This is a genomic window from Haloarchaeobius iranensis, from assembly GCF_900103505.1.
GTDB lineage: Archaea > Halobacteriota > Halobacteria > Halobacteriales > Natrialbaceae > Haloarchaeobius > Haloarchaeobius iranensis.
Map to the genome: position 1 here is coordinate 110,193 of NZ_FNIA01000009.1, position 53,948 is coordinate 164,140.

Here is a 53,948-nt window from a genome sequence, read left to right on the forward strand (position 1 = left end):
GCGGCAGCACTCAGTGCGAGGAGCAGCGCGACGGCGAGGAGCCCGACCCGCGAGAGGTCGTCGACGCCCCGCCAGCTGAACGATTCCGTGGAACCCATTGTTACTAACAATCAAATTCGAGTTAATAAGGGGTTCGGTTGTCGCGGTCGCTCCCGGCGGACACCCCCCTCGGTCACCGTGTCGCGGACTTCCACTCGCGCAGGCCGACCACCGCGCCGTCGACATCCTCGCCCGGGCAGTCCGTGGCCGCCCAGACGAACATCGGAGCGACCTCGCTCGGGTCGCGCCCCGCCGGACCCGAGAGGTCGGTCGCGACCTGGCCGGGGTCGACACAGCCCGCGACGAACCCGGTGTCGGCGGCGAACGCGCGGGTCACCGCCTCGGCGGCCGCCTTCGAGACCGCGTAGGAGCCGATACCCGGCTTGGCGTCCCGCGCGATGGACCCGGTCGGGACGAGCAGGCGCGCCCCGTCGTTCAGATGCGGGACCGCCTCGCGCAACGTGGCGAACACGCCACGCGCGTTCGTCCGCATGTGGTCGTCGAACGCCGAGTACGCCTCCTCGTGCACGGGCGTGTCGCCGGGGTCGCCGTGGTAGACCCCCGCGTTGGCGACGACGAGGTCGATGCCGCGACCGTCGCTGGCACGGGAGGCCGTCTCCAGGAGCCGCTCCACGTCGAACTCGTCGCGCACGTCCGCCCTGACGGCGGTGACGGCGTCGCCGTGCCGCTCGACCAGCTCGTCGAGGTCGTCGGGGTCTCGGGCGCAGGCGACGACGTGAGCCCCCGCCGCGACCAGTTCGTCCACGACCGCTTCGCCGATTCCACGACTCGCACCGGTGACGACCGCCGTCTCGTGGTTCATACGGCTCCTTCGGACTCCGCCCGCAGGAAAGCATCGGTTCCGGCGGTCACCTCTCGCTTCCGCCCGTTTCGGTCCGCCAGCCGATCGTTCCGCCGACGTTCCCGGCCGCGACTGTCGCCCGTGAGAGCACCGACCGGCGCTCGGGTCCGTCGTCCGACCACCCCAACCTGGTTTGCGGCGACTTTATGCGGGTCTCGTTACAACAGTGAGTTATGAATTCCCTCGCAGGAGAGTCGGTCGTCGTCGTCGGGAGTGGGTTCGGCGGGCTCTCGACAGCCTGCTACCTCGCCGACGCCGGTGCGGACGTGACGGTCATCGAGAAGAACGAACAGCTCGGGGGCCGTGCCTCCGTCCTCGAACGCGACGGGTTCCGGTTCGACATGGGTCCCTCCTGGTATCTGATGCCCGACGTGTTCGAGCGCTTCTTCGGCCACTTCGACCGCGAGCCGACGGAGTACTACGGGCTGGAGCACCTCGACCCGCACTACCGCATCTTCTTCAAGGACGGCGACCAGGTCGACGTCACCCGGGACCTCGAACGCACGAAGCAGGTGTTCGAGTCGTACGAGACCGGCGCCGGCGAGGCGCTCGAACGCTACCTCGACAAGTCCGAGGAGAACTACGAGGTCGGCATGGAGCACTTCGTCTACGAGGACCGCGCCTCGTTCCGGGAGTTCGTGGACATCGACGTGGCCCGCCAGGCCCGTGGGCTCTCGCTGCTCGGTTCGATGCAGGACCACGTCGAGAACTACTTCGACCACCCGAAGCTCCAGCAGATCATGCAGTACACGCTGGTGTTCCTCGGGGGCTCGCCGAAGAACACGCCGGCGCTCTACAACCTGATGAGCCACGTCGACTTCAACCTCGGCGTCTGGTACCCCGAGGGGGGAATGGGTGGCGTCGTCGACGGCATCGTCGAGATGGGCGAGGAGCTGGGCGCGGAGTTCCTCGTGGACGAGCCGGTGACGGAGATAAAGGGCCGCTACGGCGGCTTCCTCGTCGAGACCGAGCGGGACAAGCACCTCGCCGACATCGTCGTCAGCGACGCCGACTACGCCCACACCGAGCAGGAGCTGCTCCCGCCCGAGAAACGACAGTACAGCGCGGACTACTGGGACTCCCGAACCTACGCGCCCTCCGCGTTCCTCATGTACATGGGCGTCGAGGGGGACGTGCCAGAGCTCGAGCACCACACGCTGGTGCTGCCGACCGACTGGGAACAGCACTTCGACCAGATATTCGAGGAGCCAGCGTGGCCGGAGAACCCGGCGTACTACCTCTGTGTCCCCTCGAAGACCGACGACACGGTCGCACCCGACGGCTACAGCAACCTGTTCGTCCTCGTCCCCGTCGCTCCCGGACTGGACGACGACGAGGAGACCCGCGACTGGTACCGCGAGCTCATCCTCGACGATATCGCGGCGTTCACCGACACCGACCTGCGCGACCGCATGGTCGTCGAGGAGACGTTCTCCGTCTCGGAGTTCACGGACCGCTACAACTCGATGCAGGGCACCGCCCTGGGGATGGCCCACACGCTGCGCCAGACCGCGATGTTCCGCCCGCCACACCGCTCCGAGGCCGTCGAGGGGCTCTACTTCACGGGCTCGTACACGACGCCCGGCATCGGCGTCCCGATGTGCCTCATCAGCGGGGACATCACCGCCGACGCCGTGCTGGAGGACTACGGCGCGTAACCCGACGATGAGCGGAGTCGTCACCAGTCTCGCATCGCGCCTCGCCCGGGTGGTGCCCTCCGAGGACCGGCTCTCGGGCTACCTCCTCCGGCTCTCCCGCCCCCGGTTCTGGTTCTACCTCGCCGGGCCGGTCGTCGTCGGCGTCACCTACGCCGCGAGCGGCACCGCCGACCTGTTCACGCCGGCGACGCTCGCGCTGTTCGCGTACTTCCTGCTCCCGGCCAACGTGTTCCTCTACGGCGTCAACGACGCGTTCGACCGCGACATCGACGAGCACAACCCGAAGAAGGCGGAGAAGGAGGTCCGCTTCCGCCGGGACGCGGTCGTCGGCGTCGTCGTCACGTTCGCCGGTGCGCTCGGGGCGCTGTTCCTGTTCGTCCTGCCCACCGTCGGCGTCCAGGTGCTCCTGCTGTACTTCCTCCTCGCGGTCGAGTACAGTGCACCGCCGCTGCGGTTCAAAACGACGCCGTTCCTCGACTCGCTGTCGAACGGGCTGTACGCCCTCCCCGGCGTCATCGCGTTCGTCGCCGTCGCCGGCGTGCTCCCGCCGACGGCGGCCATCGCGGGGGCGTGGCTCTGGACGATGGCGATGCACACGTTCTCCGCGATTCCGGACATCGAGCCCGACCGCGAGGCCGGTATCAGCACGACCGCGACGTTCCTTGGCGAGCGGACCACCTACGCCTACTGCGGGCTGGTCTGGCTCGCCGCCGCCGCCGCGTTCGCGCTGCTGGACTACCGCCTCGGGCTGCTGCTCGGCGTCTACCCCCTGTTCGTCACCGGCGTCGCGCTCTCGGACGTGGCCGTCGACCGCGCGTACTGGTGGTTCCCGTTCCTCAACACCGTCGTCGGGGCCGTCATGACGATGGGGAAGCTCTGGGTGATGGTGAATGGCTGAAACGAGCGACGGCTTCGACCGTCGCCGGTTCGAGGCCCGACTCGACGCGCTCGTCCGCGAGCACCGCTTCACCATCGCCGTCGTGTTCCCACTGGTCGGCGCGGTCACGCTCGTCGCCAGCGCGGAGGGCTGGCTCCCCGACCTGCTCTCGTACAACCCGCTGTTCGTGCTGTTCGGGGTGCTCGTCATGCGGCTCCCGCTCGTCGCCGGCGTGCTGCCCCTCGTCGGGCGGCGGGCCGCGGCGAGCCTCGGCCTGCTGACGCTGTACGCCTACGGCATCGAGCTCGTCGGCATCCGCACCGGCTGGCCGTACGGCTACTTCGAGTACGAGGTCCCCCTGGGACCGATGCTGTTCGGGGAGGTGCCGGTCGCGCTGCCGGTGTTCTTCTTCCCGCTGGTGCTCAACGCCTACCTGCTGATGCTGCTGTTGCTCGGGGGTCGAGCCCGCTCGCGGGCGGTCCGGCTGCTCGTCACCATCGCGGCCGTCGTCGCGATCGACCTCGTGCTCGATCCCGGGGCGGTCGCGGTGGACTTCTGGGAGTACGCCGCACACCCCGACGGCGTCGGCGGCTACTACGGCGTACCGGGGTCGAACTACCTCGGCTGGGTGCTCTCCGCGACGGTCGCCGTCGTCGCCTTCGACGTGGCGTTCGCCCGCGAGGGGCTGCTCGACCGGCTGGAGGCCTGCGAGTTCATGCTCGACGACATGGTGAGCTTCGTGCTGCTCTGGGGGAGCATCAACGCCCTCTACGGCAACTGGATTCCGGTCGTCCTCGCGGCCGGCTTCGGCGTCGGCCTGCTCGCCACGGACCGGTTCGACTTCTCGGTCGGCGACAGCGCGCTCGTCAGGGCCGTCCAGCGGTAGGGGTCACTCGACCCGACGCATCGCCTCGAACGCGCGCTCTCTATCGTGTGCCGGGTCTGGACACACCGCGGCGTCGACGGCCAGCCGCGCGCCCGCGGCCTGCCGGTGGATGGCGTCGTCGAACTCCTCGGTTGGGTACATCCCGCCGGCCATGGCGTACGCGCCCCGCGTCGGCCAGATGCACGCCCACAGCGTCGACGCCAGCGTGAACCGGCCGTCGACCACGTCCTGCTCGATGACGTCGTCCGAGAGGGGGTAGGCGACGTCGTAGCGGAACGCTCGCGCCGGTCGGCCGTCGCCGCGGTCGAAGTCGCGCTCTTCGACGGCCTCGACCGCGGTCAGGCCGTCTTCCTCGATGCTCTCCTTGAACTCGCGTTCGGCGTAGCTGGTGGCGATGCCGAACACGGAGGCCGGGTCGACGCCGAAGGAGTCGAGTGACGGGTCGAACACCAGGTCCGTGGTGAAGAAGGCGCGCCCGGCGAGGTCGACCCTGGGGTCCGCGATGGCGTCGTAGGCGTCGACGCTCGCCGAGTCGACGTAGATGGCGTTGAACGCCTCGATGGAGAAGAAGGGGAGTTCGAGCGCGAGTTCCGACTCGGTCCGGGCAAGCTCCCAGCCGAACTCGGCGAGCAGCGCGTCGGGGAGGCGCGGGGCACTCATCGGGGGCTGCTACGCCCCGGAGTGCCTTCGGCGTGCCGGTCGCGGACCCACCTTCCCCACCTGCAATCGCCGTTTCACCTTCGAAACTACCTGAGGGTTGTCATTCTGGCCCAGGGCGGGGTGCCGAACAGAAACGCAAGACAGAGGACGCCCGATTAGCTCAAAACGAGTTTTCAGCTTGCACAATTGGTTTACCTGTACCTGTTGTAGACGGGAGTAGCATGTCGCGGCTCCTCCCGTTCCGCTCGGACGAGACGACCCCCACCCCAGAACAGCCGCCGCGGGTGGTCGACCTCGATAGCGACGACGCCGACCAGGTGTTCGGGGCGCTGTCCTCGGACACCGCGAGACGCATCTACACCTGTCTGCACGAGGAGCCGCGGACCCCGAGCGACATCGCCGACGAGATCGACTCCTCCATCCAGAACGTCCGGTACCACCTCGAGAAGCTGGAGGACGCCGGCCTCATCGACGTGGTCGACGTGTGGTACTCCTCGCGCGGCAACGAGATGAACGTCTACGCGCCCCAGTCCGGCCCGCTCATCGTCTCCGGCGACGAACAGCGCTCCTCCCGGCTCCGGTCGGCGCTCGGCCGGTTCGTCGGCGGCGTCGGCGTGCTCGCCGCCGCGAGCCTGTTCGTGCAGTACGGCCTGCCGCGCCTGCTCGGCCGCACCGGCTGGGGGGCGACGGGCGGTGCGGGCGGTGCGGGCGAGCCGACCACCGGCGGTGACGACAGCGGGGCCGTCACGCAGGACGCGACCGAGACGGCCGCGTCGACGACTGCCGAGGGCGACGTGAGCATCGCGGCCGAGGGGACGAGCACCCCGCAGCCGACCGCGACCGACGGCGGCGAGGTCACGTTCAACCAGCAGGGCGGGAACGCGACGGGCGTGCGCTACGAGACGGCCGACACCACGGGCACCGAGACGGTGACGACCACCGCCGACGGCGCGGACACCGCCGCTCAGGGCGCCGACGCCCTCCTCTCGACAATCGAGCCGGGGCTGCTCTTCTTCGCCGGCGGCCTGCTCGTGCTGACCCTCGTGCTCGGCTACTGGTACTGGTCCGGCGACCGGTACTGACCCGCACCGTCTCGGTCAGCGATACGTTCACCCCACTTCTCCCGATAACAACAGGTATGAACGGGGAGCACGTAGCTCCTGTCCGTCCATGAACCAGTTCATGGCACCATCACCATCACCCGCCCCGTACACGGGGCAGATCATCAATGGACGATACATCGAAATATCTCATTCACGCGACGGTAACGGCCGACGGGGTGGTCGAGCGGAGTGACGTCGTCGGAGCCATCTTCGGCCAGACCGAGGGGCTCCTCGGCGACGAACTCGACCTCCGCGAGCTACAGCAGTCCTCGAAGGTCGGACGCATCGACGTCGAGATCGACAGCGAAGCGGGTCGCTCCCACGGGAGCGTCACCATCGCCACGAGCCTGGACAAGGTAGCGACGGCGACCCTGGCGGCCGCACTGGAGTCGTTGACCCGCGTCGGCCCCTGCAAGGCGACGCTCGAGGTCGAGGACATCGAGGACGTGCGGGCGGCGAAGCGGCGCCGCGTCGTCGAGCGCGCGAAGGAGCTGCTCGCGACCGCCTTCGACGACTCGATGATGAGTTCGGAGGAGATCCTCCGCGAGGTCCGCGAGCACGCCCGCGTCGCAGATATCTCCGAGTACGACGGGCTGCCCGCGGGGCCTCGGGTCGGAGAGAGCGACGCCATCGTCGTCGTCGAGGGGCGTGCCGACGTGCTCCAGCTCCTGAAGTACGGCATCAAGAACGCTATCGCCGTCGAGGGGACCGACGTGCCGGACGCGGTCGCGACGCTCACGCAGGACCGGACCGTCACCGCGTTCCTCGACGGCGACCGGGGCGGCGACCTCATCCTGAAGGAGCTCTCGCAGGTCGGCGAGGTCGACTACGTCGCGTTCGCGCCCGAGGGCAAGTCCGTCGAGGACCTGCTCCACCACGAGGTGTTCGAGGCGCTCCGCGAGAAGGTGCCGTTCTCCGTCGTCGCGGAGACCAGCGCGCCACACGAGGCGGTCGGCACGCGCGAGGCGGTCTCGATGTCGACGACGGAGAGCGACGGCGGCGCAACCGACTCGTGCGAGCCGTCGACGGCCGGTTCCGCCGGTGTGGCCACGGAGGTCGTCGAGGCGCCGCCCGAGGCCGTGGAGACGGCGGCCGACGGAGTCACCGCCGAGACGGCCGCGCCCCAGTCGACCCCCGCCGAGTCGACCGACCCGGAGACGACCGCCGAGGAGTCGACGGCGACTGAACCGGCCGACGAGCAGGCTCCGGTGGACACACTTCGGGGCCACGTCGAGGCGGTCGTCGCCGCCGGCACCGGACAGGTCAGGCTGCTCGACGAGGAGTTCGCCGCCATCGTGGAGGGCCCGGCCAGCGAGGCGTTCGACCGCGTCCGCGAGGCCGAGACGGTGCCCCACGCCGTCGTTCTCGATGGCGAGCTGAGCCAGCGCGTGCTCGACGTGTCTGCCCAGCGTGGCGTCGACCACGTCGTCGCCGCGTCGCTCGGCGAGTTCGTGAAGCGACCGACCGGAACCAGAATCCGCACCGCCGAACGCCTCCTCGGAGGCAGCTAGAGCTGCAGCCGGTATCGGACGGCGTCGCCGACTTCCGCGCCGTCTGCACTCCCGTAGTAGTCCTCCAGCCGTTCGTCGGCTGCGAAGCCGAGCTCCTCGTACAGCGCCTGTGCCGACGTGTTCTCCGCCGCGACGACCAGCTCCGCCGCCCGACAGCCCTCGCGTCGGAGTCGTGCGAGCACCGCGAGGAACAGCCGGCGGCCGCGGCCCTCACGGCGGTGGGCGGGCGCGACGACCAGCTCGGCGACGTGGGCGACCTCGCCGGTGAACGAGTGGATGTAGCCGACGGGGACGCCGTCGGCCGTCGAGACGAGGGTCACCCCGGGCGGGAGGTCGTCGAACAGGTCCGGGACGGGGGCGTCGAGGAGCCCGTGGAGCGCCCGGAGCGCGGGAAGGTCGGCCCGTGTCGCCGCTCGGACCGTCATCGTCACGGGAGCGTCGCCCCGCCGACCACGAACGCGACGAGCACCGCGACGACGGCCCCGGCGAGGGTGGCGAAGAAGTTCACGCCCTGGTTGCCGAGGAAGTCGCCCTCGAGCGTCGCCCCGAGCAGGCTGTCGACGGTCATCCCGCCGATGCCGGCGACGAGCACCACCCCTGCGCCGGTGGTCGAGACCGTCACCGAGCCGTCGAGCGCCGGGAAGACGAGGAACGAGATGGTGGCGACGACCGTCGCGCCGACGATGCCGGCGAGCTCGCCCTGCCAGGTCACCGCCCCGTCCGTGCCGGGCTCGACGGGCTGGAGCGTCGTGATGAGCCGCGGCGAGTCGAACACCGCGCCGATCTCGCTGGAGAGGGTGTCGCTGAGTGCCGTGGCGATGGAGCCCGCGAACGCGAACAGGAAGATGGTGCCGTCGACGCGAAGCAGCGCCACACCGGGGTCAGCGGCGGCGAACCCCAGCACGGCGACGATGGCGACCGCGGCGTTCCCGAGGACGTTCCCGGTTCCCCGTGCCCCCTCGTTGTCCTCCGCGATGCCCCGGGCAGCCTTCGTGTCGTAGCGGTACTTCGTGGAGAGCGCGCCGATCGCGAAAAAGGAGATGAGGACCGTGAACCAGCCGATGCCGCCGAGGACGATAGTGAGGATGGAGAGCAGGACGCCCGTCAGCATCCCCTCGACGGAGGCGGTCTGCAGGGCGAAGGAGAGGTAGCCGAGGACGAGTGTGACCCCGAGTGCGGCCGCGATCTCCTGGTTGTGGACCGCGGGTGCGAGCTCGAACAGCAGCCAGAGCAGGAGACCGACCGAGAACAGCACCAGCGGGTCGTCCCGCTCGAACAGCGCGGCACGCAGCAGCGCCCCGAGGAACGCGCCGCTGACGGCCAGGAACACGACCTTCGGGAGCGTCCCCGCGAGTGGCTGGTCGAGCAGCACGCGAGCCACCAGCTGCCCGGCGATGCCCGCGGTGATGCCGCCGGCGACGAAGCCGGCGCTGACGTGGAACGGGTTCGGGTACCGCGTCTTGACCAGCTCCGACGCCAGGTTGCCGTAGACGAGGAGGAGGACGGTGCCGACGAACACGTCCACCTGGAGCGGTGGCACCCGACCGGTGCCGACCAGGTCGGTCACGGTCAACAGGCCGAGGCCGACGACCGCGAGCCCGAAGCCGATGAGGCCGAACAGGCGCTGCTCCTTCCGGTCGCCGGGACGAGCGAACAGTTCGAAGAGCGGGCCGTCGGTGACGACGGCGGCACCGACGAGCACGGCTGCGGCGACGGTCATCGCCGCCTCCGGCCCGACCGCTGGCAGGAGCAGTACCAGCGAGCCGACCGCCGCGAACGCACCCGCACGTCGAACTGGTGAAGTCACGCGGGCGCTTCTTTTCCCGGGGGTTACTTACCGTTTCCGAACCCCTGGCTCGGAGACCACGCTCCGAACCTGCCGTAGGGTCTATGACACTCGAACGTCTCTTCGAAGAGAGATGGTGTCTCCGCCGGACCCGTCCGCGCTCCTCGACTACACACAGGCGAAGCTCACGCTCGTCGACGAGGAGGGCACGATTACGTACGTCAACGCCGCCGCCGGCCGGATTCTGGGGTACGAACCGGAGACACTCGTCGGCACCGACGCCTTCGAACACGTCCACCCGGAGGACCGCGAGCGCGTGGTGGCTGCCTTCGAAGAGGTCGTCGCCGACGAGCCCGATGCGACCTCGTTCATCGAGTACCGCTACGGGACGGTGGACGACGACTGGGTCTGGCTGCAGAGTCGCCTCACCGAACTCGAAGAGGCCGACGTGGACGGCTACGTCGTCAGCTCTCACGACGTGACCGAGCGTATCGAGGCGGAGCGCGAGCGCCAGAACACCGAGACGCGACTGCAGGAGATCGCCGCGAAGACCGGCGACGTGCTGTGGATGTTCAGCGGTGACTGGTCGGAGTGCCTCTTCGTCAACCCGGCCTACGAGTCGGTCTACGGACTGCCGGTCGAGACGCTGCACGACGACCCCTGGAGCTTCCTCGACGCTGTCCACCCGGACGACGTGCGCGCCGTCGAGGCGGAGATGCGACGGCTGTCGGGCGGCGAGGCCGTGGACCTGGAGTACCGGGTGAACCCCGACCGCGAGTACCGACGCTGGGCGTGGGTGCAGGCCGAGCCGGTCGTCGTCGACGGCGAGGTCGAGCGCATCGTCGGGTTCAGCCGAGACGTGACCGAGCGACGCCGCCGCGAACAACAGCTCGCGGTGATGGACAAGCTCCTCCGACACAACATCCGGAACGATATGAACGTCGTCATCGGCGAGGCCGAGCACATCGACGCCGAAGACGGCTCCACCCTCTCCGAGCGGACGCGAGTCATCCGCGACACCGCTGCCCAGCTCATCATGACCGCGGAGAAGCAGCGGGAGATAATCGAACTCCTGACAGACCCCGGCACGCTGGGCGAGGTCGACATCACCGCGGCCGTCACCCGGGTGGGCGGGCGGATGCGCGAGCGGTACCCGGACGCCGAGGTCGAGATCGACGTGCCCGAGCGGGCCACGGCGTTCGCGCTCCCCGGCATCGAGACCGCGATCGCCGAACTCGCCGAGAACGCCATCGTCCACGCGACCGGGGGGCCGCCGACGCTCCGGCTCGTCTGCCGGACGACGGAGGAGTCGGTGGCTGTCGAGGTCCTCGACGACTGCGAGCCGATTCCGGAGTACGAGTACCGGGTCATCACCGGCGAGCACGAGATGGACGACCTGTACCACAGCAGCGGCGTCGGCCTCTGGCTCGTCTACTGGCTCGTCGAGCTCTCCGACGGGGACATCGAGTTCGAGACGCTGGAGAGCTCGGGCAACCGCGTCCAGCTCACCTTCACCAGGGTGACCGACTGAGCCGCCACGACGAGTCGACAGGTACAGGCACGCCGATGCGCAATGGGGTGGCGTGGGACTGTACGACCGCTACCTCGCCTATCGCATCCGTCGCGACGAGGCCGCACCGCCGGCACACGTCGCGCTCGTCATCACGGAGCGTGACCTGCTGGAACAGGGTGCCTACGAGACGCTCTCGCGGTTCTTCGAGCTCACCTTCGAGGTGGGAGCCGACCGCATCACGGTGTACGTCAGCGTCCTCGACGAGGCGGCGGCACCGACGCTCGCCCGCCAGTTCGACGACCTTGACGCACCGCGGCCGGTCGCGGTACGGGGGCCGGACGACGACGAGCGCGCGGACGCACCGATACAGGTGAGCATCGGTCTCGGCGGGAAACACGAGTTCACCGCGGCCGTCCAGGGCGTCGCGAAGGAGGTCTCGCGCGGCGAACTCGAGCCGGACGCGGTCGACGAGAGCGAGATCGACCGCCGGCTCGTGTTCCCCTCGGAGCCGGACCTGGTCATCAAGACGGGCGCCGAGCGGCTCTCCGATTTCATGATCTGGCAGTCCGTCTACTCGGAGCTCTACTTCACCGACCTCAACTGGCGGGACTTCCGCGACAGGGACTTCTACCGGGCCATCCGGGAGTACCAGAACCGACAGCGCAGGTTCGGCCGGTAGGCAGGGAGGAGCCGTCGTGGACGGACGACGGGAGCCCTGGACCCCCTGGATGTTCTGGCCGGGAAAACGAGGGGGTGTTTTAGGGCGGTCCGGCTCCTCGGGTCGACCGTGATGCGACGCGCCCTCCAGACGGTCGCGATAGCGCTGCTGGTCACCGCCGCGCTCGGGGTGGCCGCCGGCTCGCTGGGCGGGCTCTCGGCGGACCTCGGCCCGGACGAGGGCGGGGTCAGGTCGCCCGACGACCCCGGCGACGGGTCGGCACCGTCGAGCGCGGCGACGGGCGGCGACAGCATCGGACAGGCGACGTACCTCCGGCTGCTCGCCGCGCTCCTCGCGACCGCGCTGGTCTGTTGCTACGTGCTGTTCCCCAGCTACCGCCGGGTGGTCGTCCTCACGGGCGGTGCCGGAACCGTCGGTGCGGCCGGCTACCTGCTGTACCGGCCGAGTGCGACGGTCTCGGTACCCACGTTCGGAACGAGCGACGCGCTCGGGCTGGTGGGCGCCGGCGTGCTGGTCGGGCTGGTCCTCGCCGGCGCAGGCCTGCTCTGGCGGTTCGACGGACTGGCGTCCCGCGGCGGACGGTCCGGTGACGACGAGCGGCCGACCCCCGGCGGGGAACGCCACCGGGAGGCGGGCGAGCATCCGGCCAGCGCCCCGGCCGACGATCCGGTCCGGCAGGCCTGGCAGCGGATGGTCGCCGACCTCCGGCCGCCTTCGCCGGGGGCCCGGACGCCGGGCGAGTTCGCGGACACGGCGAAGGACGCCGGTCGCGACCCCGACGCGGTGGACCGGTTGACCAGCCTGTTCCGGGCGGTGCGCTACGGGCGCCGCGAGCCCGACGAGTGCAGGGACGAGGCGCGGCGGCTCGCCGACCGGGCGGCGGGCGACGAGACCGCGGTCCCGACGGACGGAGCCGCCGGGGGAGAGCGATGAGCCGGCTCCCGACCCCCCGCGGACTGCTGCTCGCGGTCGGTCTCTCGTTGCTCGCGGCGGGACTGCTCGGGACCGTCGCGCCCGGACTCGTCGTCGGGGACGGCGCTGCGCTGGTCGTCCTCGTCGGAGGGAGCGTCTCGGCGGTCGCGCTGGCGCTCGTCTACGCGCGGACGGACACCCGAGCGCGAGTCGCACGCGTCACCCGTCCGGAGCGGACCGGGCCGCGCGTGCCCGGACGGGACGCCGAGGACCTGCTCGCCGACGTGACCGCGGCGGGGCGCGTCCGGGGCGGCGATGCCCGCGAGGACGTGTACGAACGACTCACCGCGGTCGCGGTCGAGACGCTCGTCGCTCGCTACGACTGCACACCGGCCGAGGCGCGCCGGCGACTCGAGGCGGGGTCGTGGACCGACGACCCGCTCGCGGCGGCGCTGTTCATCGACGGCGTCGACCCCGGGTGGACGACGCGGGACCGGCTCCGGACGCTCGTGACCGGCGAGCCACCGCTCCGCCGACGCGCCCGACACGCGCTCTCGGAGCTCGCGGCCATCGCGGGAGGGGAGCGATGAGCTGGCACCGGACGGCGACGGACCGCTGGCGCTGGCTCGTCCCGGTCGCCCTCGTGCTCGCGCCGGTCGGCGTCGTCTCGGCGACGCCGGCGGTCGTGCTCTGTGCGGTCGTCTGCGTCGGCGTCGCGGCGTTCGCCCGTGCGTCGCCCGCCCCGGAACCGGCCGTCGACTGCGAGCGCCGATTCAGAGAGCGCGACGACGGCACCGTCGCCGTGTCGCTCCGGGTCGAGAACGAGGGCAGCGCCGCCCTGCCGGACGTTCGGGTCGTCGACGGCGTCCCGGCGGACTGTACGGTGCTGGACGGCACGCCCGAACTCGCCTGCTCGCTGCCGGCGGGGGCGTCGCGAACGCTGTGCTACCGCGTCGAGTCACCCGAATCGACACGCCGGTTCGACGACCCGTTCGTCGTGGTCGCGGACCGGGCCGGGCGGGTCGAGCTCGACGCACGGGTCGACGCCGGCGCGGACCGACTCGGGAGTTCCCGTCCCCTGCCGGACGCCGAACCAGTCGCGCTGCGCCCGCCGACGGGTGGCCCGCCCGGGCCACTGACCGGCACCGAAGCCGGTCAGGGGCTCGCGTTCCACTCGGTCCGCGAGTACCGCCGCGGCGACCCCCTCGGCCGGGTGGACTGGTCGCGGTTCGCCCGCACCGGCGACCTCTCGACGGTGACGTTCCGCGCCGAGCGCGCCCCGACGGTGGTGCTGGTCGTCGACGCACGGCCCGCCGCCTACGTGGCACGGGCGCCAGACGCGACGGGGGCACGCGACCACGCCGTCGACGCCGCACGGGCGCTCGTCACCGGACTGGCGGACGCGCAGGTCGGCCTCGCGGTGCTCGGGTCGGGTGTGTCGTGGACGCCGCCGGGGACCGGACGGGCACACCGGGCCCGGCTCCGACGCGAGCTCGACACCGACCCCGCGCTGGTCGCGCCACCCGAGGGAGACGACCCCGCGGTCGACCCCCTGGCGACGACGCTCCGGGCGCGGACGCCGGCCGACGCACAGCTCTGCCTGCTGACGCCGCTCTGTGACGACGCCGTGGCGACGCTGGCTCGACGGCTCGACACCGGCGGGACACCCGTCTCCGTGGTGAGTCCGGACCCGACGACGACCGACGGGCCGGGGGCCCAGCTCGCGCATCTGGAGCGCGGTGCGCGGGTCCGTGACCTCCGACGGGCCGGGATTCCGGTGCTCGACTGGACCGAGGGCGACGCTCGCGAGGCGTTCGCCCGCGCGGGGTGGGCCAGATGAGCCTGCCGTCGCCCGACCGTGGGGAGCGAAACGGCTCCAGCCCGACCGGCGGCACGCCCGCGGTGCTCCTCGCGCTCGTCGCCGCGCTCGCCGCGACGTTCGTCGCCGCGGTGACCGTCCCCGGCACCGCGATCGCCGTCGCGGGGACCGCCGCGCTCGGGGCCGGCACCGTCCACGACGGTCGCCGGACGCGCCTCGCCGGGGGCGCGCTGCTGCTCGGGGCCGTCGCCTACGGCGCGTACGGGGGGCTCCCGATACCGGTCGTCCTCGGTGGCACTGTCGCCGCACTGGTCGCCATCGACGGCGCGGAGCGGGCGGTCGCTCTCGACGCGCAGGTGCCCGACGCCGCGACGGCCCGCCTCGTCCTCCGGCGGACGGGCACCACGCTGGTCGTCGCGACGGTCGTGGCCGGACTCGGCTACGGTGCCTACCGGGTCGGCTCCGGCGAGGCACCGGCCGCCGCGGCCGCGCTGCTGCTCGTCGGTGCGTTGCTGTCGGCGGCCGCGCTCAGGTAGCTCAGTCCGCCGTCGCCGACTCCTCGGCGACGCGGGAGGCCTCGTCGTGCTCACTACCCGAGAGCGAGTCGCGGAACTTCCGCACGACGGTGGTCGCCTCGGCGAGCTCTGTCGTCCCGAACGCCTTCACCAGCGCGAGCGCCCGCCGGGCGCGGGTGCGCCGCCAGGACTGCTCGCGGTTCTCGTAGGTCCGGATCGCCCGGAGGAAGTCCACTTTCGAGAACTCCGGCCAGTACGGCGCACAGAAGAAGACGGCGGCCTCGTTGCCGTTGGCGTGCCACGGCAGGAAGTTCGAGGTGCGCTCCGCGCCGCCGGTTCGGATGATGAGGTCCACGTCCCGGACCGGCTGCCCGTAGAGGCGGTCCTCGACGGTCTCGACGGTCACCTCCTCGGGCTCGAGTTCGCCGTCGTCCACGGCGCGGGCGATCTGCTGTGCGGCGGTCAGCAGCTCGTTCCGGCCGCCGTAGGCCAGCGCGATGTTGAGGACGAACTCGTCGTAGCCGCGGGTCCGCTCCTCGGCGTGGCGGACGGCGGAGCGGACCCGCTCGGGGAGCATCCCGGCGTCGCCGATGACCCGGATGGCGACCTCGTTCTCGTGGATCTGTTCGTGGTCCGCGAAGTCCCGCAGCTTCTCGGCCATCAGGTCGAACAGCGGGTCGAGCTCCTCCTGTGGCCGCTCGAAGTTCTCGGTGGAGAAGGTGTACAGGGTCAGTTCCTCGACACCGATGTCGCGGCACCACTCGAGTATCTCCTCGCTGGTCTTGGCACCCGCTTTGTGCCCGTCCGGCGCGTCGTCCCCGCGCTGTCGGGCGTATCTGCGGTTCCCGTCCTGGATGACCGCGACGTGGGCCGGCGAGCCGGATATCTCGCGCTTGAGCAGTTGCTCGTACGCCGACTGCCATCGCTCCCGCACCCACGCTCGCATTGGCGGCCTTTCGACGGAACGGCTAATGGGTCTTGTGTTGTCTCACAGGTGGGTCGACCACGGTCCGCGCGAGCACGCCACACACATTTTTATTGGATGCCGCCGTGATTCTACGTGGAATGGCAACAGGTACTGTCGATTTCTTCAAGGAATCGGGCGGTTACGGCTTCATCGCGACCGAGGACCACGACGAGGACGTGTTCTTCCACATGGAGGACATCGGCGGCGAGGACCTGGAAGAAGGCCAGGAGGTCGAGTTCGACATCGTCGACACCGACGATGGTCCACGGGCGCAGAACCTCACGCGACTGTAGGCCGTACCCCACAGGCGAGCGGTGTCCGGGCGGGCGGCGCGCCGTCTTCCCCGTGTAGCAACCCATCCTCGTTGCGGCCAGCGGCGCGTCCGGACCGTGACCGATTTGAGTGACCGGACCCACCGGTCGACCAATGACCGAAGCCATCGACGACGACCTCGTTCGGCGGACGAAGGCACTGCTCGAACCCGGCGACATCGAACTCAACGGCGCCATCGTCCGCACGGACTTCTCCAGCCAGGACGACCTCGAGATGATGCAGGCGACGCTCGACGCGGGTGACGTCATCGCCGAGCACGCGGGCCACGACCCGACGGACGTGTACGTCCACTCGGGGAACGACGACCCCGACTTCTCCTCGAACCAGCACCAGGGCCTCACCATCGACGGCGAGGAGTTCGTCTGGGAGTGCCAGCAGCTGCTCCGGAACGGGAGCTTCGACGTGGTCATCTACTACGAGGCGTCGGCCGACCACGAGGCCATCCTCGCCGACATCGAGGCGCTGGGCTACGACGTGACGGGCGTCCGCGGCGACTGAGGCCGCCCGCTCACACGTTCCGCCCGGGCCGCCCATCATGTATTTGTGCCGGTCTGATAGATGTGTTCACATGCCAAAGCGAACGGGGACATCACACGCGCTCGCCGCGTTCGTGATGCTGGTCGGGGGAACGTACCTGAAGGACGTCCTGAAGCTGTACGTCGACGCCGGCGACGTCGCGACGGTCGTCGCGGACGCGGCGGGGACCGTCGCCGCACACCCGGACGTCGACGCCACCGCCGAGTCGGTGACACTCGTCATGACGGGGCTCGTCGTGGCCGCCCTCGCGTTCGTCTGGGGCTACGCCTACCACCGGACGGTGCTGTGACTGGGGTGACCGGCAGCCCGGCCGTCACCGCTGGTCGAGCTGTTCCCTGAGTATAGTGTTCGCCGTCCCGCCGAGGCCGTTCTGGAGTTCGACGCGCACCGAGGGCCGGTACTCGTCGACGCCGTAGTACAGGAACCGGGTGCCGTCGGCGCTGCGCTCGGCCCGGAGGTCGCCGTGGCTCGCGTAATCGGCCGGCAGGTCGGCCTCGGGAACCTGCACGAGGACCCGGGCCGGTTCGTAGCCACAGGCCCGGTAGAACCCCTCGACGTCGTCGGCAGCGGCGACGCTGACGGCGTCGCCGTACTCGCGTGCCCCCGCCTCGAAGGCCGCCAGCAGTTCCCGACCGATACCGTTGCCCTCGTAACCGTTCCTGACCCCGATGGCGGCGAGGACGACGGTCCCGTCGTCGACCGCCGGGCGGTCGGCGTAGCCCGACGCCGCACCGAGCAGCAGGCCGTCCGACCCATGGCTGTCGTCGGTCGCTTCGCAGAGGACGAACAGCTCGGGGAACCGCGAGAACCAACTGCGGAACGTCTCGGCGCCCACCTCGTGGCCGACGAACGACCGCTCGAAGGCCCGCATGGCATCGAGGTCGGCGGCCGTCGCGGTGCGCGTGGTCGCCATCGTGCTGTGGTTCGACCGTCGCCCATCAAGTCCGTTGTGGTGGTGTGGTGGCGCCTCACCTGCCCGGTTCGCCGCCGTTGCGGCCCGAGCGAGAGAGAGCGCGCCGTTTTTACCCCCGCGAACCTCAGGCGGATGTATGGGACGGGCCGTCGACTACGAACTGGACAGAACCGACCGCGCCGTCGTCAACGCCTTCCAGGGGGGGTTCCCGGTCGTCCGCAGGCCGTTCGACCCTGCGGCGGCCGCGCTCCGTGACCGAGGCGTCCAGGTGAGCGCCGACGAGCTGGTCGAGCGCATCCGAACGCTCGACGACGAGGGCGTCCTCAGTCGCTTCGGCTCGCTCGTCAACGCCCAGGAGATCGGCGGCACCGCGACGCTCGTCGCGATGCACGCCCCCCAGGAGCGGTTCGACGAGGTCGCCGAGCAGGTCAACGCCCACCGCGAGGTCGCCCACAACTACGAGCGCGAGCACCCCCACCTCAACATGTGGTTCGTGCTCTCGGTCGCCGACGGCGATGACGAGACCGCCGCGGAGCGCGTCGACGCCGTGCTGGCCGAGATCGAGGCCGAGACGGGTCAGGAGACGTACAACCTGCCCAAGCAGCAGGAGTTCCGCGTCGAGGCGAAGTTCTATCTCGACGGCCCCGTCGCCGACGGCGACCTCGACCTCACGGGGCTGGGACCGAGCGTCGAGCCGTCCGGGCGCAAGACGCTGACGCCACGCGAGCGCGACCTCGTCCTCGGGATACAGGACGGGTTCCCCGTGACGGCGACGCCGTACCTCGACGTCGCGGAGACGCTCGGGGAGGACGTCGACTGGGTCGTCGAGACGGTCCGTCGGTTCGAGCGCGAGGGGAAGATCCGTCGTATCGGCGTCATCCCGAACCACTACGCGCTCGGCTACACCGAGAACGGGATGACCGTCTGGAACGTGCCCGACGACGTCGTCGACGAGGTCGGCCCCGTCGTCGCCGGCCTCGACTTCGTCACGCACTGCTACGAGCGCCCCCGGCACGAGGGCGTCTGGCCGTACAACTTCTTCGCGATGACTCACGGCCGCTCCGAGGCGGAGAGCCAGGAGCGCATCGAGCAGGTCCGCGAGACGATGGCGGAGTACTGGGACGTGGAGGCGGGGGACTGGGACTCGCTGTTCTCGACGCGCATCCTGAAGAAGACGGGTATCCGACTCGGGGAGCGCGCCGACGCGAACACGGCGGACGACGCGGTGCCGGCGGCAGAGAGCGAGTGACGGCGGTCGCGGCGACGGCGCCACCCGATTCCCAGCGAACGGGACCCCCCGGTGAGCTTTTGTCCCTCGGTTCCCTCGCTCCGCTAGAGCTGATGCCACCACACCGGAGGCGACCGCGATGATCCCGCTGCTCCACGACTTCACTGGGACGACCGTGCTCGTCGTCGGGGGCGGACGCGTCGGCGCACGCAAGGCCCGGCGATTCACCCGCGAGGCCCGCGTCGTCGTCGTCAGCCCCGCGTTCGTCGACGACGCCGACTTCGGCGGGGCCGAGCGCGTCAGGGCCGCACTCGACCCGGGCGGCGTCGACGACTGGCTGGACCGGGTCGACCCGGCGCTGGTCGTCGCCGCGACGAACGACGGCGAGCTGAACGCGGCCATCGAGCGCGCCGCGACGGACCGGAACGTGCTCGTGAACCGGACCGACACGCACGGCGAGCGCGACCCCGGGAGCGTGGTCGTGCCCGCGACGGTGCGTGACGACCCCGTCGTCGTCTCCATCTCGACCGGTGGCGCGTCGCCGGCGCTGTCGAAGCACCTCCGGGAGACGCTGGAGGACGACATCGAGGGGGCGGGCGCGATGGCCGAACTGACCGGGCTCATCCGCGAGGAGCTGCAGGCCCGGGGGACACCACCCGAGCGACGGCGTACCGTGGTACGGGACGTGGTTCGGTCCCCCGACGTTTGGACAGCTTTACGTACAGGAAACCCCAACCTCCGCCAGATAGCGCGCGAGGTCGTTGCCGACCGCGCACTCGACGAACCATGATAGGTGCCTCTGGCGTCATCTCCGGCGTTCGCGTCTCGCACTCGGTCGCCAGTGTCGACGACATCGCGGCGGCCAGCCGGGCCACCCAGCGCGAGGTCGTCACCGACCTGACTGCACGGGACGGCGTCCACGAGGCGTTCTGTCTCCACACCTGCAACCGTGCCGAGGCGTACGTCGTCACCGACGACCCGGCGACCGGCCGGGCGGCCCTCGAATCGTACGCTGAACACGTCGAGAACGACGACGTCGTCGTCCGGATGGACCACGAGGAGAGCCTCCGACACCTGCTCCGGGTCGCCGCCGGGTTGGAGTCCATCGTCCTCGGCGAGGACCAGATCCTCGGCCAGATTCGCTCGGCCTACGAGGAGGCCCGCGGCGTCGACGGACTCGGACCGATGCTCGACGACGCCGTACTGAAGGCCATCCACGTGGGCGAGCGCGTCCGCGACGAGACCGACATCAACGAGGGCGTCGTCTCTCTGGGGTCGGCCGCCGCGAGCCTCGTCGCCGACGAGCGGGACCTCCCCGAGTCGACGGCGCTGGTCGTCGGCGCGGGCGAGATGGCGACGCTCGCGGCCCGGGCGCTCGCCGACCGGGGGCTCGCCACACTCGTCGTCGCGAACCGCACGCTGCCCCACGCGGAGCACCTCGTGAGCGAGGTCGACGTCGACGCCGAGGCGGTCACGCTGGCCGCACTCGACAGCGCGACACGCGATGCCGACGTGGTCGTCACGGCGACGGGAAGCGACGACCCCGTCATCGCCAGGCACGACCTCGACGACGGGCGCGACCGGACCGTCTTCGACCTCGCACAGCCCCGCGACGTCGCGGCCGCTGCCCGTGACCTCGACACCGTCGACGTGTACGACCTCGACGACCTCGAGGACGTGACCGACGAGACGCGGGCGAGACGCCGCGAGGCGGCCCGCGAGGTCGAGCGGATGGTCGAGACCGAGTTCGACCTCCTGCTCGACCAGTACAAGCGAAAGCGTGCCGACGAAGTCATCGCGGCGATGTACGAGTCCGCCGAGCGCGTCAAGGCCCGCGAGCTCGAGACCGCACTCGCGAAGCTCGACCTCGACGACGAGGAGCGCGAGGTCGTCGAGTCGATGGCCGACGCGCTCGTCGGGCAGCTGCTCGCCCCGCCCACGAAGAGCCTCCGCGATGCCGCCGCGGAGGACGACTGGGCGACCATCAACACGGCACTGCAGCTGTTCGACCCCGAGTTCGGCGGCTCGCCACCGGCGTTCGTCGGTGCGGTGGCCGGCGACGAGGATACAGACCTGCAGACGGGCGTCGTCACCGACGACGACTGACGTTCCCGCCGCCCAACGGTTCTCAGCGGAGGTGCTCGTCCACGTAGCGCGTCGTCGCCCGGAGCGTCGCATCGCTCAGCTGCCAGGTGTGCGTCCAGTACCGGGGTCGGAGTTCGCGGCCGTCGTGGACGGAGAACGACTCGTGATCGTAACAGCCCGAGCCGTGCCAGCGCGTCTCGCCGCCGACCAGCGTCGTGTCGGCGTAGCTGGTGGCCAGGGGCGTCACCACGACGGTCGCTACGTCCCGCCGGGCGACCGCCCCGAGGTCGTGTTCGCAGCGACTTCCGTTGACCGCGGCAGCGATGTCTGGCCGGAGGACGGTGTGGAGCCACTCGTGGACGGCCATGTTCTTTGAGACGGCGCGGTCGTCCCAGAGCTCGGTCGCACCGAGGTTCGCGAACGCGACGGCCCCACCGCTCGCGACGTCGCGGTTCGCGGCCCCGTAGCCGAGCACCTGGTCGAACGGGAGACGCGGGAGGTAGAGGTGACAGGCCCCGTCGTCGTAGGCGTCGCGGTCGCGAAGCCAGCGTTCGACGCTGTCGAACAACGCCTGCTGGTCCGTCGTCGAGACCGCGTCGGGCGGGACCGGCTCACCCGCGGTGACGCTCGTCTCGACGCGCAGGTCGAGGCTGTGCTCGGCGCGTGTGGCGACCTGCTCGACGCCGACGCGGACGGCGTCCCTGGCGGCGCGGGTGGTCCCGTTCCAGCCGAACCGCGCGTCGGGGTGGACCGAGACCGCGAGCCGCGGGGGCTGTCGCGCCGGGCGTCCCGAGGCGACCCCGCCGAGGGCGGCCGTGCCGACGGCCGCGAGCAGCCGCCGTCTGGAGGGCGAGTGCACGTCCGGACCCTCGCGGTTTCCCGGCATACGCTTTGGGGCGTGGCCGCGCCGGCCTGTCCCCCAACGATTATCCCGACCCCCGCCCATGCCTCGGGTATGGCAGACGTGCTGTCCGACGAGGAAGTCGACGAGCAACTCCCCGAGGGCTGGGACCGGGACGGCGACGAGATCGTCCGCGTCTTCGAGTTCGACGACTACATGAAAGGCGTCAACTTCGCACAGCTCACGGGCGAGATCGCCGAGGCCCAGTTCCACCACCCGGAGATGAGAATCCGGTACAAGGAGGTCGAGGTCCGGTTCACCAGCCACGAGGCGGGGGGCATCACCGACCAGGACATCGAGATGGCGGAGATCCTCAACGCGGAAGTGTAACGGTGGAGGCGGCGTACGTCGCCCGGCTCCGGTTCCGCCTCGCGCCGGACGAGGGGCGGGTCTCGGTCGACCCGGCGACGTTCGAGACGACGGGTTTCTGGAGGGCGGCGGAGCCCGGGAGCGACGGCTGGCTGTTCTTCCGCGACCACTGCTGGCGCGGCGAGTTCAACGAGCCCAGACACGTCCGGACGCTGCTGTCGGTCGCGCTCGGGGTCCCCGTCGAGGACGCCACGTTCAGCGAGCTACGGACCGACGAGGCGTACCTCGAGGCGTTGCGAGCGGCGGTCGGCGAGCACCTCGACCTGTTCAACGCCGACTCGACCGGCGAGGCGCTCTCGAAGTACCTCGGTAGCTCCGTCCACGTCGTCGACGGGCTGTGAGCGGCGGGCTCAGTCCCGTAGCCGGGCGATGCGTGCCGACCCCGAGGCGGCGTCGATGTGGACCTGGACGGTCCGGTCGCCGGCCTTCGCGGGGACGATCCAGGAGCCGGTTGTCCGGTACGGCTCCTCGGTGACCGCCGGGTCGTCGTAGCCCTCCGCGGCGAGCTCCGCCAGCGCGAGCTCTTCGGCCTCGTCGGCGTCGTGGATGGTCGGCTCGTCGGTCATCCGGATGGTCACGACCGGCACGTCCGCGGTCCGGACGACCCGTTCGGTGACGCTGCCGATGATGGCGCGGTCGACGCCGGTCCGACCGTGGGTACCCATGACGATCATGTCCGCGTCGGACTCGCCGGCGTAGTCGAGGATGGTCTCGTGCGGGATGCCCTGCCGGACGGCGGTCACCACCTCGACGCCGTCCTCGCGGGCGGCGTTGCCGACGGTCTCGACGGTCCGCTCGGCCTCCTCGTTCGCCCGCTCCGCCGCGGTCTCGTCGCGGTAGGGGTCCTCGGTGACGACCGAGAGCACGTGCAGCGTCGCGTCGTACTGCCTCGCGAGGTCGATGGCGTGGCGTCGGGCCCGGTTCGTCGCGTCGCTTCCGTCCGTCGGGAACAGCACGCTGTCGTACATACGTGACTCTTCAGCGGCATGGGACTTAAACGCGGGCGGCCGTTCCCGTGGCCTGGCGTCAAGCGCCGACGGCGGCGACCGGAGGGCACACCGGCACCTCGACACAGCGGGAGACGCCCCCGGAAGACACTTACCGGGAACCGGCCTAGTTCTGACCCCGATGCCGCCCGAGTACGACTACTGGCTGCTGGACCTCGACGGCACCCTCGTCGACGTGGACTGGTCGTACACCCGCGAGGTGTTCGACCGGGTCGGCGACCGGCTCGGCCGCCGGTTCAGTGACCGGGAGGCCCATACCCTGTGGCACGGACTCACCGGCAAGCGCGACGACCAGCTCCGCGCGTGGGGCATCGACCCGGCGGAGTTCTGGCCCGCGTTCCACGCCGTCGAGGACCCCCAGGTCCGCGCCGAGAACACGTTCCTCCACAGCGACGCCGAGTTCGTCGGCGACCTCGACTGCCCGGTCGGGCTCGTCACGCACTGTCAGCAGTTCCTCGCCGACCCCGTCATCGACGAGGTCGGCATCCGCGACTGGTTCGATTCCATCGTCTGCTGTACGGACGAGACCGGCTGGAAGCCCGATCCGACGCCCGTCTACCACGCGCTGCGGGACATGGGCGTCGCGAGACCGCCCGTCGCCACCGACGGCGGCGTCGTGACCGAGGGCAGGGGCGTCCTCGCCGGCGACGGCAGCGGCGACGTGGGCGCCGCCTGGAACGCCGGGCTCGACGCCATCCACGTGGAACGACACGGCCACGAGTTCCGCGGCCACTGCGTGATGGGCGACCACCGCGTCGAGACGTTCGCCGACCTGTGGGCCGACGACCGCTACTGAAAGCCGCGTCCAGAATCAGCACTCCTCGTCCTCAGCGTCGTCGCCGTCCGGCAGCCGACGCACCGTCCGCAGCCACCGCTCCTTGGCTGCTTGCCCAGGGAAGGCGTACCGGTCGTGCGTGATGTCCCAGGGCGTTCCCATCACCGGGCCGACGGCCTTCCCGGTCAGGCTCCGCCAGCTCCCGACCGCGACGAGGACGGCGACCGGCGAGAGGACTGCACCGACTGCGACACCTCGGGGGCCGCCGACGGAGATGGCGACGAGCACGACGGTCAGCAGGAGGCAGACGACGGTGACCCCGAACAGCGCAATTCGGGCGTGCTTGGCCGTTATCTCGACGGAGTCGGACATCGTCCTGTCGGCGGTTCGTCCCGCACACGGTTAATGTTTGCCACCAGGTAGGTGGCCGGGACGCTGGTCGCCGCGATAGCCTTCAAGCCGGGTGTTTCGACGACCGTTCGATGGCTGTCCCGCTCGCGATAGGAAGCATCGAACGTCGGTCCGCAACCCGGACGGTGGTCCGCGACGCCGGCGAGCTACTGCGAGTAGCCCGCCAGCCCGTCGGCCAGCCCTGCCTCGGGGTCCACTGCCGCCACGAGCTGCTGGACGCCGCGCTTCTCCACGCGGTCGGGGTTGCCGAGTAGGCGGACGCGCTCGTCTCCACACGGGACGAACCCCATGGCCAGCTTCTCGGCAGTCGCCCGGAGCCCGAGCGCCACGTCCGCACCGCCGGATTTGACCACCCGCGCCGGGCTCTCGTGGGCCCGCCGGCCCGCGTCGAAGCCGTCGATGGATTCGACGACGTCGTGACGCTCGACGCCGCGTTCGTCGGCCAGGTCCGCGAGCGCGTTCGCGAGCGTCGTCCGCAGACCCGACGCAGTGGTCCGGTTGACGAACCGGAGGTCGTCGTCCACGGGGTCGGCGAGCCCCGTCACGTCGTCGGGGTTGCCGTCGGGGACGACGAGCCCCCACTCGCGCTCCCACTCGGCGAGCACTGGGGGCTCGTCGGCCTCGCTCTCGCGGCCGAGGTCGACAGGTCCGGAGACGACGGCCACGTCCGGCACGTCCGCCCGCAGGCGGCGGAGCCCCGGGCGCGTACCGACGCCCAGGTAGCGCGCCGTCGGGACGCGGTCGAGCGCGAGCGACAGCAGCGGGTCGTCCTCGCCGACGCCGAAGAGGGCCGGCGGACGGACATCGGGCGAGAACAGCTGGACGGTGACGGTCTCGCCCGCGTCGAGGTAGGTCACGTCGGCGGGCATCTCGACGACGCCGTCGGCCTCCGCGAGACTCGTCGTCGCGCCCGAGCCCTTGTCCACGGGGGAGACCAGCGTCCGGCCGTCGCCGTCCTCGACCAGGCCCACGGAGACGAACCGGTGACGCCCCTCGGCGTGGCGCTCGCGCTCGGCGAGCACGCCCGTCGTCGTCGCCATGGCGGACTCGGGGAGCCCGGCGGCCCGGCGGATCGCGGGCGCGACGAAGGTGCGGAAGATGGTCAGCGCGGAGACGGGGTAGCCCGGGAGGCCGACGTACGCGCTGTCGTCCAGCTCGCCGACGAGCATCGGCTTGCCGGGCTTGACGGCGACGCCGTGGACGAGCAGCTCGCCGCGCTCCTCGACGACACGGTACACCACGTCGACCGCGCTCGCGCTGGTGCTGCCCGAGGAGAGCACGAGGTCGCACTCGTCGGCGGCCTGCGAGAGCACGCGCTCCATCTCGTCGTAGTCGTCGCCGGTGTGCGGGTAGAGCTCCGGAACGCCGCCGGCGTCGGCGACGCCCGCAGCGACGCTGTAGCTGTTCACGTCGTATATCTGTCCCCGCTCGTCGTGGAGTTCGTCGCCCGGTCTGACGAGCTCCTCGCCCGTGGAGACGATGCCGACCGTCGGCTGGCCTTTCACCGGTACCTCGTCGACGCCCAGCGCCGAAAGCAGGCCGACCTCGCGGGGTGTGATTCGAGTCCCGGGGCCGAGCGCGCGTTCACCCGCCGCGACGTCGGTGCCCGCGAAGGCGACGTTCCCGCCGGGGGTGACGCTCGACCTGACCGCGACCTGTTCGTCGCCGTCGCCGTTCCCGACGAGGTCCGTCTCCTCGACCATCACCATCGCGTCCGCGCCGTCCGGCATCACTGCGCCCGTCGATATCTCGACGCACTCGCCGACGCCGACGGTCACGTCGGGTTCGGTCCCCGCGTCCACGCGGCCGACGAGGTCGAGCGTCGCGGGCTCGGTCTCGCTCGCCCCGAAGGTGTCCGTCGCCCGGAGCGCGTAGCCGTCGAGCTTCGCGCGGTCGAAGCCCGGCACGTCGCGCTCCGCGTCGATGCGCTCGGCGAGCACCCGGCCGCGCGCCTCGCCGAGCGGCACCGTCTCCGGCTCCGGTTCGAGGTCGAGGCTCGCGATGGCCTCGTGGGCCGCCTCGGGCGGTGCCAGCTCGCGGAACTCCTTCCTCACGGCGACCACCCCCAGCGCTGCACGGCGACGAGGTCGCCCTCCGGCAGCCCCTCGATGCCCTCGCGGATCTCGACCCAGCCGTCGGCGAGCCCCACCGAGGCGTGCGACAGCGGGCCGTCGCTCCGGATGGGGACGGCGACGCGCTGCCCGCCTTCGGCGTCGAAGCGCACCCTGACGTACGTCCTGACACCCGGTTCGGAGGGGACCTTCCGGGCGAGCATCGCGGGCCCGGTCGGCGGCTCCTCGTGTTCGCGGCCGTCCGCCCACGTCACCGCAGGTCTGAGGAACTGCATCGCGCCGACGACGCAGGCGGCGGGGCCACCCGGGAGCACCACGACGGGCGTCTCGTCGACCGCGCCGAGACCCAGCGACTCGCCCGGCGTCGCCGCGACGCCGTGGACGTCGAGGTCGCCGACGCCGGCCAGCGCGTCCGGAACCAGGTCGTCCTGTCCGAGGCCGGAGCCGCCCGTGGTCGCGACGATGTCGGCGGCGGCGGCCGCGTCCCGGAGCGCATCGGCGATGGCCGTCCGGTCGGCCGGAACCGGCTCGCGGCGCTCGGCGACGCCGCCCCAGCGCTCGACCAGTCGGGCGACGGTCAGCGAGTCGGTCTCGACGCTCTCGCCCGGTCCCGGCTCGGCGGTCACGAGGCCGTCACCGGTGGGTACGACCGCGACCCGGGAGCGGTCACCGACCGCGACGGTCTCGACGCCGGCGGCGAGCAGCAGCCCGAGGTCCGGCGGACGGAGACGATGCCCCGGCTCGTACAGGGGCTCGTCGGCGGCCACGTCGGAGCCGACCGCCGCGACCCCGTCGCAGACTGCGACCGGGTCGAACACCTCGACCGTGTCGTCGACACGGGTCGCCCCACCGACCGGGACGACGGCGTCTACCCCAGACGGCAATGGGTCGCCCGCGTCGACGCGACGCGCGCCCCGCATGTCCTCGGTGTCTCCGATGGAGCCCCCGGCCGCGAGCAGCGCCGGCGAACGGTCGCTCGCGCCGAACGTCGCGCTCGCACTCACGGCGAACCCGTCGACTGCGGCCCGCGACTCGCCCGGGACGGGGCGTGTCGACGCGACCGACTCGGCCAGCGTTCGCCCGTCGGCCGCCGCCACCGCGACGGTCTCCGTCCGGTCGACCGCGGCGACACGCTCCCGGAGAGCCGCTCTCGCCTCGTCGATGCGAGTCCGCTCCCGGAAGCCGGACTCGCGCCTGCGTTCGTCCATGTTCGCAGAGTCCGTGGGCTGGAGCAAAAACGTGCGGGACTATCGCACGAGTCCATGCCGGAAATTATCAGTTTTTATACGCGACGGCGCGTAATCAACGACGATGATGACGCCCTTCCACCAGCTGTTCGTCCTCGCCGGGCTCCTCGCCCTGGGCTACGGCGGCACCGTCGGCGCGACGGTCTACCGCATCACCCGCGCCGAGCCCATCCCGACGTACCGACTCAGCCACGGCGGGCGCTGCGAGGTCCAGGGGGTCGCCGGGGTCCACGAGGAGACCGTCTCGGCCCCGTTCACCGGCACCGACTGTCTCGTCTGCCGCTGGACCGTCGAGGAGTACCAGCAGTCCGGCAAGCACAGCCACTGGAAGACGGTCGACTCGGGCGTCTGGTCGCGACCGTTCGTCCTCGCGGACGACACCGGCCGGGTGCTCGTCGAGCCGGACGGTGCGGAGCTCTCGCTCGCGACGGACGACACCGTCCGGGTCGACGGCGGGGACGCACCACCCCACCGCGTCCAGCAGTTCATCGACGCCAACGACCGCGTCGACGACGAGGACGGCGAGCTCGACCTCGGTGTCGTCACCCTCTCGACGGGCGACGACCGCCGCTACGTCGAGGAACGGCTGGACCCGGGCGACAGCGCGTACGTGTTCGGCTCCGCCCGGGCGAACCGCCGGCCCGGGAGCGGCGTCGAGGGCGTCGTGGCCGCCCCGTCGGGCGATGGCGCTGGCTCCCTGCTGGACCGGCTGTTCGGCCCGCTCTTTCTCGTCTCCGATACGACCGAGGGCGGCGTCGTCGGCCGACTCCGTCGGAAGGCCGTCGTTCCGATGCTGCTCGGCGCTGGCCTGGTCGCCCTCGGGCTCACGCCGCTGCTCCCGTGAACCGACCTCGTTCCCTTCAGCGCGACCGTCTCCGAAGCCAGCATCGGCATCGTCGGCTGGTTCACATCCCTCCCCCCGCCCGGAGGCGGTCGTCGCCGTCGCCGCGGACCCCCCGTCGCGCTGTACGTGCTGTGGCCCCTGCCTCGCGCGGCGACGCGGTTACCCGTGCCTGTCTGTGACACGCGGCGGTTCCGTCTCCGCGGCCTTTTTCGTCCCCGACCCCCAAGAGGCTCACATGTCAGCGCTGCGTGACGCGTTGCGGGACCTGCCCGACGCCGTGTTCGCCGACTTTCTCGAGTCCGAGGAGGCGTACCTCCTCGTCGTCGACCTGCCGGGCGTGTCCACCGAGACGCTCGACATCGTCGTGAGTGACGGTCGGGTGCGTCTCGAAGCGCGCCGCGAGAAGGACGTGCCCCCCGAGTTCCGCTACGAGCGCGAGGAGCGGTCGATGTTCCTCGACGCCGAGTTGCCCCTCCCCCCGGACGCGACCCCCGAGGGTGCCGAGGCCTCGGTCGAACGCGGCGTCCTCGAGCTCCGTCTCCCGAAGCGGCGCGCCGAGGAGACCCGAATCGAGATCAGCGACGACGAGTAAGCCGGGGTGGTCACGCTGGTCAACCTTCGTGCGTACTGGCGCTTCTTCGTCGTCGCGAGACAGTTCCTCCCGCTGCTGTTCGCGTACGCCCGTGACCGACGCCGATACCTGCTGTTCGGCGGCCCTCGGGAGGTCGACGCAGAGACGCGCGTCCGCCGCGCCGAGCACCTGCTCGACTCGCTGTTGACGCTGGGGCCGACGTTCATCAAGCTCGGCCAACTGCTCTCGACCAGGCCCGACATCCTCCCGGCGGAGTACATCGACGTCCTGGCGTCGCTCCAGGACGACGTGCCGCCGGCCGACTGGGACGATGCGCGCGTCGTCCTCGAGGAGGAGCTCGGCCCCGTCGCCGAGACCTTCGACGAGTTCGACACCGACCCGATCAGCGGCGCGAGCCTCGGGCAGGTGTACCGCGGCCGTGTCCAGGGCACGGACGTGGCGGTGAAGGTGCGCCGTCCGGGCGTCGAGTCGCTCGTCGAGGCCGACCTCCGCGTCATCAAGTGGTCGCTGCCCATCCTGATGCGCTTCGTGGGCCAGGCCCGGGCGTTCTCGCTGGAGAACCTCGCGGACGAGTTCGCGAAGACCATCCGCGAGGAGATGGACTACGGGCGGGAGGCGCGGATGCTCACGGAGATCCGCGCGAACTTCGCGGAGTTCGACGGTGTACGCATCCCGGCGGTCCTGGACGACTACTCCGACGCGCGGGTGCTCACGATGGAGTACGTCGGCGGGACGAAGATCAACGATGTCGACCGACTCGACGAGCAGGGTATCGACCGCAGCGAGGTCGCCGAGACGCTCCAGGAGACGTACCTCCAGATGATCATCGAGGACGGGGTCTTCCACGCCGACCCGCACCCCGGCAACCTCGCCGTGACCGACGACGGGACCATCGTCTTCTACGACTTCGGCATGTCCGGGCGGGTCGACGAGTTCGTCCAGGACCGCATCGTCGAGTTCTACATCGCCGTCGCGAGCCAGGACATCGACGGCATCCTCGACTCCCTCATCGCCATCGGGACCCTCTCGCCCGAGGCCGACCGCGACGTGATGGGCGACGTGATGGAGCTGGCCATCGCCGACGCCCGCGGCGACGACATCGAGCAGTACCGCGTGAACCAGATCGTCGGCCAGATCGAGGACTCCATCTACGAGTTCCCGTTCCGGCTGCCCGCGAACCTCGCGCTCGTCCTCCGCGTCGCGACCGTCGTCGAGGGGGTCTGTGTCACACTCGACGAGGACTTCGACTTCATCAGCACCGCGACCGACTACCTCACCGAGCAGGGGTACCGCGAGGAGTCCATCAAGCAGTACGTCGAGGAGACCGGCGAGCAGGCCTGGGAGTCCGCCCAGTCGATGCTCCGCGTGCCGCCGAAGCTGGAGAACACGCTCGACCGCGCCCAGCGCGGCAACCTCACCCTGCAGGTCGAACTGAACGACCAGAAGGGCGTCATCGACCGGCTGGCAAAGCGCATCGTCTACGGGCTGGTCTTCTCCTTCTCCATGCTCGCGACGGCGTACCTCTACCAGGGGGCGTCGCTCTACGCGGCCGGGGTCTCGGGTGCAATCGGCATCATCGGCGGTCTCCTGCTGTGGCTGTCCTTCCGCGACAAGAAGGGCATCCGCGCCCAGCCGCAGTTCACCAGACAGAACATGCGGAAACGGCGCGAGGACTGAGGACCGGACCGCCGGTGCCGGTACACGTTTCTCGTCGCCGCACACACGTCCGGTATGGACATCGCCGAGTTCGGACTGGAGCGATGGTTCGGTGAGTACGAACACGGGGCCGACATCATGCTCGCGGAGTCGGGCATCCGACCGCTCGACTCCTCGCGCTTCGACACGGACCCCGGCGGGCTGAACTACGTCATCCCGACAGACGGCGACCCCGAGTTCCGCGCCGAGGTCGGCGAGCGCTACGACCGTGGGGCCGACGAGGTCTGTTTCACCTGCGGGACGCAGGAGGCGAACCTGCTCGTGTTCCTGTCGCTGCTCGATGCCGACGACCACGTCGTCGTGGTGACGCCGACTTACCAGGCGCTGCAGGCCGTGCCCGAATCCATCTGCGACGTGACGACGGTCGACCTCCAGGAGCCGGCCTGGACGCTCGACGTAGACGCCGTCGCGGACGCGATGCGCCCGGAGACGGAGCTCGTCGTGCTGAACAACCCGAACAACCCGACGGGACGGTACCACGACGAGGCGGTCGTCGGCGAGCTGTACGACCTCGCGGCGGCCCACGACGCCTACCTGCTCTGTGACGAGGTGTACCGGCTGCTCGACGACGACCCACTCCCGCCGGTTGCCAGCATGGGCGATTACGGCATCTCCACCACGAGTCTGACGAAGGCGTACGGGCTCGCAGGCCTGCGCTTCGGCTGGATCGCCGGCCCCGAGGACGTGGTGCAGGACGCGGTGGGCTGGAAGGACTACACGACCATCTCGCCGCCCGTCGTCGGCCAGCACGTCGCCCGGCAGGCGCTCGGCGAGCAGGAGGCCGACATCCTGCGGGAGAACCGCGAGCTGGCCGCGCGGAACCGGGGCATCGTCCGCGAGTTCGTCCACGAGCACGGGCTCGACTGGTACGACCCCGTCGGCGTCAACGGCTTCGTCACGGTTCCCGACGGCTTCGCGGACGCCCGCGAGTTCTGTGTGCGGGTCGTCGAGGACGAGAGCGTCGTGCTCGCGCCCGGCGACCTGTTCGGTTTCCCGGACTACTGGCGGCTCGGCTTCGGCCTCCCGACCGAGGAACTGTCGGAGGGTCTCGACCGCGTCTCGCGGGTCATCGAGACGGCCTGACCGGCACAGCCGCGATGCCTGTCGGACGCGCCGAGACCGTCTGACGCGGGTTCCGTCTGTACGCCCGCAGACCACGTCGTTGACGCCGTTCCAAACGGTTTATACAGTCGCGGCCAGAATCCCGCCACATGGCTAAAACGCAGAAGCAAGTCCGAGACCTTCAGGAGGGAAGCTACGTGATGATCGACGACGTTGCCTGCAAGATCAACGGCTATTCGACCGCCAAGCCGGGCAAACACGGCAGCGCCAAGGCCCGCGTCGAGGCCGTCGGCGTCTTCGACGGTAAGAAGCGCTCCATGTCCCAGCCCGTCGACGCGAAGTGCTGGGTCCCCATCATCGAGCGGAAGGGCGGACAGGTCGTCTCCGTCGAGTCCGAGACCGTCGCACAGGTGATGGACCTCGACACGTTCGAGACGTTCTCCATGTCCATCCCGGAGGACCTCGAACTCGAGCCCGACGACGAGATCGAGTACCTCGAGCTCGAGGACCAGCGCAAGATCGTCTGAGGCCGATGTTCCCCGGAGCCACCGCCGGCCGCGACGACGCCGACTACGTGGTCGTCGGGGCTCCGCTCGACGTCTCGACGACCTTTCAGCCGGGCACGCGGTTCGGACCGGACCGCGTCCGGCGCTTTGCCGAAACGTTCGACGACTACGACCACCACACCGAGAGCCACTTCTCCGACTGCCGCGTCGCGGACCACGGCGACGTGCGCGCCTGGGACGACGCGGCCGAGTACCTCGACTACCTCCAGGGCGTCTGTACGGACGTGGTGTGGGACGACGCGGTCCCGCTGGTCCTCGGCGGCGAGCACACCGTCACGCTGGCGAACGTCCGCGCGACCGACCCCGACACGTTCGTCTGCCTCGACGCCCACCTCGACCTCCGCGAGGCGTACGACGGCAACGAGCTGAGCCACGCGACCGTCACCAGGCACGTCCTCGACGTGGCCGACGAGGCCGTGATTCTCGGTGCCCGGACGGGCAGCGAGGCCGAGTGGAACCGCGCCGCCGAGGCCGACGTGACCGTCGTCCCGCCCGCGGATGTCGTGGACTGGGAGCCCGGCTTCGGCGACCGCGACGTCTACCTCTCCGTGGACATCGACGGTGCCGACCCCGGCGTCGCACCGGGAACCGGCACGATGGAGCCGTTCGGGCTCGCGCCACGGGAGATGCGGGACGTGGTCCGGGCCGTCGGGGGGACCGGCGATGTGGTCGGCTTCGACGTCGTCGAGGTGAACGACCGCGACGACGGGCAGGCGGCCTCCCTGGGCGGGAAACTGCTGCGAGAGTTCGTGTTCGCGGACGCGGCGTGAGTCGCCGCCCCGTCGCCATCGCTCTTTAAGTCGCAGGCGGCCATCCAGTCCGACATGACAGTCTACGAGACCGACGTCCCCGGCGTCGGCCGGAAGTTCGAACTCGAGGTCGGCGGGGGCGCGCGGCTCGTCGTCCTCATGCACCACGACGGCCGTCGGGAGCTGTTCCACCGAGCGGACCCCGACGCGGACAGCCAGCGCATCGCCGACCTGGACGGCGAGACCGCTCGCCAGCTCGGCGCCATCCTGACCGGGGCGTACTTCCAGCCCGTCGAACTGGACCGGACGCAGGTGCCACTCGGCGAGGCGATCCTGGAGTGGGTCGAACTAGACGAGGACTCGTCCGTCGTCGGCCAGACGCTCTCCGGATGCGGCGTGCGCAACCAGACCGGCGTCTCGGTCATCGCCATCCAGCGCGGGGACGAGACCGTTCCGAACCCGGACCCCGACGAGACCCTCGCGGTGGGCGATATCCTCGTCGTGCTCGGGACCCGGGCTGAGCAGCAGGCGCTCCGGGAGTTCGTCGACCGGTAGAATGGCCTCGGGACTCCTGCTGGAGGCCGGGCTCGCGATCGCGGTCCTCGCCGTCGCCGGGACGCTCGCGTACCGGCTGGGCCAGTCGGTCATCCCGGCGTACATCGTCGTCGGCCTGGTCGTCGGGCCGAACGCACCGACGGTCGGCGGGGTCTCCTTCGCCGTGTTGCAGCGCCACGAGTTCGTGGACCTGCTCGCCGAGCTGGGGGTCGTGCTCCTGCTCTTTTTCATCGGGGTCGAGTTCAGCATCGACCAGCTGCTCGCGAACCGCGACCGCCTCGCCGTCATCGGCGGCATCGACCTCGTCGTCAACGCCGGGGTCGGCGTCGCCATCGGGCTGGCGTTCGGGTTCACGCCCGTCGAGGTCGCGTTCGTCACCGGCATCGTCTACATCTCCTCGAGCGCCGTCGTGACGAAGTCGCTCATCGACCTCGGCTGGGTGGCCGACCCCGAGGCCGAGGTGGTGCTGGGGACGCTCGTCGTCGAGGACCTCGCCATCGCGGTCTACCTGGCGGTGCTCTCCGCGCTCGTGCTCGGCGGGGGCGGCGGTGCGGCGCTCTCGGCCGTCGCCATCGCGCTCGGGTTCATCGCCGTGCTGGTCGTCCTCGCCCGCGTCGGCACGCCCGTCGTCCAGCGTATCCTCTCGGTCGGCTCCGACGAGCTGTTCGTCCTCACGACGCTCGGTGCGGTCGCGCTCGTCGGCGGGCTCGCGGTCCAGCTCGGCGTCAGCGAGGCCGTCGCGGCGTTCTTCGTCGGCACGGCCGTCAGCGCCACCGACGCCGTCCACCGCGTCGAGACGCTGCTCTCGCCCGCCCGGGACCTGTTCGCCGCCATCTTCTTCCTCGCCATCGGCTTCCAGACCGACCTCGGTTCGCTCTCGGGGACCGCCCTGACGCTGCTCGCCGTCGCCGTCGCCCTGACCGGCGTGAGCAAGCTCGTCAGCGGCTACTGGAGCGGGCTCCGGTACGGCCTGAGCGAGCGCCGCGCCCGGCGTGTCGGCATCGCGCTCGTCGCCCGCGGTGAGTTCTCGCTGGTGCTCGCGGCGCTCGCGCTCGAAGTCGGGACCGGCGCGCTCGCGGACGTGATTCCGGCCTTCGCTGTCGGCTACGTGCTCGCGATGAGCGTCCTCGGGACCGTGCTGATGAAGGCCGCGCCGCGGCTGGAGAAGTACCTCGAGGCAGACTCCACAGCGCCAGAAGGGCCTGCCGACGGAGCCTGACTCAGGACTCGGCGTCGACCGCGGCGGCGAGCACGTCCGCCGCGCGCTTGACCGCCGCGCCGGACTCGACGAACAGCACGACGCGGGGCGGCTCGACTGCCTTCGGGCGGACCCGTAGGTCGACGGTCCCGTCGGCAGCCGTCGCCAGCGCATCGGCCGTCTCGACGGCGGCGTCGAGCCCCGTCCGGAGTTCGACGCGGGCGCGGTCGGGCTGGACGAACAGCTCGGCGACGGGCTCGTCGTCACAGCGCACCCGGTAGGCGAGCGCGCCGTCGACAGTCGGCTCGACGTCCGGGTCGGCGTCGACCACGGCGAACCGGTCGAACGTCCCGTCCTCGCGCCCGTCGAGCTCCGAGGAGAGCAGCTGGGCGATGCGGACGCCGTCCGTGACGCGGTCCTCGACCACGCTACTCCTCCCCCGTCAGTTCCGCGACGGCCTTCTCGCGGACCGCGCTCACGTCGAGTCCGTTCCGCCGCGCGTAGACGACCGCGGCGGCCTCGATGCTCACCGCCAGGTCGTCCTGCAGCTGGTTGATCGCTCCGACCGCCTCGTGTTTCTCGTGGCCGTCCGCGACGAGGTCGTCGAGCACCTGCTCGAACGCCGAGCGCGAGCGCAGCACGTCCTCGTCCGGGACGAACCCCTCAGGCACGGTCACCGCTCCCGGGTCGAACGTCGGCCGCAGTCCGGCGTCGTCGCGCTCCAGCAGGCCCTCGCCCGTCGCCACGTCGACCAGTCGCTTCGCCTGGTCCGGCGAGAACCAGTCACGGTCGAGCGAGAGGGCGACCACGAACTCGTTCTCGGCGAGTTCGTCCTTGCCGCGCTGGCGGAACGGCGCGGCCACGGCGACGCGAAGACTCATGTCTCGCCGGTCGGCCGAGGACGGCCTAAACCCTGCGATTCCGCCCGTGCCAAGTCGAGCGATTCAAGTAGCTCCTGGGACTCTTCCCGGGTATGCAAGACCAGGGACGCTCGACTCGCAAGCGCACCGGTGGGCGACTGCGCCCGATTCGGAACCGAAAGAAGCACCAGCTCGGCCGTCTCCCCACGGAGACCCAGGTCGGCGAACCGCGCTTCAAAACCGTCGGCACGCGCGGCAACAACGAGAAGACCCGTGCCCTCGCGACGAACGTCGCCAACGTGAACAAGGGCGGCGAGACCGTCGAGGCGACCATCGAGGACGTCGTCGAGAACGACGCCAACCCGAACTACGTGCGCCGGAACATCATCACGAAGGGCGCGCTCATCGAGACCGACGCCGGCACCGCCCGCGTCACCTCCCGCCCCGGCCAGACCGGGCAGGTCAACGCCGTCGCCGTCGACGAATAACCGACTCTCTCTTGCGGTCTCTCTCGACCGACCCACGTAGCACCAGGTGTGCTGCCCGCTGTTCGTCGCTCTCTGGCACGCCACCGGCGTCCGCAAACCGCCGACACCACCGCCGTCTCCCCCCCCCTGGCGACGGCACCCTCGCAAGGCTTAATCACGTCACGCCACCACGTCGGGACGATGGCAGACGAGCGGGTCGAACTCGGCGTGGAGCTCCTCTCGAAGCTCGAGGACGAGGAACTCGCCCTCGCCGAGGCGATGGACCGCATCGAGACGGTGACGCGGGACCCCGCCACCGTCCGGGAGATACTCGACACGGCGGTGATGCGCGGGGTCATCGAGCGCGAGGACGGCGTGGTACAGACGACGGCGAGTGGCGGCTTCGTCAGCCAGACCGCGGACGTGGTCCGGCGCGAGGGCGAGTACGACTGCCGGCGCTGTGGGGCGTCGATCTCGACCGGACACTTCGTCCAGCTGGAGTCGGGCGAGCTCGGACCGTTCGGTCCGGAGTGCGTGCGGAAGGTCACCGGCCGGGAGTGACGCGAGGCCGGGGAGCGACTACTGACTGCGGCTGAGTTCGTCGACGAGCTGCTGGAGGAGGTCGTGCTGGCGCTGGAGCAGTTCGTTCTGGTGCTCGACCTTCGACTCGAGCGTCTCGATGCGTTCGAGCAGCTCCTCGTCCCCGGCGGCGGTCGCCGGCTGGAAGCCAGCCTCGGCGAACTTCGAGTCGGAGAGGACCTCCTCGTCGGTCTCGTCGGCATCCGGGGCCGCGCCCACCGGTTCGTCGACGCCCGACGCTCCGTCCGCCGGCGTCGACTCGGGCTTGTGTGGCGACTCTGGCTGCGGGGTCGACTCCGTACCTCCCGCGGCCTCATATGCGTCGCTGGCCGTCTCCTCGACCATCGAGGCGAGCTCGTCCTCGGACGTCCGCTCGACGGCTTCGGTCACCGCGTCGGCGCCGTCGGACTGCTGTTCGGTCCGCGCCTCGCCAGCAGGCTCGGTCGACTGTGGCGGCTGGGACTGCTGTGTCGACTCTCCCTGCTCGGGCTGCTCGGTCCGCGTCCCGTCGACCGCCGGTTCGTCCGCTCCCGCCCGCGTTTGCTGGCCGGCCGGCGGCTGGTCGGCCTCCGGCTGGCCCACCTGCGACTGTCCGGTCGGTGGCTGACCGGGGTCGTCCCCCGCCGCCGACCCCGCTCCTCCGAGCTGGTTCTCGACGGGCTGGTCGGCCGGCGGACCTGGTTCGACCGGCCCCTCTCCCTCCTCCGGCTGGACCGTGTTCCCGGCGTCGAGCGGGTCCACGCCCTCGCCGAAGTCGACGGCCGCCGCCTCGTCGGCCTCGTCGGTCTCCGCTGGGGCGACGGCCTCGTTCAGCGCGTCCAGCGAGTTCACGCCGTAGTACGAGAACAGCGAGCGCTGGAGGTACTCCTTCACCTCGGCGGCGCGCTCGTTCGAGACCTTCATCCGCTCCGGCCGGCCGTCGACCGTCAGCACGAGCTGCGTGGCGACGCTGCCGTCCTCGAAGTCGAGGCCTGTCACGTCCGCGAAGTGGTACTCCTCGTAGTCCTCGTCCCAGACGGCGCTCCCGACGTGCTTGACGAGCCGCTCGGAGGTGATGACGAGGGTCAGCTCGTCCAGACGGAACGTCCGTGTGACGGTCTCGTCGGGGTCGGTAACCCCGCTGGCGTTCAACACGCCGGCCAGCACGGGGTGGAGGACGTCGTCGGTCGCGTTCGAGGGGACGGTGAACTCCTCGGTCCCATCGAGGGAGTACTCGAGGCTGAGACGGGTCTTGCGGCGACCCTCCTTGACGGTCATCCGCTGTGCGTTGTGGGGATACTCGTCGACTGACTCGTCGCTGAGGAACCCCTCGGACTGGTAGATGAGTGTTCGGCTGGGCGTCACGTAGAGGACGTTCTCGCCACCGAGCGAGACCTCGGCGGCGATATCCTCGCCCTCCAGCGCCGATTCTACGATGCCCGGAACGTCCATGCACACTGCTTTACCACCCCGCGGTATAAATCCGTGGGGCGGCCTAACCGCACGCCGAGAGGCATGCGACCGCAGGACAGCCCGGGCAATAGTTGAGAAGGCTTAAGTCATCTACCCGGTAACGGGAGAGTGAGGCCGGGTGGCTTAGCTGGACATAGCGCCGCACTCATAGGGTTTCAGAGATTCGGTGCGGTACCACAGCCTTGGAAGGCTTACGCGTGACCTCGGGGCCCGCCGAGCCTCGAACCTGGGTCATGCGGAGATCGCGGGTTCGGAGCCCGCCCCGGCCATTCTCGAGTCGATACGAGCCGACAGACGAGTGGCGACGCTCCCGGACGTTCCGACCTCGTCCCGCTACGGTTCGATACGGAAAGCGAACGGTGACTACGACGTCGGGTCGACGAGCTGCGAGCCCTCCTGTGCGACGAGCCCCTTCTGGATAGCGGCGTCGATGACCGCACTGCACTCCTCGTCGTCGACGTCGTAGGCACCGACGGCGACGTCCTCTATCTCGCTTCGCTCGATGGGGAAGTCGCGGTTCTGGAGCAGGCGCACGACCTTGTTGTACGTCTGGGGTGAGGGGTTCACCGTGCGCTGCTGGCCGCCGGGAGTGCTGGCCGCGGCGGTCCCGTCGCCAGCGTCCGCGGTACCGGGCTCCGTGGTGCTTCGGTCGACGGCGGAACCCAGCTGGCGACCGTCCTCCGTGGTCTTCGAGTCGCTCTGCTGACCGGCCGCCGCGCCGGAGTCATCGAAGCTGACGGCGTCGTCAGGTGTCGAGAAGACCGAGTCGGTCCCGTCGGTCTCGTCGGCGTCGCCGAACACCGACCGCTGGTCGTCCTCCCCGCCGTCCTCGTCGGGTTTCCGGAAGGTGATCTCGTCTGCACCGTCGACGGCCGCCTCCTCGGCGGTCTCGGCGTCGTCGACGGGCGGGGCCGTGGCGTCGTCGACGGGCGGGGCCGTGGCGTCGTCCCCGGACGGCGGAACCGCCGTGGGGTCGGTGAAGCCGGCCCCCGGCTCGTCCGGCTCCTCGGTCGCCGTCTGTTCGGTGGCGTCTGTCACCGACTCGTACTCCAGTTCGAGCCTGACCGAGGTTACCTGCGAGAACTCGACGGGCGCTGCCTCGAGCATCGCCCTGAGGTTCTCGTAGGCGTCTTCGGGGTCGTCCACCTCGATTGTCAGTGAACTCACAGCTCATCACCAGTCAGCGCGGTACGCCATCCACGACCGCATGTTCGGTCCGTCATCGGGGATAAATCACGACAGCCCCCTATCTAAAACTTAGGCTATCTCGCTGATACTCTCCATTTCTTGCCGTTCACACGTGGGAAAAAATAATATGGCCCGGTTACGTGGAGGAGGGTATGAGCCAGAACGAACGCGGGACCACCGGCGGGACGTCGGTCCAGCTCACACCCGACCGTGTGCTGGCGGCGTTCGACGGGCACGCGCCGGAGACGACTCGCTCGCTCGCCACGGAGCTGAACGCCGCAAGCGAGGTCGTCGGCGAGACGTGTCGGACTCTCCGCGAGCGGGACGCGCTCGCCCGGCGCGAACTGGACTGCGAGCACGGCACCGTGACGGCGTGGTACCGGCCGGCCGACGCCGAGGCGGACCTCGAGGAGCGAGCCGAGCAGACGCTCGCCGAGCTGTCGGTTCCGGGCACGAGCGAGATGATGCGCGACTGGCGACGTGACGCCGTTCGCGCGGCGTTCGAGTTCGTCGTCGAGGACGGACCGGTCGTGGAATCGGAGTTCATCGAGCACGTGTTCCCGACGCAGAACGCGGGCTACGACGACGCGGACCAGTGGTGGGAGATGGTGGCACCGCGACTGGCGGAGGTCCCGGGCGTCTCGCCGCCGACGGACGGCGAGGTGTGGACCAGCGACGTGAGCCGCTGAGTCAGTAGATGAGTTCGTCGTCGTTCTCGACCATGTAGAGGGTGCGTGCGGCGATGTTGACCGCGTGGTCGCCGATCCGTTCGAGGTCACGGACGGTGAGCAGCAGCCGCGAGACGTCCTCCAGCACCGTCTCGACCTCCGTGCCGTCGTCGAGCTCGTTCTCGATGAGGTCGCGGACGACGGACTGGCTCGCGTGCTCGCACATCGCGTCGAGCTCGTCGTCGCTCTCGTTGATCTCGAAGCAGGTCTCGGTGTCCCGCGCCCCGTAGGCGCTCATCGCCTTCTCGACCATCGAGACGGTCTTGTCACCGATCGCCTGGACGTCGACCTCGGGGTAGACGTCGTTCCGGGCGTCGAGCGTGTACTCGCCGAGGTTCGTCGCGAGGTCGCCGATGCGCTCGAGGTCGGTGATGATCTTGAACGACGCGGCGATGAAGCGGAGGTCGCCGGCGACGGGCTGCTGGAGGGCGAGCAGGTCGACGCACTGCTGCTCGATGTCGAGGTAGAGCGAGTTGATCTCGCTGTCCCCGTCGATGACCTCCCACGCCGCGTCGTCGTCCTTGTTCTCGAGGGCGGTGAGGGCGGTTCGAAGCCGGTCGACGACGACCTCGCTCATGTAGAGGACGTCCTCTTCGAGGCTGTCTAATTTCTCCTGGTAGTTCTCTCTGGCCATAGTGAATTAGAGCGTAGTGTAACTGATGTGCGTTCCTATCCGAACTTTCCGGTGATGTAGTCTTCGACTCGCTCGTGCTCCGGGTTCTCGAAGATCGTCTTCGTGTCGTCGAACTCGACGAGCTCGCCGCCGGTGAGGAAGACGGCGGTCTTGTCGGAGATACGAGCCGCCTGCTGCATGTTGTGCGTGACGATGATGACGGTGTAGTCCTCGGCGAGTTCGTCGATGAGGTCCTCGATCTTCGAGGTCGCGACGGGGTCGAGCGCGCTCGCGGGCTCGTCCATCAGGATGACCTCCGGGTCGGGCGCGATGGCCCGGGCGATACAGAGGCGCTGCTGCTGGCCGCCGGAGAGGTCGAGGCCGGACTCGTCGAGCTGGTCCTTGACCTCGTCCCAGAGCGCGGCGCGCTTCAGCGACTCCTCGACGATCTCGTCGTGGTTACCGCCGATATCCTGTATCTTCAGCCCGTACGCCACGTTGTCGTAGATGCTCTTCGGGAACGGGTTCGGCTTCTGGAACACCATGCCGACCCGGCGGCGCAGCGCCACGGGGTCGACGTCGGGGTCGTAGACGTTCTTCTCCCCGAGGTAGAGTTCGCCCTCCACGCGGGCGGCGTCTATCATGTCGTTCATCCGGTTGATACAGCGGAGGAACGTCGACTTCCCACAGCCCGAGGGACCGATCATCGCGGTGACCTGGTTCTCGGGCACGGACATCGTGATGTCCTGGAGGGCCTGCTCGTCGTTGTACCAGACGTTGATACCGTTCGCCTCGACGATGCTCCGCTCGCGTGCCGTGCGGACGGTCTCGCTGCCCTCCTCCAGCCCCGCGGCCACGTCCGTCTCGAGGATCATGTCGTCGTCCGTCGGGTCCTCGGTCGCCGATTCCACGTTGTCGTTACTCATGTTCTCTTGGCTCATTGATTACGTTTCTTGCTCATACCTGTTGCGCAAGACGATGGCGATGGAGTTCATCGCCAGCAGGACGGTGACGAGGATGACGACACCGGCCGGTACGGCCTTCTCGTAGAAGGCGTCCGTCGCGAAGTAGCTCGCCCAACTGTACACCTGCAGCGGCATCGCGCTCACCTTCGAGGAGAGCTCGGAGGGGAACGAGAACAGCACGTTCGGTGCACCGATCATGATGAGCGGTGCGGTCTCGCCGATGGCGCGGCCGAGCGCGAGGATGGTCCCCGTCAGGATGCCCGGGAACGCCCGCGGCAGGATGACGTTCTTCACCGTCTGCCACTTCGTCGCGCCCATCCCGTAGGACGCCTGTCGCATCTCGTCGGGGACGCTGCGGATGGCCTCCCGGGAGGAGATGATGACGATGGGGAGGATGAGCAGCGCGAGCGTCGCGCCGCCGACGAAGATGGTCCCGCTGGGCCGGCCGAGCTGGGTCACGAACAGGCCCAGCCCGAGCAGGCCGTAGACGACCGACGGGACACCAGCCAGGTTCGAGATGTTCACGTCGATGAACCGGGTGATGCGGTTGTCGGGCGCGTACTCCTCGAGGTAGAGCGCCGCCCCGACGCCCACGGGGAACGAGAGCGCGGCGACGGTCACCATCAGCAGGATGGAGCCCGCGATGGCCGGGTAGAGCCCGGCGTCCTCGGCGGTCCCGCTGTGGTCACTGGTGAGGAACTGCCAGTCGACCCACGACTGGGGCCCGGCGTAGCCGAGCGTGTCGACGAGCACCTCGCCGGCGAGCGCGCCGCCGACGATGAGCAGCGGAACGAGGATGCCGATTCGTGCGTGCTCGCGGGTGACGGCCGTACCGCCGACGAACGCGACCGTGGGGACGACCGTAACCGAGGCGAGGATGACGGACGGGACGGTTCCGATTCCGAAGACGGGAGGACCGATGAACGGCGATGCGGCGACGGCGGCGAGTGCGAGCACGCCGACACCGAGGCCGGTGCGCCGGTCGCGGATGCCCGCGGCGTAGCTGGCGGTCGGGGCCGAGGCGAACAGCCCGAGTGTCAGGGTGAGCAGCACCCAGTCGAGCGGGACGAACGGGGCGGACTGGACGAGTGCGGCGACGCTGGGAACGACCCCTGGGAGGCCGAACAGCGAGGTGTAGAACGCGAGGGCGACGACGACGAAGCGGGTGAGGAAGGAGAGCTGCCGGCTCCGACGCTGGAGTGCGATCATGAGCACGGTCGGGACCGCGAACGCGAGGACGTAGGCGAACCAGACCAGCGGTGCGAGTACCTCGATGAAGATGATCGCGACGCCCCCGCTGAACAGCAGGCTGACGACTATCAGCCCGATGGTCATCGAGCCGAACTTGAGCGCCTCGAGGTTCGTCGCGGCCAGGTAGCCGGCGGTGGCGAGCGTCGGGAGCACGAGCGTCAGGAAGAACGTCAGATGCCAGCCGGGGTCGGCGGTGAGCGGCTGGACGGCGTCGTTGGCGACGTAGACGAGCAGGATGGCCAGTACGGCGATGCCGAACAGGGTCGACGCGAGCAGCAGGTACCGGAAGACGGTGCCGACCGTTCGGCTGACCTGCCCGAAGCCCTCCGCGTAACTGGAGCGGTCCTGTGTTGCCATCTCAGTACTCCTCCCTGTACCGCTGCGCGATCAGTTCACTGATGACGTTCATGGCGAAGGTGATGACGAACAGCGTGAGCCCGATGGCGAACAGGCTGCGGTAGGCGAGCCCGCCGCCGGTGACGTCGCCGGTCAGCAGGTTGACCATCGTCGCGGTCATCGGCGAGCCACCGTCCAGGTAGGCCGCCGGATTGAACGGGTTGTGGAACTTCGCCTGTGCGCCGGCGGCGACGGTGACGGCCATCGTCTCGCCGATGGCCCGCGAGAGCGCGAGGATGAACGACGAGAGGATACCGGACAGCGCCGCCGGAACGACGATGCCGGTCGACACCTCGAACTTGGTCGCGCCCATGCCGTAGCCGGCCTGCCGGAGGTCGTCCGGCACCGCGGACATCGCGTCCTCGCTGATGGAGGCGACCATCGGGATGATCATGATGCCGACGACGATGCTCGCCGAAAGCAGGTTGAACGTGCCGATGCTCGGGAACACGACCCGCAGTGCGGGCGTGATGTAGATGAGTGCGAAGAAGCCGTAGACGACCGTCGGGATGCCGGCGAGGATCTCGAGTGCGGGCTTGAGAACGGCCCGAAGCTGCGGGTCGGCGTACTCGCTGAGGTAGATGGCGGTGCCGACGCCCAGCGGGAGGGCGATGAGGGCGGAGCCGAACGTCACCATCAGCGTGGAGGTGACGAGCGCGAGGACGCCGAACTGTTCGTTGTTGATGATCCACTCCGTGCCGGTCAGGAAGTCGACGACCGACGCCGTCGGTCCCTCGACGCCCATCAGCGGGGCGGTGATACTGAAGAACTTCGCGGCCTCGGTCACCAGCAGCCCGATGATGCCGATGGTCACGAAGATGGAGAGGACGGCACAGAGGAAGAAGAACGAACGCGTCAGCAGCTCCGGGGGCGCGTTCGCCGTGTTCCGTGTGAGGTCGTCTGTCAGGTCGTCCGTGCTCATTTGAGTGACGTGCGTGAGTGTGTGGGGGTAGTGAAAAAACGCTTCGTTCGACGGCTGCGAGGGGCGTTGCCTCTAGTTCGCTTCCTCGATGGCCGCCTCGAGCCGGTCCTGCATCTCGGACTTCTGGTCGTCGTCGAGGGGCACGTAGCCGACCTCGTCAGCGACGATCTCGCGGTTGTCCGAGTTGTCCATCCAGTAGCGCGCGAACTCGGCGACGTGGTCCTCGGCGAGCGCGGACTTCTTCGGGTAGGTGAACAGCGGCCGCGCGAGCGGGGTGTACGCGCCGGACTTGGCGTTCTCGAGCGACGGCTCGACGGGGCCGTCGCCGTCGTCGATGGCGAGTGCCTTCACGCGGTCGGTGTTCTCGCTGTAGTAGGCGAAGCCCATGTAGCCGATAGCGGCCTCGGAGCCCTCGACGCCCTGGATGATGGTGCGGTCCTGCTCGGTCGCGGAGTAGTCCTGACGGTGACCGGGGCCCTCCTCACCGAGGATTGCCTCGATGAAGTAGTCGTACGTCCCGGAGGCGTCGGACGGTCCGTACAGCTCGAACGACTGGTCCGGCCAGTCGGAGTTCACGTCGGACCACTGCTCGGGCTGCTCCTCAGCGGACCAGATGGTCGCCAGGTCCTCGACGGTGATGGAGTCGACCCAGTCGGCGTCGTTGTTGACGACGACGGTCAGCGCGTCGGTCGCGACCGTCAGCTCGACGGGCTCGATGTCGTTCTCCCCGCAGGCGCTCTGTTCCTCCTCCTTGATCGGCCGCGAGGCGTTGTTGAAGTCGGTCCGACCGGGGCAGAAGTGGTTCGCGAAGCCGCCACCGGACCCCGTCGACTGGAGGTTGACCTCGACCTGCGTGTGACCGGCACCACCCTCGTCCTCGGGGTTGGTGAAGCGCTCCCCCATCGCCGTCGCGAGCGGGAAGACGGTCGACGAGCCGGCGATGTCGATGGTGCCGGAGAGGTCGTTGCTCCCGCTGTTCCCACCGTCGTCGCTGTTGCCGCCGTCGTCGTTGGTCGTCCCACCGCTACCGTTGCTGTTCTCCGTACAGCCCGCCAGCGCGAGCGCGCCGAGCGTCCCCGATGTTGCCGCAACGAATCTCCGACGACTGAACCGCGTGTCCGTGTCGTTAGGCATCAACAGAGCAAGGGAGGGACTCGAATAAGTACCCTGCTATGATAAATATATAGATGTATGTACTCCTCGATACTGTTCCACCGACACGAGTGTCCATCCCCACTGAAACGCTGCCGAGTTCGGTCCTGAATGTGCTGAGCGGTCAATTTTTGGCGAGACGGGCGGCGAGTAGGAATACATACTCCGGAACTATCGACGGGGGCGTCGAACTCGAAAACAGCCCTGAATACGAGTATAGCGACGTATTGGGGGCTCCCCCCGGGACCCCGCGATACACCAGATATATAGAAAATGGGCAGGTTTATTTCCCCACCCGTTCGACCACACTGTATGGAGACCCGCAAGGTCCAGGTCACGGGCGGTTCGACGTTCACCGTCTCGCTGCCGAAGTCGTGGGCGACCGACAACGGGGTCTCGGCCGGAACGACGGTCGAGTTCTACCCCGAGGACGACTCGCTGCTGCTGACGCCCCAGAGCGAGATTCAGCGCACCACGGGCCAGCTCGACGTGTCGGACCTCGACGGCGACCGCCTCACGCGCGCGGTCATGACGATGTACGTCTCCGGCTTCGACATCATCTCGCTGGAGGCCAACCGCATTACCACCGACCAGCGCCGGGCCATCCGCCAGGCGACACAGAGCCTCGTCGGCGTCGAGGTGCTCGAGGAGACCGGGGACAAGGTCGTCATCCAGGACCTCCTCGACTCCTCCGAGCTGAGCATCCACAACGCCGTCACCCGGATGCGCCTCATCGCCGAGTCGATGCTCCACGACGCCGTCGTCGCCCTCGTCGAGAACGACGACGACATGGCCCGCGACGTACGCGAGCGCGACGACGACGTTGACCGCCTCTGGTTCGTCGTCTCCCGCATCTTCCGCGCCACGCTGCGCTCGCCCCGCGCCGCCGAGGAGCTCGGCCTCCCGCGGGAGACCTGTTTCGACTACCACTCCAGCGCCCGGCAGCTGGAACGCATCGGCGACCACGCAGCGAAGATCGCCTCCCACGCACTCAACATGGAGGAGATCGACGAGGAGCTCGGCGACGCGCTCCTCGAACTCCACGATGACTCCGCCGAGGTGCTCGAGCAGGCGATGGACGCGCTCTTCGCCGACGAGAGCGACGAGGCGACGCAGCTCGCCAACACCGCCCGCGAGAGCATCCTCGACATCGACGAACACACGCGGACCATCGACGAGCTCCTCCGCGAGCGCGACCCGCACTCCGCCCAGTCCATCGGGCTCGTCGTCGACTCGCTCTCCCGCTCCGCCGACTACGCGGGCAACATCGCCGAGACCGCGCTCCAGAAGGCCGCGCCGCGACCCTGACGGACCGACCGTTCACGCCACGCTCGAACACAGTCGGTCCCCGACGAATCGAACTGTTACTGGCGACCGAAACAGGGTAGACCGTGGACCGCCGACGGGGAGACGATGCGAGTCGAGTTCGGCCGGCGGGCGCTGGCGGGTGCGGTCGTCGCCTGCGTCGTGGTCGCGAGCGTCGTCACCTCGCCGGCGTCGGCGATGGGGTACGTCTCCGCGGTCGCGAACGACCCGTTCGCCTTCGCCGCCGTGCTGGTGGGGCTCTACACGGTTCGGCCGTTGTTGGCGTGGCCGGCGACGCTGCTCGCGGTCGTCGTGGGGTACGGCTACGGCGTCGCCCTCGGGGTGCCGGTCGCGCTCGCGTTCGCGGTCGGCACGTCCCTCGTCCCGTTCTACGCGACGCGCTGGGTAGACGGGGGGACGCTGGCGCCGACAGACACGCCGGCGGAGTCGGACGGCAGGCTCCGGGGCCGCGTCGAGGCCTACTTCGGTGCGGCCGGGGACGTGCGCGGGGTGACCGCCGCCAGGCTCGTCCCCATCCCGGCGGATATCGTCTCCTGTACGGCGGCGGTCAGTGGCGTCTCGACGTCGGCGTTCGTCGCGGGGACGCTGCTCGGCGAGCTCCCGTGGACCGTCGCGGCGGTCGTCGTCGGCAGTTCGGCGAAGGAGCTGTCGACGGGCGGGCTGGGCTCGGTGGGGCTGCCGCTCGGCGTGGTGACGGTCGTCGCCGCGCTCGCGTTGCTCGCGGGCCCGACGTACCGGAGCTACGCGGGGTCCTCGAAGTAGCTCGTCAGAACGTAAACGGGTCCGAGCAGTCGACGACGACGCCGTGTTGCGGACAGAGGTACTTGCAGTGGCGCTTGAACAGCTGCTCCTCGCACATCGGGCAGGTCCGGTCGGCGCGGGCGTCGTCGGCCGTCACGCCCGCACGTTGGTGTGACCGAATGCTAAAACTGTCGTCCCGGGTCTAGCACTCCGACCAGCCGCAGGACTCGCAGGTCTTGCAGCCCTCGGAGTAGTACAGCGTCATCGACCCGCAGTCGGGACACTCGGGGCTCTCCCCGGCGTCGATGAGCGACTGCGTGTCGTCGTCCGCACCGGTGCTGTCCTGTGCGACTGCGCCGCCGTCGGTCTCGCGGGACTCCGCGGCCGCGGCCTCGCGCTCGGCCTCCTCGGCGGCGGTCTCGTCGAGCGTCGCCTGCTGCGGGTAGTGTGCGCGGTCGATGTCGCCGTCGAGGTAGCGCCGCATCGCGGTGCCGATGGCGTCCGGGATGGACTGGATCTGCTCGCCCTTGTCCCAGGCGACCTTCGGGCTGCGGATGCCCTCCAGCTCGTTGGCGATCTCCTCGGGGTCGACGCCCGAGCGGAGCGAGGTCGAGATGGTCTTCGCCAGCGCCTCGGTGAAGGAGGCGGTGAAGCCACCGGAGTTGCCGATGTTGGCGAACAGCTCGAACGGCCGGCCCTGCTCGTCCTCGTTGATGTTGACGTAGAGCTTGCCGTAGCCGGTGTCGATGCGCTGGGTCACGCCGTGGAGCACGTCCGGCCGCGGGCGCTTGTCGGCGTAGGCGACGCCCTCGTCGGCGGCCTCGAGCAGGCCGGCGACCTCGCGGTCGAGTGCGGCCTGCACGTCGTCGTTGTCGAGGAAGCCGTCGATGCCGCCGAAGATCTCCTCGATCTGGGCGACGAGCTGTTCCGCGGCCTCGTCCTCGTCGGCGAAGTCGGCGTTGTCGGCGCGCGTGGTGAGGACCTGCTTCGAACGGGTGCCGTCGCGGTAGACGGTGACGCCCTTGCCGCCGTTGCGGTAGATGTAGCGGTACACCTCGTCCATGTCCTCGATGGAGGCGTCGTTCGGGAAGTTGCAGGTCTTCGAGATGGCGGAGTCGACGCCTTCCTGGCAGGCACACTGCACTGCGGCGTGCTCCTTGCCGGTGAGGTCCTGCGTGGTGACGAACAGCTCCGTGATGCTGTTCGGCACCGCGTCGAGGCCCTCGACGCCGTCGAACTCGTTGTTGCCCATCTGCTCTTCGGCCTCGGCCATGACGGCATCGACGTCGATGTCGTTGGCCTCCAGCACGCGGAGGAAGTAGTCGTCGAACTCGACGAGCATCTCGTCGCCCTGCACGTCGTCGCTGACGTTCTTGTAGTAGGCGACGTTGTAGATGGGCTCACAGCCACCGGTCGTGTTGCCCACCATCGAGGTGGTGCCGGTCGGCGCGATGGTCGTCGTGTTGTGGTTCCGGATGGGGAAGCCGTCGGCCCACTCCTCGGCGTCGAGGCCGGTGTGGTGCTCGAACCAGTCGGCGTACTCCGTCGGGTTCGCGTACTTCGAGTCGTCCCAGTCCGCGAAGGAGCCGCGCTCCTGGGCGAGCTCGTGGGACGCCCACTTCGAGCCGTGGTTGATGTGGCGCATGAGCTGGCGGGCGACCTCGTTGCCGGGGTCGGAGCCGTACTCGATGCCGAGCTGGACGTAGAGCTGTGCGAGCCCCATGACGCCCAGCCCGATCTTGCGCATCTCGCGGACCTTCTGCTCGATCTTCTCGACCGGGAAGTCCGACATCGTCACGACGTTCTCGAGGAACCGGGTCCCCATCTCGATGCGGCGGTCGAACTCCTCGACGTCGATGGCCTCCTCGAGGAAGGCGTCGACGGCCGTCGCCATGTCCTCGTACTCGTCGGCGTGCTGCTCGGACCAGACGCGCCAGTCGGGTGCGTCGAGGTCGGCCAGCGTCGAGAGGTTGATGTGGCCGAGGTTGCAGGCCTCGTACTCCTCGAGAGGCTGCTCGCCGCAGGGGTTCGTCGCGAGGATGCGGTGGTCCGGATGCTCCTCGACGTCGAACGAGTGCATCTTGTTGACGCGCTCGAGGTAGATGACGCCGGGCTCGCCGTTCTCGTGTGCGCCCTCGACGATGTCCTCCCAGACGACCTCGGCGGGCATCGACAGGACCTCGCCGACCTCGACGTACTCGCCGAGGCCGAACATCTCGTAGAGCTCCTTCGTCTCCGGCGTCGCGACGTGGGGCTCCTCGGTGCGCGGGTTGGTGAACGTGAACTCCTCGCCGTTCTCGAGGGCGTCCATGAAGTCGTCGGTGATGCCGACGGAGATGTTGAAGTTCGACAGGTGCCCCTCGACGGCGTTGCGCAGGTGCTTCGGCACACGGCCCTCGTCGTCGATGAGCTCGCGGGCCTCCTCCAGTGCGTCGGCGAAGGAGGTGTGCGTGTAGTCGTCGGGGTCGTTCAGGCGGAGGGTCTGGGCGAGCGAGACGTCCTTGTTCTTCGCGTGGAGGAACTGGATGACGTCGGGATGCGAGACGCGCATGACGCCCATCTGTGCGCCGCGTCGCGCCCCACCCTGTGCGATGGTCTCGCACATCTGGTCGAACGTCCGCATGAAGGTGATCGGGCCGGAGGCGATACCGCCGGTCGAACCGACCGCGTCACCGTAGGGGCGGAGCCGCCAGAAGGCGTAGCCCATGCCGCCACCGGACTGGAACACCTGGGCCGCCTCCTTGGCGGTCTGATGGATGTCGTCGATGTCGTCCTCAGGCGAGTCGACGAAGCAGGCCGAGAGCTGCTGGAGCTCGTCGCCCGCGTTCATGAGCGTCGGCGAGTTCGGCATGAAGTCCAGCTTCGACATCATCTCCTGGAACTCCTCGGAGACATCCTGGACGTACGTGCGGACCTCCTCGGGCAGCTCCGGGACGATGGTGTCGTAGGCGAACTTGTTGACGTTGTAGACGCTGAGCTCGGTCTCCGCGTCGTCCTCGGCGGTGACTCCCGTCCCGAAGACCTCCGCGGCCAGCTCGTCCCGTCGTGGGTGGTCGGGTTTGAGCTGGTCGGGCGTCACCGTGATGGTCTCGTCCTGTTTCTCGGCCTCGTAGACGGCCTCGGCGAGCGCGATGTTCTTGCCGACGCGCTCGAAGAGGTCCTCCTGGTCCTCGATGAGCTCGCCGTCGGCGTCCTTCCGGAGGTAGCGTGCCGGCAGGATGTTGTGGTACGCGTTGGCGGTCAGGCGCTCCTCGAGGGTGTCGCCCTCGGTGCGCTTGACCGGTAGCTCGAGTTCGTCGGCGGACAGCTCCGACCGACTCATTCGTGTCCCTCCCCACCGGCAGCGACCGGCTGCCGGGCGTTTCCGTGTGTCGAGTGTGATGTCGTTTGCATCGTTCGTAGACGAAGTTTCGTTACTGTTGCACCCGTCATAAATGGACAGGTTACGGTTCGTTTGTCCTACTACAAGTCCGGTTGTACTCGCAGCGTTGCCACTGTGGCAAGATGCTCCGATTCCCCGAGCCACGGCTGTCTGTGGCTACGCGCAGAGCTACGATGTACGCATCTATAACCCCACGGAAACCGGAGTGAAAGTGAAACCACGGTGAAACGACGAGGGGGGCCGGTCGCGGCCCAACTAGTTTCGCCCGCATCCTTATGCCGCCACGGAGTGTCGGCCCGGGTATGGTAGACGCCTTGCCCCTGCTCCCGCTCCAGTCGACGGTCGAACTCGTCGGCGCGGCGGTGCTGCTGGTCGTCGCGCTCGTTGTCATCTTCAAGGTCATCCGACTCGCCTACAGCATCGCGGTGAAGATAATCGTCATCGCCATCGCGGCGCTCATCGTGCTCTACGCGCTCGCGCTCGCCGGCATCAACCCGATCGGGCTCCCGACGGCGGTCGCGCCCGCACTCTTCGGCTTCTGACGTATCTGACAGCCCGGTGGCGCGGTCAGGCACCGCACGCGTCGGTGACGCGGTCGAGGAAGTTGTCGACGACGTCGTGGCCCTTCCCCGTGAGCACCGACTCCGGGTGGAACTGCACGCACTCGATCGGGTGCTCGCGGTGCCGCACGCCCATGACCAGCTGTTCAGTGCTATCCGCACCCGCGTGGTCCGCCGTCGCGGTCACCGCGAAGCAGTCGGGCACCGTCTCGGCGACCAGCGAGTGGTAGCGGCCCGCCGAGAACCCCTGCTCGATGCCCGCGAAGACGCCCGCGCCGTCGTGGTCGATGGGCCACGCCTTCCCGTGGACCGGCTCCGGGGCGCGCCCGACGGTCCCGCCGTAGGCGAAGACGGCGGCCTCCAGCCCGAGGCAGACACCGAACGTCGGCACCCCGGGGCTCACCTCGCGGAACACGTCGGGCGTGACGCCCACGTCGCGTTCGTTCTTCGGGTGCCCCGGTCCCGGCGAGACGACGATTGCGTCGGGGTCGAACGCCCGCACCTCGTCGAGACTCGCGGTGTTTCGCAGCACCAGCGTCTCGGGGTCGCCGCCCGCGTCCAGCAGCGACGACTCGACGTACTCCACGAGGTTGTACGTGAACGAGTCGAAGTTGTCGACGAACAGCACGCGGGTCATCGCGGCACCTCCGGGACGGGCTCGTCGGGTTCGCGCTCAACCCGCCGGAGCGCGGTCAGCACGCCGTCCATCTTGGACTCCGTCTCCTCGTACTCCGCCGTCGGGTCGCTGTCGGCGACGATGCCAGCGCCAGCACGGACGCGAACGCGGTCCTGGCCGTCCGCGGTCGCGCCGCGCTCGACCGTCGCGGTGCGGATGACGATGGCCACGTCGGCGTCGCCGGTCCACGAGTAGTAGCCGACGCCACCGCCGTAGAGCCCGCGGGGCTCGTCCTCCAGTGCGTCGATGATCTCCATCGCGCGGACCTTCGGCGCGCCCGTGAGCGTTCCGGCTGGGAACGCGGCGCGCGTCGCGTCGAACGCATCCGCATCCGCCGCCAGCGAGCCCGTCACGGTCGACTCGATGTGCTGGACGTGGCTGTACTTCAGGACGTTCATGAACTCCTCGACGCGGACGGTCCCCGGCTCGGAGACGCGGCGCACGTCGTTGCGTGCGAGGTCGACGAGCATCGTATGCTCGGCGCGCTCCTTCTCGTCGGCGAGCATCTCGCCCGCCAGCCGGCGGTCCTCGACAGGGCTGTCGCCCCGCCCGCAGGTGCCCGCGATGGGGTTCGAGGTGACGCGTCCCCCACCGACGGAGACGAGCGTCTCCGGGCTCGCGCCGACGACGTGGCGGTCGCCGTGGGCGAGCAGGTACATGTACGGCGACGGGTTCACGTCGCGGAGCGCGGCGTACAGCCCGAGCGGGTCGCAGTCGCCGACGAGCTCGCGGGTCCGGGAGACCACGCCCTGGTAGATGTCGCCGTCGAGGACGTGCTCCTTCGCGTGCTCGACCGCGCGCTCGTACGACTCGCGCGAGCCAGCCGTCCCGTCGGTCCGGACGAAGCCGCCGGGGTCCGGGTCGGCGGCGGCCGCGAGCACACCGGCGACGTACTCGGCTTCGGCGACGAGCGAGTCGTACACTGCACCGGTGTCCTCGCCGTCGCGGACGACCGGCGTGACGACCAGGGTCACCTCGTCGGCGTGGTGGTCGAAGACGAGCGTCTTCGTCGTCAGGACGAACTCGGCGTCCGGCACGTCCGAGTCGGGACGCTCGAGACCGACCTCGTCGAGGAACAGGTCGTAGACGGACTCGTACCCGAGGAACCCGACGAGTCCCCCGCCGAGCTGCTGGCGCTCGGTGTCGGGGAAACCGACCGGTTCGGCGTCCGGCATCGCCGAGCGGAGCGTGTCGAGCGTGTCCTCGCCGTCCGGCGCGACGAGCCCGTCGTACCGCTCGTCGCAGACGTCGACCGTCGCCTCGTTGTCCGTGACGGTGACGACCGCGGCGGGGTCGTAGCCGACGAACGAGTAGCGTGCGTGGCGGTCGCCGTCGTCCGGCCGGAACGCGCCGTCGGGGTCGCTGGAGGCCGTCTTCTCCGCGCTCTCCAGCAGGAAGGAGTGCCCGGTCTCGCCAGACAGGGCGGCGTACGCGGCGAGCGGTGAACTGTCCACGTCGAGGGTCGTCTCCGCGCGGACGACCGCCGGGCGCTCGGCGGTGGCGGTGGCGTCGACGAGGTCACGGAAGGTGTCACGGTCGGGTGTCAGTGCAAAACCGGCGTCGTTCATGGCTCCACCGTCGGCCGTTCGGCGGCCGACTCCCCGTCGGGGGTGGCCCGCCGCGCGGCGGCGACGAACGCGGCGACCGCGTCGTGGTCCTTCACGCCGCTGCTCGCCTCGACGCCGCTGGCCACGTCCACGGCGAACGGGGCGACCGTCGTGACGGCCTCGGCGACGTTCCCGG

At 69.7% G+C, this 53,948-nt stretch carries 60 protein-coding genes and 1 tRNA gene (2 of these 61 cut by a window edge); 35 read left to right on the plus strand and 26 right to left on the minus strand.

Annotated elements, in window-relative coordinates:
• Nucleotides 1-98, minus strand: partial view of a ZIP family metal transporter gene (locus tag BLT27_RS09875; protein ID WP_089733370.1) — the 5' portion only. 796 nt of this gene lie to the left of the window's left edge; only the first 98 of its 894 coding nucleotides appear in the window; it begins with the start codon at nt 96-98; its stop codon lies beyond the left edge, outside the window.
• A gap of 74 nt (nt 99-172) precedes the next feature.
• A complete protein-coding gene (locus BLT27_RS09880; protein ID WP_089733372.1) occupies nt 173-862 on the minus strand; it encodes an SDR family oxidoreductase in 690 nt (229 codons plus the stop codon).
• Nucleotides 863-1,074: 212 nt separating this feature from the next.
• Between BLT27_RS09880 and BLT27_RS09885 the strand changes: the two genes are divergently transcribed.
• Genes BLT27_RS09885 through cruF form a run of 3 tightly spaced genes read left to right on the plus strand, consistent with a single transcriptional unit; the run spans nt 1,075 to nt 4,322 of the window.
• Nucleotides 1,075-2,559, plus strand: a complete 1,485-nt coding sequence (locus BLT27_RS09885) for a phytoene desaturase family protein (protein ID WP_089733374.1) — start codon at nt 1,075-1,077, stop codon at nt 2,557-2,559.
• 7 nt (nt 2,560-2,566) lie between these two features.
• A complete protein-coding gene (locus BLT27_RS09890) occupies nt 2,567-3,457 on the plus strand; it encodes a prenyltransferase (protein ID WP_089733376.1) in 891 nt (296 codons plus the stop codon).
• Nucleotides 3,450-4,322: a bisanhydrobacterioruberin hydratase gene (gene cruF, locus BLT27_RS09895; RefSeq protein ID WP_089733379.1), complete on the plus strand. Its 873-nt coding sequence runs from the start codon at nt 3,450-3,452 to the stop codon at nt 4,320-4,322. The genes BLT27_RS09890 and cruF overlap by 8 nt, the downstream gene beginning before the upstream one ends.
• A 3-nt stretch (nt 4,323-4,325) precedes the next feature.
• Here cruF and BLT27_RS09900 read toward each other — a convergent pair whose 3' ends face one another.
• On the minus strand, nt 4,326-4,982 hold the full coding sequence (locus BLT27_RS09900; RefSeq protein WP_089733380.1) for a DUF6517 family protein: 657 nt from the start codon (nt 4,980-4,982) through the stop codon (nt 4,326-4,328).
• Nucleotides 4,983-5,203: 221 nt separating this feature from the next.
• Between BLT27_RS09900 and BLT27_RS09905 the strand changes: the two genes are divergently transcribed.
• Nucleotides 5,204-6,064 (plus strand): ArsR/SmtB family transcription factor, encoded by an 861-nt coding sequence (locus tag BLT27_RS09905; RefSeq protein ID WP_089733383.1) that lies wholly within the window; start codon nt 5,204-5,206, stop codon nt 6,062-6,064.
• Between the two features lie 146 nt (nt 6,065-6,210).
• Nucleotides 6,211-7,596, plus strand: a complete 1,386-nt coding sequence (gene dnaG, locus BLT27_RS09910) for a DNA primase DnaG (protein WP_089733385.1) — start codon at nt 6,211-6,213, stop codon at nt 7,594-7,596.
• Here the strand turns inward: dnaG and BLT27_RS09915 are convergent.
• Both BLT27_RS09915 and BLT27_RS09920 read right to left on the minus strand, forming a co-directional pair.
• Nucleotides 7,593-8,021, minus strand: a complete 429-nt coding sequence (locus BLT27_RS09915; RefSeq protein WP_089733387.1) for a GNAT family N-acetyltransferase — start codon at nt 8,019-8,021, stop codon at nt 7,593-7,595. The two genes, dnaG and BLT27_RS09915, sit on opposite strands and share 4 nt — an antisense overlap.
• Nucleotides 8,022-8,023: 2 nt before the next feature.
• Nucleotides 8,024-9,403: a DUF92 domain-containing protein gene (locus BLT27_RS09920; protein WP_089733389.1), complete on the minus strand. Its 1,380-nt coding sequence runs from the start codon at nt 9,401-9,403 to the stop codon at nt 8,024-8,026.
• 112 nt (nt 9,404-9,515) lie between these two features.
• Here BLT27_RS09920 and BLT27_RS09925 point away from each other — a divergent pair, with 112 nt between their 5' ends.
• The 6 genes from BLT27_RS09925 (at nt 9,516) to BLT27_RS09950 (ending at nt 14,841) form a co-directional block, all read left to right on the plus strand.
• On the plus strand, nt 9,516-10,913 hold the full coding sequence (locus BLT27_RS09925; protein ID WP_089733391.1) for a PAS domain-containing sensor histidine kinase: 1,398 nt from the start codon (nt 9,516-9,518) through the stop codon (nt 10,911-10,913).
• Nucleotides 10,914-10,965: 52 nt separating this feature from the next.
• A complete protein-coding gene (locus tag BLT27_RS09930) occupies nt 10,966-11,574 on the plus strand; it encodes an undecaprenyl diphosphate synthase family protein (protein WP_089733393.1) in 609 nt (202 codons plus the stop codon).
• Between the two features lie 111 nt (nt 11,575-11,685).
• Entirely contained in the window at nt 11,686-12,507 is an 822-nt protein-coding gene (locus tag BLT27_RS09935; RefSeq protein ID WP_089733395.1) for a DUF4129 domain-containing protein, read from the plus strand.
• On the plus strand, nt 12,504-13,076 hold the full coding sequence (locus BLT27_RS09940) for a DUF7269 family protein (protein ID WP_089733396.1): 573 nt from the start codon (nt 12,504-12,506) through the stop codon (nt 13,074-13,076). The genes BLT27_RS09935 and BLT27_RS09940 overlap by 4 nt, the downstream gene beginning before the upstream one ends.
• A complete protein-coding gene (locus BLT27_RS09945; protein ID WP_089733398.1) occupies nt 13,073-14,326 on the plus strand; it encodes a DUF58 domain-containing protein in 1,254 nt (417 codons plus the stop codon). Before BLT27_RS09940 ends, BLT27_RS09945 begins: the two co-directional genes overlap by 4 nt.
• On the plus strand, nt 14,323-14,841 hold the full coding sequence (locus tag BLT27_RS09950) for a DUF7519 family protein (RefSeq protein ID WP_139172296.1): 519 nt from the start codon (nt 14,323-14,325) through the stop codon (nt 14,839-14,841). Before BLT27_RS09945 ends, BLT27_RS09950 begins: the two co-directional genes overlap by 4 nt.
• Nucleotide 14,842: 1 nt before the next feature.
• Here the strand turns inward: BLT27_RS09950 and uppS are convergent, their stop codons facing one another.
• Entirely contained in the window at nt 14,843-15,766 is a 924-nt protein-coding gene (uppS, locus tag BLT27_RS09955) for a polyprenyl diphosphate synthase (protein ID WP_089733401.1), read from the minus strand.
• Nucleotides 15,767-15,885: 119 nt separating this feature from the next.
• Between uppS and BLT27_RS09960 the strand changes: the two genes are divergently transcribed.
• The 3 genes from BLT27_RS09960 (at nt 15,886) to BLT27_RS09970 (ending at nt 16,946) form a co-directional block, all read left to right on the plus strand.
• Nucleotides 15,886-16,080, plus strand: a complete 195-nt coding sequence (locus tag BLT27_RS09960) for a cold-shock protein (protein ID WP_089733403.1) — start codon at nt 15,886-15,888, stop codon at nt 16,078-16,080.
• Nucleotides 16,081-16,213: 133 nt separating this feature from the next.
• On the plus strand, nt 16,214-16,618 hold the full coding sequence (locus tag BLT27_RS09965) for a DUF5778 family protein (protein ID WP_089733405.1): 405 nt from the start codon (nt 16,214-16,216) through the stop codon (nt 16,616-16,618).
• Nucleotides 16,619-16,688: 70 nt separating this feature from the next.
• Nucleotides 16,689-16,946 carry a hypothetical protein gene (locus BLT27_RS09970; RefSeq protein ID WP_089733407.1) on the plus strand — a complete coding sequence of 86 codons (258 nt, stop codon included), beginning with the start codon at nt 16,689-16,691 and terminating at the stop codon, nt 16,944-16,946.
• 24 nt (nt 16,947-16,970) lie between these two features.
• Here the strand turns inward: BLT27_RS09970 and BLT27_RS09975 are convergent, their stop codons facing one another.
• On the minus strand, nt 16,971-17,570 hold the full coding sequence (locus tag BLT27_RS09975) for a GNAT family N-acetyltransferase (protein WP_089733409.1): 600 nt from the start codon (nt 17,568-17,570) through the stop codon (nt 16,971-16,973).
• A gap of 136 nt (nt 17,571-17,706) precedes the next feature.
• Between BLT27_RS09975 and ahbB the strand changes: the two genes are divergently transcribed.
• From ahbB to hemA, 3 genes are all read left to right on the plus strand, one after another.
• Nucleotides 17,707-18,819, plus strand: a complete 1,113-nt coding sequence (gene ahbB / locus BLT27_RS09980; protein ID WP_089733410.1) for a siroheme decarboxylase subunit beta — start codon at nt 17,707-17,709, stop codon at nt 18,817-18,819.
• 118 nt (nt 18,820-18,937) lie between these two features.
• Nucleotides 18,938-19,588 (plus strand): precorrin-2 dehydrogenase/sirohydrochlorin ferrochelatase family protein, encoded by a 651-nt coding sequence (locus BLT27_RS09985; protein WP_089733413.1) that lies wholly within the window; start codon nt 18,938-18,940, stop codon nt 19,586-19,588.
• Nucleotides 19,585-20,904 carry a glutamyl-tRNA reductase gene (gene hemA / locus BLT27_RS09990; protein WP_089733415.1) on the plus strand — a complete coding sequence of 440 codons (1,320 nt, stop codon included), beginning with the start codon at nt 19,585-19,587 and terminating at the stop codon, nt 20,902-20,904. Before BLT27_RS09985 ends, hemA begins: the two co-directional genes overlap by 4 nt.
• Nucleotides 20,905-20,926: 22 nt before the next feature.
• On the opposite strand, the gene BLT27_RS09995 is transcribed toward hemA, so the two are convergent.
• Nucleotides 20,927-21,742, minus strand: coding sequence for a hypothetical protein (locus BLT27_RS09995; protein ID WP_139172297.1), 816 nt, complete (start codon nt 21,740-21,742; stop codon nt 20,927-20,929).
• Nucleotides 21,743-21,838: 96 nt separating this feature from the next.
• Here BLT27_RS09995 and BLT27_RS10000 point away from each other — a divergent pair, with 96 nt between their 5' ends.
• The gene (locus BLT27_RS10000; protein WP_089733419.1) at nt 21,839-22,114 is read left to right on the plus strand and encodes a 4a-hydroxytetrahydrobiopterin dehydratase; all 276 of its coding nucleotides are present in this window, start codon (nt 21,839-21,841) and stop codon (nt 22,112-22,114) included.
• Between the two features lie 2 nt (nt 22,115-22,116).
• A complete protein-coding gene (gene lwrS / locus BLT27_RS10005) occupies nt 22,117-22,494 on the plus strand; it encodes an LWR-salt protein (protein ID WP_089733420.1) in 378 nt (125 codons plus the stop codon).
• A gap of 9 nt (nt 22,495-22,503) precedes the next feature.
• Here lwrS and BLT27_RS10010 read toward each other — a convergent pair whose 3' ends face one another.
• A complete protein-coding gene (locus BLT27_RS10010; protein WP_089733422.1) occupies nt 22,504-23,121 on the minus strand; it encodes a universal stress protein in 618 nt (205 codons plus the stop codon).
• Nucleotides 23,122-23,281: 160 nt separating this feature from the next.
• Between BLT27_RS10010 and BLT27_RS10015 the strand changes: the two genes are divergently transcribed.
• On the plus strand, nt 23,282-23,956 hold the full coding sequence (locus tag BLT27_RS10015) for an HAD family hydrolase (protein WP_089733424.1): 675 nt from the start codon (nt 23,282-23,284) through the stop codon (nt 23,954-23,956).
• 15 nt (nt 23,957-23,971) lie between these two features.
• On the opposite strand, the gene BLT27_RS10020 is transcribed toward BLT27_RS10015, so the two are convergent.
• The 3 genes from BLT27_RS10020 to BLT27_RS10030 form a co-directional block, all read right to left on the minus strand.
• Nucleotides 23,972-24,307 carry a DUF8000 family membrane protein gene (locus BLT27_RS10020; RefSeq protein WP_089733425.1) on the minus strand — a complete coding sequence of 112 codons (336 nt, stop codon included), beginning with the start codon at nt 24,305-24,307 and terminating at the stop codon, nt 23,972-23,974.
• A gap of 185 nt (nt 24,308-24,492) precedes the next feature.
• Complete coding sequence (locus BLT27_RS10025; protein WP_175526430.1) at nt 24,493-26,409, minus strand: molybdopterin biosynthesis protein; 1,917 nt, start codon at nt 26,407-26,409, stop codon at nt 24,493-24,495.
• A complete protein-coding gene (locus tag BLT27_RS10030) occupies nt 26,397-27,626 on the minus strand; it encodes a molybdopterin molybdotransferase MoeA (RefSeq protein WP_089733428.1) in 1,230 nt (409 codons plus the stop codon). The genes BLT27_RS10025 and BLT27_RS10030 overlap by 13 nt, the downstream gene beginning before the upstream one ends.
• Nucleotides 27,627-27,729: 103 nt before the next feature.
• Between BLT27_RS10030 and BLT27_RS10035 the strand changes: the two genes are divergently transcribed.
• The 8 genes from BLT27_RS10035 to BLT27_RS10070 all read left to right on the plus strand — a co-directional run bounded on the left by BLT27_RS10035 (nt 27,730) and on the right by BLT27_RS10070 (nt 34,968).
• Nucleotides 27,730-28,509: a GIDE domain-containing protein gene (locus BLT27_RS10035; RefSeq protein ID WP_089733430.1), complete on the plus strand. Its 780-nt coding sequence runs from the start codon at nt 27,730-27,732 to the stop codon at nt 28,507-28,509.
• A 235-nt stretch (nt 28,510-28,744) separates the two neighbouring features.
• Nucleotides 28,745-29,101: an Hsp20/alpha crystallin family protein gene (locus tag BLT27_RS10040; RefSeq protein WP_089733432.1), complete on the plus strand. Its 357-nt coding sequence runs from the start codon at nt 28,745-28,747 to the stop codon at nt 29,099-29,101.
• Between the two features lie 6 nt (nt 29,102-29,107).
• Complete coding sequence (locus BLT27_RS10045; protein ID WP_089733434.1) at nt 29,108-30,778, plus strand: ABC1 kinase family protein; 1,671 nt, start codon at nt 29,108-29,110, stop codon at nt 30,776-30,778.
• 54 nt (nt 30,779-30,832) lie between these two features.
• Nucleotides 30,833-31,900: an aminotransferase class I/II-fold pyridoxal phosphate-dependent enzyme gene (locus tag BLT27_RS10050; protein ID WP_089733436.1), complete on the plus strand. Its 1,068-nt coding sequence runs from the start codon at nt 30,833-30,835 to the stop codon at nt 31,898-31,900.
• Nucleotides 31,901-32,028: 128 nt separating this feature from the next.
• On the plus strand, nt 32,029-32,406 hold the full coding sequence (locus tag BLT27_RS10055; protein WP_089733437.1) for a translation initiation factor IF-5A: 378 nt from the start codon (nt 32,029-32,031) through the stop codon (nt 32,404-32,406).
• Nucleotides 32,407-32,411: 5 nt separating this feature from the next.
• Nucleotides 32,412-33,215: an agmatinase gene (speB, locus tag BLT27_RS10060; RefSeq protein WP_089733439.1), complete on the plus strand. Its 804-nt coding sequence runs from the start codon at nt 32,412-32,414 to the stop codon at nt 33,213-33,215.
• Nucleotides 33,216-33,269: 54 nt separating this feature from the next.
• Nucleotides 33,270-33,749 (plus strand): cation:proton antiporter regulatory subunit, encoded by a 480-nt coding sequence (locus BLT27_RS10065; protein WP_089733441.1) that lies wholly within the window; start codon nt 33,270-33,272, stop codon nt 33,747-33,749.
• 1 nt (nt 33,750) lies between these two features.
• Complete coding sequence (locus BLT27_RS10070; protein ID WP_089733443.1) at nt 33,751-34,968, plus strand: cation:proton antiporter; 1,218 nt, start codon at nt 33,751-33,753, stop codon at nt 34,966-34,968.
• A gap of 1 nt (nt 34,969) precedes the next feature.
• Here the strand turns inward: BLT27_RS10070 and BLT27_RS10075 are convergent, their stop codons facing one another.
• Nucleotides 34,970-35,374 carry a DUF7993 family protein gene (locus BLT27_RS10075; protein WP_089733445.1) on the minus strand — a complete coding sequence of 135 codons (405 nt, stop codon included), beginning with the start codon at nt 35,372-35,374 and terminating at the stop codon, nt 34,970-34,972.
• Between the two features lies 1 nt (nt 35,375).
• Nucleotides 35,376-35,828: a DUF2240 family protein gene (locus BLT27_RS10080; protein ID WP_089733447.1), complete on the minus strand. Its 453-nt coding sequence runs from the start codon at nt 35,826-35,828 to the stop codon at nt 35,376-35,378.
• 92 nt (nt 35,829-35,920) lie between these two features.
• Between BLT27_RS10080 and BLT27_RS10085 the strand changes: the two genes are divergently transcribed.
• Together BLT27_RS10085 and BLT27_RS10090 are read left to right on the plus strand one after the other, a co-directional pair.
• Nucleotides 35,921-36,295, plus strand: a complete 375-nt coding sequence (locus BLT27_RS10085) for a 30S ribosomal protein S8e (RefSeq protein ID WP_089733449.1) — start codon at nt 35,921-35,923, stop codon at nt 36,293-36,295.
• A gap of 180 nt (nt 36,296-36,475) precedes the next feature.
• A complete protein-coding gene (locus tag BLT27_RS10090; protein WP_089733452.1) occupies nt 36,476-36,835 on the plus strand; it encodes a DUF5830 family protein in 360 nt (119 codons plus the stop codon).
• 18 nt (nt 36,836-36,853) lie between these two features.
• Here BLT27_RS10090 and BLT27_RS10095 read toward each other — a convergent pair whose 3' ends face one another.
• Nucleotides 36,854-38,284, minus strand: a complete 1,431-nt coding sequence (locus BLT27_RS10095; protein ID WP_089733454.1) for a DUF7115 domain-containing protein — start codon at nt 38,282-38,284, stop codon at nt 36,854-36,856.
• A 133-nt stretch (nt 38,285-38,417) separates the two neighbouring features.
• Between BLT27_RS10095 and BLT27_RS10100 the strand changes: the two genes are divergently transcribed.
• A tRNA-Met gene (locus tag BLT27_RS10100) sits at nt 38,418-38,574 on the plus strand.
• Between the two features lie 94 nt (nt 38,575-38,668).
• On the opposite strand, the gene BLT27_RS10105 is transcribed toward BLT27_RS10100, so the two are convergent.
• A complete protein-coding gene (locus BLT27_RS10105) occupies nt 38,669-39,472 on the minus strand; it encodes a hypothetical protein (RefSeq protein ID WP_139172298.1) in 804 nt (267 codons plus the stop codon).
• Between the two features lie 173 nt (nt 39,473-39,645).
• Between BLT27_RS10105 and BLT27_RS10110 the strand changes: the two genes are divergently transcribed.
• Nucleotides 39,646-40,182, plus strand: a complete 537-nt coding sequence (locus tag BLT27_RS10110; RefSeq protein WP_089733458.1) for a hypothetical protein — start codon at nt 39,646-39,648, stop codon at nt 40,180-40,182.
• A gap of 1 nt (nt 40,183) precedes the next feature.
• Here BLT27_RS10110 and phoU read toward each other — a convergent pair whose 3' ends face one another.
• From phoU to BLT27_RS10135, 5 genes are all read right to left on the minus strand, one after another.
• Nucleotides 40,184-40,855, minus strand: a complete 672-nt coding sequence (phoU, locus tag BLT27_RS10115; protein ID WP_089733461.1) for a phosphate signaling complex protein PhoU — start codon at nt 40,853-40,855, stop codon at nt 40,184-40,186.
• Between the two features lie 35 nt (nt 40,856-40,890).
• Complete coding sequence (pstB, locus tag BLT27_RS10120) at nt 40,891-41,775, minus strand: phosphate ABC transporter ATP-binding protein PstB (protein ID WP_089733462.1); 885 nt, start codon at nt 41,773-41,775, stop codon at nt 40,891-40,893.
• A 3-nt stretch (nt 41,776-41,778) separates the two neighbouring features.
• On the minus strand, nt 41,779-43,407 hold the full coding sequence (gene pstA, locus BLT27_RS10125) for a phosphate ABC transporter permease PstA (protein WP_089733464.1): 1,629 nt from the start codon (nt 43,405-43,407) through the stop codon (nt 41,779-41,781).
• A gap of 1 nt (nt 43,408) precedes the next feature.
• A complete protein-coding gene (pstC, locus tag BLT27_RS10130; protein WP_089733466.1) occupies nt 43,409-44,368 on the minus strand; it encodes a phosphate ABC transporter permease subunit PstC in 960 nt (319 codons plus the stop codon).
• A gap of 72 nt (nt 44,369-44,440) precedes the next feature.
• On the minus strand, nt 44,441-45,502 hold the full coding sequence (locus tag BLT27_RS10135) for a PstS family phosphate ABC transporter substrate-binding protein (RefSeq protein WP_089733468.1): 1,062 nt from the start codon (nt 45,500-45,502) through the stop codon (nt 44,441-44,443).
• 330 nt (nt 45,503-45,832) lie between these two features.
• Here BLT27_RS10135 and BLT27_RS10140 point away from each other — a divergent pair, with 330 nt between their 5' ends.
• Together BLT27_RS10140 and BLT27_RS10145 are read left to right on the plus strand one after the other, a co-directional pair.
• Entirely contained in the window at nt 45,833-46,828 is a 996-nt protein-coding gene (locus tag BLT27_RS10140) for a phosphate signaling complex PhoU family protein (RefSeq protein WP_089733470.1), read from the plus strand.
• Between the two features lie 105 nt (nt 46,829-46,933).
• Complete coding sequence (locus tag BLT27_RS10145; RefSeq protein ID WP_089733472.1) at nt 46,934-47,608, plus strand: TVP38/TMEM64 family protein; 675 nt, start codon at nt 46,934-46,936, stop codon at nt 47,606-47,608.
• A 4-nt stretch (nt 47,609-47,612) separates the two neighbouring features.
• Here BLT27_RS10145 and BLT27_RS20405 read toward each other — a convergent pair whose 3' ends face one another.
• Both BLT27_RS20405 and BLT27_RS10150 read right to left on the minus strand, forming a co-directional pair.
• Nucleotides 47,613-47,744, minus strand: coding sequence for an HVO_2523 family zinc finger protein (locus tag BLT27_RS20405; RefSeq protein ID WP_281241456.1), 132 nt, complete (start codon nt 47,742-47,744; stop codon nt 47,613-47,615).
• Between the two features lie 45 nt (nt 47,745-47,789).
• Nucleotides 47,790-50,909, minus strand: coding sequence for an adenosylcobalamin-dependent ribonucleoside-diphosphate reductase (locus BLT27_RS10150; RefSeq protein WP_089733474.1), 3,120 nt, complete (start codon nt 50,907-50,909; stop codon nt 47,790-47,792).
• A gap of 362 nt (nt 50,910-51,271) precedes the next feature.
• Between BLT27_RS10150 and BLT27_RS10155 the strand changes: the two genes are divergently transcribed.
• Nucleotides 51,272-51,511 carry a hypothetical protein gene (locus BLT27_RS10155; protein ID WP_089733476.1) on the plus strand — a complete coding sequence of 80 codons (240 nt, stop codon included), beginning with the start codon at nt 51,272-51,274 and terminating at the stop codon, nt 51,509-51,511.
• Nucleotides 51,512-51,536: 25 nt separating this feature from the next.
• Here the strand turns inward: BLT27_RS10155 and trpG are convergent, their stop codons facing one another.
• The 3 genes in view from trpG to BLT27_RS10170 are tightly spaced (each overlapping or abutting the next) and all read right to left on the minus strand, a layout consistent with a single transcriptional unit that may run on beyond the window.
• The gene (gene trpG, locus BLT27_RS10160) at nt 51,537-52,166 is read right to left on the minus strand and encodes an anthranilate synthase component II (protein ID WP_089733479.1); all 630 of its coding nucleotides are present in this window, start codon (nt 52,164-52,166) and stop codon (nt 51,537-51,539) included.
• Nucleotides 52,163-53,773 carry an anthranilate synthase component I gene (trpE, locus tag BLT27_RS10165; protein ID WP_089733480.1) on the minus strand — a complete coding sequence of 537 codons (1,611 nt, stop codon included), beginning with the start codon at nt 53,771-53,773 and terminating at the stop codon, nt 52,163-52,165. Before trpE ends, trpG begins: the two co-directional genes overlap by 4 nt.
• A protein-coding gene (locus BLT27_RS10170; protein ID WP_089733483.1) for a phosphoribosylanthranilate isomerase crosses the window boundary here: on the minus strand, nt 53,770-53,948 show its final stretch. The gene runs 499 nt beyond the window's last position; only the last 179 of its 678 coding nucleotides appear in the window; the start codon falls outside the window, past its right edge; it ends in the stop codon at nt 53,770-53,772. The genes trpE and BLT27_RS10170 overlap by 4 nt, the downstream gene beginning before the upstream one ends.

What these genes read in the sequence shown, in the direction of transcription:
- BLT27_RS09905 (WP_089733383.1), top strand. Translation starts at nt 5,204, where the DNA reads ATGTCGCGGCTCCTCCCGTTCCGCTCGGACGAGACGACCCCCACCCCA.
- BLT27_RS10070 (WP_089733443.1), top strand. Translation starts at nt 33,751, where the DNA reads ATGGCCTCGGGACTCCTGCTGGAGGCCGGGCTCGCGATCGCGGTCCTC.
- BLT27_RS10095 (WP_089733454.1), bottom strand. Translation starts at nt 38,284, where the DNA reads ATGGACGTTCCGGGCATCGTAGAATCGGCGCTGGAGGGCGAGGATATC.
- phoU (WP_089733461.1), bottom strand. Translation starts at nt 40,855, where the DNA reads ATGGCCAGAGAGAACTACCAGGAGAAATTAGACAGCCTCGAAGAGGAC.
- BLT27_RS10040 (WP_089733432.1), top strand. Translation starts at nt 28,745, where the DNA reads ATGTCAGCGCTGCGTGACGCGTTGCGGGACCTGCCCGACGCCGTGTTC.
- BLT27_RS10015 (WP_089733424.1), top strand. Translation starts at nt 23,282, where the DNA reads ATGCCGCCCGAGTACGACTACTGGCTGCTGGACCTCGACGGCACCCTC.
- BLT27_RS10150 (WP_089733474.1), bottom strand. Translation starts at nt 50,909, where the DNA reads ATGAGTCGGTCGGAGCTGTCCGCCGACGAACTCGAGCTACCGGTCAAG.
- BLT27_RS10085 (WP_089733449.1), top strand. Translation starts at nt 35,921, where the DNA reads ATGCAAGACCAGGGACGCTCGACTCGCAAGCGCACCGGTGGGCGACTG.
- BLT27_RS10155 (WP_089733476.1), top strand. Translation starts at nt 51,272, where the DNA reads ATGGTAGACGCCTTGCCCCTGCTCCCGCTCCAGTCGACGGTCGAACTC.
- BLT27_RS09935 (WP_089733395.1), top strand. Translation starts at nt 11,686, where the DNA reads ATGCGACGCGCCCTCCAGACGGTCGCGATAGCGCTGCTGGTCACCGCC.
- BLT27_RS10145 (WP_089733472.1), top strand. Translation starts at nt 46,934, where the DNA reads ATGCGAGTCGAGTTCGGCCGGCGGGCGCTGGCGGGTGCGGTCGTCGCC.
- BLT27_RS10140 (WP_089733470.1), top strand. Translation starts at nt 45,833, where the DNA reads ATGGAGACCCGCAAGGTCCAGGTCACGGGCGGTTCGACGTTCACCGTC.
- BLT27_RS09885 (WP_089733374.1), top strand. Translation starts at nt 1,075, where the DNA reads ATGAATTCCCTCGCAGGAGAGTCGGTCGTCGTCGTCGGGAGTGGGTTC.
- BLT27_RS09880 (WP_089733372.1), bottom strand. Translation starts at nt 862, where the DNA reads ATGAACCACGAGACGGCGGTCGTCACCGGTGCGAGTCGTGGAATCGGC.
- trpG (WP_089733479.1), bottom strand. Translation starts at nt 52,166, where the DNA reads ATGACCCGCGTGCTGTTCGTCGACAACTTCGACTCGTTCACGTACAAC.
- dnaG (WP_089733385.1), top strand. Translation starts at nt 6,211, where the DNA reads ATGGACGATACATCGAAATATCTCATTCACGCGACGGTAACGGCCGAC.
- uppS (WP_089733401.1), bottom strand. Translation starts at nt 15,766, where the DNA reads ATGCGAGCGTGGGTGCGGGAGCGATGGCAGTCGGCGTACGAGCAACTG.
- BLT27_RS09975 (WP_089733409.1), bottom strand. Translation starts at nt 17,570, where the DNA reads ATGGCGACCACGCGCACCGCGACGGCCGCCGACCTCGATGCCATGCGG.
- pstA (WP_089733464.1), bottom strand. Translation starts at nt 43,407, where the DNA reads ATGGCAACACAGGACCGCTCCAGTTACGCGGAGGGCTTCGGGCAGGTC.
- BLT27_RS09960 (WP_089733403.1), top strand. Translation starts at nt 15,886, where the DNA reads ATGGCAACAGGTACTGTCGATTTCTTCAAGGAATCGGGCGGTTACGGC.
- BLT27_RS10110 (WP_089733458.1), top strand. Translation starts at nt 39,646, where the DNA reads ATGAGCCAGAACGAACGCGGGACCACCGGCGGGACGTCGGTCCAGCTC.
- ahbB (WP_089733410.1), top strand. Translation starts at nt 17,707, where the DNA reads ATGGGACGGGCCGTCGACTACGAACTGGACAGAACCGACCGCGCCGTC.
- BLT27_RS09890 (WP_089733376.1), top strand. Translation starts at nt 2,567, where the DNA reads ATGAGCGGAGTCGTCACCAGTCTCGCATCGCGCCTCGCCCGGGTGGTG.
- BLT27_RS09940 (WP_089733396.1), top strand. Translation starts at nt 12,504, where the DNA reads ATGAGCCGGCTCCCGACCCCCCGCGGACTGCTGCTCGCGGTCGGTCTC.
- BLT27_RS10135 (WP_089733468.1), bottom strand. Translation starts at nt 45,502, where the DNA reads ATGCCTAACGACACGGACACGCGGTTCAGTCGTCGGAGATTCGTTGCG.
- BLT27_RS10010 (WP_089733422.1), bottom strand. Translation starts at nt 23,121, where the DNA reads ATGTACGACAGCGTGCTGTTCCCGACGGACGGAAGCGACGCGACGAAC.
- pstB (WP_089733462.1), bottom strand. Translation starts at nt 41,775, where the DNA reads ATGAGCCAAGAGAACATGAGTAACGACAACGTGGAATCGGCGACCGAG.
- cruF (WP_089733379.1), top strand. Translation starts at nt 3,450, where the DNA reads ATGGCTGAAACGAGCGACGGCTTCGACCGTCGCCGGTTCGAGGCCCGA.
- BLT27_RS10000 (WP_089733419.1), top strand. Translation starts at nt 21,839, where the DNA reads ATGGCAGACGTGCTGTCCGACGAGGAAGTCGACGAGCAACTCCCCGAG.
- speB (WP_089733439.1), top strand. Translation starts at nt 32,412, where the DNA reads ATGTTCCCCGGAGCCACCGCCGGCCGCGACGACGCCGACTACGTGGTC.
- BLT27_RS10020 (WP_089733425.1), bottom strand. Translation starts at nt 24,307, where the DNA reads ATGTCCGACTCCGTCGAGATAACGGCCAAGCACGCCCGAATTGCGCTG.
- BLT27_RS09925 (WP_089733391.1), top strand. Translation starts at nt 9,516, where the DNA reads ATGGTGTCTCCGCCGGACCCGTCCGCGCTCCTCGACTACACACAGGCG.
- BLT27_RS09900 (WP_089733380.1), bottom strand. Translation starts at nt 4,982, where the DNA reads ATGAGTGCCCCGCGCCTCCCCGACGCGCTGCTCGCCGAGTTCGGCTGG.
- BLT27_RS09970 (WP_089733407.1), top strand. Translation starts at nt 16,689, where the DNA reads ATGCCAAAGCGAACGGGGACATCACACGCGCTCGCCGCGTTCGTGATG.
- pstC (WP_089733466.1), bottom strand. Translation starts at nt 44,368, where the DNA reads ATGAGCACGGACGACCTGACAGACGACCTCACACGGAACACGGCGAAC.
- BLT27_RS09985 (WP_089733413.1), top strand. Translation starts at nt 18,938, where the DNA reads ATGATCCCGCTGCTCCACGACTTCACTGGGACGACCGTGCTCGTCGTC.
- BLT27_RS10065 (WP_089733441.1), top strand. Translation starts at nt 33,270, where the DNA reads ATGACAGTCTACGAGACCGACGTCCCCGGCGTCGGCCGGAAGTTCGAA.
- BLT27_RS10055 (WP_089733437.1), top strand. Translation starts at nt 32,029, where the DNA reads ATGGCTAAAACGCAGAAGCAAGTCCGAGACCTTCAGGAGGGAAGCTAC.
- BLT27_RS10090 (WP_089733452.1), top strand. Translation starts at nt 36,476, where the DNA reads ATGGCAGACGAGCGGGTCGAACTCGGCGTGGAGCTCCTCTCGAAGCTC.
- trpE (WP_089733480.1), bottom strand. Translation starts at nt 53,773, where the DNA reads ATGAACGACGCCGGTTTTGCACTGACACCCGACCGTGACACCTTCCGT.
- BLT27_RS09950 (WP_139172296.1), top strand. Translation starts at nt 14,323, where the DNA reads ATGAGCCTGCCGTCGCCCGACCGTGGGGAGCGAAACGGCTCCAGCCCG.
- BLT27_RS10030 (WP_089733428.1), bottom strand. Translation starts at nt 27,626, where the DNA reads ATGGACGAACGCAGGCGCGAGTCCGGCTTCCGGGAGCGGACTCGCATC.
- BLT27_RS10035 (WP_089733430.1), top strand. Translation starts at nt 27,730, where the DNA reads ATGATGACGCCCTTCCACCAGCTGTTCGTCCTCGCCGGGCTCCTCGCC.
- BLT27_RS09915 (WP_089733387.1), bottom strand. Translation starts at nt 8,021, where the DNA reads ATGACGGTCCGAGCGGCGACACGGGCCGACCTTCCCGCGCTCCGGGCG.
- BLT27_RS10080 (WP_089733447.1), bottom strand. Translation starts at nt 35,828, where the DNA reads ATGAGTCTTCGCGTCGCCGTGGCCGCGCCGTTCCGCCAGCGCGGCAAG.
- hemA (WP_089733415.1), top strand. Translation starts at nt 19,585, where the DNA reads ATGATAGGTGCCTCTGGCGTCATCTCCGGCGTTCGCGTCTCGCACTCG.
- BLT27_RS09945 (WP_089733398.1), top strand. Translation starts at nt 13,073, where the DNA reads ATGAGCTGGCACCGGACGGCGACGGACCGCTGGCGCTGGCTCGTCCCG.
- BLT27_RS09965 (WP_089733405.1), top strand. Translation starts at nt 16,214, where the DNA reads ATGACCGAAGCCATCGACGACGACCTCGTTCGGCGGACGAAGGCACTG.
- BLT27_RS10050 (WP_089733436.1), top strand. Translation starts at nt 30,833, where the DNA reads ATGGACATCGCCGAGTTCGGACTGGAGCGATGGTTCGGTGAGTACGAA.